Genomic DNA, 55,723 nt, shown 5'->3' with positions numbered 1-55,723 from the left:
CGCGTGGTCTGACCGTGCTCCCGGCCGGCCGGGCCGTCGACCAGAACGCCTTCGCGGTGAGCGCCGGCTACGCCCGCAAGCACCACCTCAAGACCCTCAGCGATCTGGGCCGCGCCAAGCTTCCGGTGCGGCTGGCCGCGGGCGATGAGTGCGTCCAGCGGCCGTTCTGCGCGCCGGGGCTGAAGAAGCGCTACGGGATCAACATCACGGCCATCGACCCGAAGGGCGTCGGCACCACGCCCGCCAAACAGGCCGTGCAGAACGGGCAGGACCAGATGGTGCTCACCACCAGCACCGATGCCACCCTCGACCGGTTCGGCCTGGTGCTGCTCACCGACGACAAGAAGCTTCAGAACGCCGATTACGTCATCCCCGTCGTCAACCGCGCCCGTGCGGGCGGCGCCGGGCCGGCCGCCGCGCTCAACCGCCTCAACAAGGTGCTGACCACTGCCGATCTGGCGTATCTCAACGAGCAGGTGGACAGCTGGCGGCGGCTGCCGGCGGATGTGGCGCGCAACTACCTGAAGTCCAAAGGGCTGTTGCCCAAGGGCTGATGCCTCGCGGGCGGCGTGGGCCGTGCCCGTGACCGTGACCGTGACGCGAGCGGTGGCAGGGCCCGTGTTTCACGTGAAACGCCGCGCGGCGCGGCAGGCCGGGCGTTTCACGTGAAACGCCCCTCCCGGCGCTCTCACTCCGTGGGCACCGAGTCCACCTCGGCCCGCTCCCGCGGTACCCCCTGCTCGTCCGAACCGATGGTGCGGCGCAATGCCTCATGGAGCTTGGTCGGGGTGAGGACGCCCAGGAACCGGGGGCCGTCCAGGACCGCGATCCAGCCGGCGTCATGCTTGAGCATCTCGCTGAAGGCCGCCTTGAGGGTGCCGGTCACCGGTACCCATGCCTCCATCCGGCGGGCGTGACCGGCGACCGTGCCCTCCCCGCCGGCCAGTTCCTCGGTGCCCACCCAGCCGTGCAGTGCGCCGTCCTCGTCGAGCACCACCGCCCAGCGGGCGCCCTCGGTCCGCAGCAGTGCCCTGGCCTCCGCGGCGGGTTCGCCGAGCCGGACGAACGGCGGGCGTTCGAGGTCACCACGGTCGATACCGGTGACCGAGAGCTGCTTCAACGCACGGTCGGTACCGACGAATTCGGCGACATAGGGGGTCGCGGGGGCGCCGAGGACGCTCGCTGGGGTGTCGTACTGCTCGATCCGGCCGGCTCCGTAGACCGCGATCCGGTCGCCGAGCCGGATGGCCTCCTCGATGTCATGGGTGACCAGCAGCACCGTCTTGTGCAGCTCGGCCTGAAGCCGCAGGAACTCCTTCTGTAGCCGGTCGCGGACGACCGGGTCGACCGCGCCGAACGGCTCGTCCATCAACAGCACGGGCGGGTCGGCGGCGAGCGCACGGGCCACCCCGACCCGCTGCCGCTGGCCGCCGGAGAGCTGCTCGGGGTAGCGCGGGCCGTAGACGGCCGGGTCCAGGCCGACCAGATCCAGGAGTTCGGCGGCTCGCGCGCGGGCCTTGGCCTTCTTCCAGCCGGTCAGAAAGGGCACGGTCGCGGTGTTGTCGAGGACGGTGCGGTGCGGGAAGAGCCCGGTCTGCTGGATGACATAGCCGATCCCGCGGCGCAGGGTGACCGGGTCGACGCCGGCGATGTCCGCGCCGTCGACGTAGATCCGCCCGTGCGTGGGGTCGATGAGCCGGTTGACCATCATCATGGTCGTCGTCTTGCCGCAGCCCGAGGGCCCGACCAGCGTCACCAACTCCCCCTCGCCGACCTCGAAGGAGAGGCCGTCGACGGCGGTGGTCCCGTCGGGGTAGCGCTTGGTGACGGAGTCGAACCGGATCATCGCCCCATTGAATCCCGCGGCCCGCGACCGGACCCGTCATGCGGGCAATCGGGTGGGTGCGCCCGGCTCCCGGCGCTCTGCGCCCAGCCCTCAGCCCCCTGCCCCCGGCTCCGGAGTGACGAACCCTCAGACGGTCTCCCGCCGGGCGCCTGGCTCCGGCTCGCCGCCCGCCCCCGGCCCGTCGGCCCCCGGCCCTTCCGTCCCCGCCCCTTCCGCCCCCGGCCCGTCGGCCATCCGGAACCCGCCGGCCGGCACCGCCTCGATCACCGGCGGCTCGCCGAGCTTGGCCCGCAGTGCGCCGAGGGTGACGCGTACGGCGTTGCCGCCGTAGCTGGTGTGTTCCTCCCACACCTCCTCGATCAGCTCGTCGCCGCTGACCACCGCGCCCTGCGCGCGCAGCAGCACTTCGAGCACCCCGAACTCGGTACGCGACAGCGCCAGCGGGCGGCCGTCGCGGGCGGCGAGTCCGCGCGCGGTGTCGACGGTGACGCCGGCCCGCTCGATGAGCTGCGGCTCCGCGCGGCGGGCGGGCCGGCCCAGCGCGACGACCCGGGCGAGCAAGTCCTCGGGGGCGAAGGGCTTGGCCAGCCAGTCGTCCGCGGCCGGCGCCGGGTCCGCCGCCCGGTCGTCGTCCGGGCCGGCCGCGGTGAGCAACAGCACCCGGGTCGGCAGCCGCTCCGCCACCACGTACCGGCGGAGGGTGGCACCGTGCGGTGCGGGCAGCTCGTGGTCCAGGACGAGCACGTCGTACCCGCCGAGCCGCAGTCCGGCCAGTGCCGCGCGGCCGTCGTGGGCGATGTCCACCACGATCGCCGCGCGGCGCAGCTCCGCGGCGATCATGTCCGCGAGGCACTCCTCGTCCTCCACCACCAGAACGCGCATGGCGTCATGTGTACCCGAGGCGGAGCCGTTGGCGAGCCGAACGCCGTGCGCCGCGACGCCGGGACCGGGGAATTCACCAGGCTGGCGCCGAACGGCACCCGGCAAGCGCCCCTGCACCGCACCGCTGACGGGGACCGCCGACCGGGCCGCAGCGGCCCGTGCGACCGCGTCCCGGCGAACCTGGGCCGGACAGCCCCGGGGCGCGGGGCCGTACGAGTTGCTTCCGCCGCACCGCCTCTCCTCCTGCCGCCTCCGGCCCGGCCGGCGTGCTTACGATCCACTTCGGCCACCGGTCGGAAGGTGGAAGGGAGCGCCACGATGAGAGCCGTAGCAGTCAGCGCATTCGGTGAACAGCCGCAGCTCATGGAGCTGCCGCAGCCCGAACCAGGGCCCGGGGAGGTCCTGGTGCGGCTGGCCGCCGCCGGACTCAACCCCGTCGACTGGAAGCTCGCCGACGGGATGTTCGGCGATGCCGTGCCGGCCGCGTTCCCCCTCGTCCTGGGGTCGGACGGGGCGGGCGAGGTGCTCGCCATCGGCAGCGGGGTGCGGCGGTTCACCATCGGTGACGCGGTGTTCGGCCAGTTCCAGCGGCCGGAGCAGGGCGGTGGGTCGTACTGCGAGCTCGCCGTCGCCGACGAGGACCGCATCGCGCACGCCGCCCGCAGCGTCACCTACGCCACCTCCGCGGCCGTGCCGACGGCCGGTATGACGGCGTACAACCTGGTCGAGGAGACCCGGATCACCGAGGGCAGAAGGGTGCTGATTGTCGGCGCGACCGGCGGCGTCGGCACCTTCGTCACCCAGCTCGCGGCCGGCCGCGGCGCCGAGGTGATCGCCACCGCCCGCCCCGCCAAGGCGGAGCTGATGCGCACGCTGGGCGCCGCCGAGACCGTCGACCACACCGCGGGCCCGATCGCCGACCAGGTCCTCGCGATCCATCCGGACGGTGTCGATGTGCTGATCGACATGATCAGCGGCCCCACCGAGTTCGCCGGACTGACCCGGACCGTGCGCGACGGGGGCACCGCCGTCTCGCTGATCGGCTCGGCCGACGCGGACGAGCTCACCGAGCACAACCTCCGCGGCTTCAACTTCGTCAACCGCCCCTCCCCGCAGCTGCTGGAGATCCTCGCCGGCCAGGTCGACGCGGGCCGTCTGACGGTCCTCGTGGGCCGTGAGGTCTCCCTGGAGGAGGCGCCGGACGCCCTGGCGACCAGCCGCACCGGCCGGGCGCAGGGGAAGACGGTCCTGGCGATCTGAGCGGCGGTCAGCAGCCGGCGCCGGTGCGCGCCGCGGACCGGCGGGCCCGCAGCGCCCGGACCGCCGGGGGTCCCGCCGCGGCCAGCGCGGCGGTCAGCGTCCCCGCGCCGATGACCAGCCAGACCCCGGTGCGCAGCGGTCCGGTGAGCGCGTCGGCGTAGGCTCCCGCGGCCGGCCGGGAGACCATGGCGGGCAGCGCGTCCAGGGTGCGGCTGCGGACCAGCGCCAGCGCCGCGGCCAGCAGCCCGGCGGCGGCCGCACAGCCCAGCCCGGCCCAGACCAGCGCCTGCCGCCGGCGCCGTGCCAGCAGCAGCCCGCCGGTCAGACACAGCGCCGCGGCCGGCGGCAGCAGCAGCGCCCCGGTGCGGACGACCTCGTAGACGGCCCGGATCCGGGGCACGTCCGGGGCCTTCAGCAGCACGATCTCCACCCCGGCCCGCGGCACCCGCCGGAGGAGGTCGAGCCCCATGCCGTTGCGGGACAGCTGACGCTTGACGCGTTCCACGACCGGGGTGAGGTCCAGCGTGACCGGGGACCGGCCGGAGGCGGCCAGCCGGCCGTCCAGCGTCCGGTGGGCGGTCCGGTGCACCCCGTTCCACATCGCGCGAAAGCCGTGGCCGGTGACGACCTCCCGCACCTGCTTCTCCACGAACTGGCGGATCCCGCGGGTGAAGTGCCGGCGCACCGCGGGACGCTCGGCGCGCGGTACGGCCTTCAGCAGCCCGTCGAGCCGGACATGCGCCATCACGCCGTCCGTCACATCGTCGACGACCGCCTCCTGGACGGCGGCGTTCCCGGCCAGCGGCGCCACCGCCGCCACATAGCCGTCGGTCTCGGTCAGCTCGGCCCGGGCCCAGATCGCGGCCAGGCTCAACGGCAGCAGCAACGCCCCCACCAGCAGCAACACCCCGCCGGCCAGCGCCCGCCCGAGCCGTCGCGGCCGGTGCTGCGACCGCGGTGTCATCCGCCCGCCCGCGCGTACGGGTGCGCTCGCTGACATCGCGTCCGGTCCTTCCTGTCCTTCCTGCACGGCGGACCGGGCGCGTTCCACGGACCGGCCGGGCCGGCGGAGCACCGCAGGACGCGCGCCACGGCCATCTCCCAGGCAAGTGGGAACCTCCGCCGCCCGCGACCGGGGCCGGTGCCAATGGGTGACCGCCCGCGCGGCCCCGCCCCGGCCGCCCCGCGGCTCCCGCCCCGGCCCGCCCGCGCGGCCCCCGCCTCAGCCCGCCCGCGCGACGCGCCGCCGCCGGACCGCCCGCACCACCCCCGGCCCGAGCAGCGCGGTGGCCCCGGCGCCCACCGCCCACCCCCGCCAGCTGCCGCCCTCGCTCTCCGGGGTGCTCTCCGGCAGGTCGTCCACATCGCCCGAGCAGGCCGTGGGGGCGAAGGACTCGCCGACGTAGACACAGACCGTGGCGGCCGGGCGCCGGGTGCCGGGCGCGGCGGAGGCGGCGAGGCCGTCGCGGCCGCCGAGCACGGCCGTGGCGGTGAAGACCTGGATGTCGTGCGCGGGCAGATCGGAGCGCCAGATCACCTTCTGCTCGCCCACGCCGTGCCCTTCGACCCGTCCGCGGGGCGCGGTCGCCGAGGTCGTGGTGGCCGGCATCCGCTGCTCGATCCGGGCGTCGCGCACCTCCGAGGCGCCCAGGTTGTGCACGGTGATGCGGTAGTCGAGCCGTTTGCCGGACTCGGTGTCGTCGCCGTCGGTCACCGTCACCGTGACCGAGACGGCGGGCGGGGCCTTCGCGGCGGACGCGGCGGCGGACGGTGCGTGGAGCGTGGCGGCGCACAGCAGCGCGCAGACAGCGGCGGTTCTCATGCCGTCATCCGAGCATCGCGGCCGCCGCGACCGGTGGCAGGCGGCCCGCTCCCGGGCCGGGGTTCACCCGAGTGACGGGGACGCGGGAGCGGCGCGCCCACGGCCCGGGGCCCACGCCGGACCGCCACGGCCCGCCGGACATCCGCGCCCGGCGGCCCGCCCGCTCAGTGCCGGTGCGGCCCCGGCCGGTGCACCGGACCGTGTGCGTCCTCGCAGTGGCCGGCCGGCCGCTCCGGGCCGGGACCGGGCCGCGGGCTCAGCGTCAGCAGCTCATCGGGCGCGCCCTGTTCGCCGACATGGTCGACCTGGAGGGTGGCGTGGGTGATGCCGTACTCCCCGCTCAGCAGCTCCTGAAGGCTGCGGCGGACCTTGTGGCAGTCGCCGCCCGGCGCCACCAGGATGTGCGCGGACAGCGCCGGATGCCCGGAGGTGATCTGCCAGATGTGCAGGTCATGCACCTCGACGACCTCGTCCGCGGCCACCAGATGGTCGCCCAGTGCGTCCGGGTCGATCCCGGCCGGCGCGGCCTCCATGAAGATCCGGCCGGACTCCCGCACCAGCCCCGTGCCGGCCCGCAGCATCAGCGCGACGACCACGAGCGTGGCGATCGCGTCGGCCCGCTCGAAGCCCGTCGTCAGCACCACCAGTCCGGCGACGGCGGTGGCGGCGAACCCGAACAGGTCGGTGAGGATGTGCTGATAGGCGCCCTCGACGTTCAGGCTGGAGCGGTTCGCCTTGGACAGCAGCCAGGTGCAGATCAGATTGACCACGATGCCGGACAGCGCGGTCACCAGCACCAGCCCGCCGCCCACCTTCGGCGGCGAGATCAGCCGCTCGACGGCCTCGTACGCCAGCCAGGCCGACAGCAGCAGCAGGGTGATGCCGTTGGCCTGCGCGGAGAGGATCTCGGCGCGCTTGAGCCCGTAGGTGAAGCCACCGCGGGCCGGCCGGGCGGCCAGCCGCATCGCGATCAGCGCCAGCACGATCGAGACCGCGTCGGTGAGCATATGGGCGGCGTCCGAGATCAGCGCCAGGGACTGCGCCACCACACCGATGACGACCTCGACCGCCATGTACGCGGTGAGCAGGATCAGCGCGGCCCGCAGCCAGCGCCGGTCCGCGTCCGGTGAGACACCGTGCGCATGGCTGTGGCCGTGCCCGTGGCTATGGGCGTGCTCGGTCATCGGCGCGCTCCTTCCTGGCTCCTCGCTGCGAAGCAAACCGCACTTCTGCGAAAGATCCAAAGGCTGCACCGGTGACCGTTGTCATTACCGTCGAACGGACGATCGTGCCTGGTCAGAGCGGTGCGGCGGAGGGCGGGAGCGGAAGCGGGAAACGGAGTTCGGCCATCCGCTCCCGGCTGGCGCGGTGCGCCGCCGCGGCCCCTCCCGCCGGGTAGCATCCGGCGCCATGAGCAACGCTACGGGGGAGACCCGGCGGCCCGCACCCGGCGCCGGACAGCTGCTGGCGCCGCTCGGCCTGCTGGCCGCCGTCGCCATCCTGTCCACCCACCACGACGGCCTCACGTTCTGGCTGGGCGCCCTGCTCGGCACCGTCGCCGTCCTCGGCTACCTGGCCTGCTTCGACTCCCCGCGCGGCATCTGGCAGTGGCTGCCGGCGCTGGTGGGCTTCTGCGCGGCGTTCCTGTTCGCGGGCCAGTTCCTGATCGCCCTGCTGGCGTGAGGGCGGGGGGCCTCCCCGCGGGACGGCGCGAGACGACCGGTCAGTAAAGTTCGGCTCCCGTCCCCCGGACCGGTCCCCGTCCCCTCCCGACCTCTGAGGTATCCGGCAGTGAGCCCCGCACCACCCGCCCCGGCCGCTCCTGAACCCCTGTCCGTCGTCGGCATCGGGGCCGACGGCTGGGACGGACTGCCGCCCGCCTCCCGGCAGGCCCTGAGCGCCGCCGAGGTGCTGATCGGCGGCGCCCGCCAGCTCGCGCTGCTGCCCGCGGAGTGCACCGGCGAGCGCGTCCGGTGGCCGTCGCCGCTGCGCCCCGCCGTCCCCGGCCTGCTCGCCGCGTACGCCGGGCGCCGGGTGTGCGTGCTGGCCAGCGGCGACCCGATGTTCTACGGCATCGGGCGGACGCTGACCGAGGTGCTCCAGGAGCAGGCGGCCAGCGGCGCGGGAGCGGCGGCGGGCGGTCCCCCGGCCCCCGGGCTGCGCATCCTCCCGCACCCCTCCTCCGTCTCCCACGCCTGCGCCCGCCTGGGCTGGCCGCTGGAGGACACCGAGGTCGTCACGCTGGTCGGGCGGCCCGCCGAGAATCTGCTGCGCGCGCTGTACGACGGCCGCCGGGTGCTGGTGCTGTCCGCCGGCGCCCGGACCCCCGCCGAGGTCGCGGCCCTGCTGCGCGCCCATGGCTTCGGCCCGACCCGGATACGTGTACTGGAGCAGCTCGGCGGCCCACGGGAAAAGACGGCCGAGGGCACCGCCGAGGACTGGGACCTGCCGCCCGGCGATCCGCTCAACGTCCTCGCCCTCGACTGCCGCCGCGCACCCGGCACCCCGCCGCTCTCCGCCGTCCCCGGTCTCCCCGACGCCGCCTACGAGCACGACGGCCAGCTCACCAAGCGCCATGTCCGCGCCACCACCCTCGCCGCCTTGGCGCCCGCCCCCGGTGAGCTCCTCTGGGACGTCGGCGGCGGCTCCGGTTCCATCGCCATCGAGTGGCTGCGGGCGCACCGCGGCTGCCGCGCCGTCAGCGTCGAACGCGACCCCGTACGGGCCGAGCGGATCGGCCGGAACGCGCGCACGCTCGGCGTCCCCGGGCTGCGCGTGGTCACCGGCCCCGCGCCCGCCGCGCTGGACGGTCTGCCGACGCCGGACGCGGTCTTCATCGGCGGCGGGCTGACCGCCCCCGGCCTGCTGGCCGCGTGCTGGGCGGCGCTGCCCACGGGCGGCCGGCTGGTGGCGAACACCGTGACGCTGGAGTCCGAGGCGCTGCTCGCCGACTGGTACCGGCGGCACGGCGGCGAGCTGGTGCGGCTCGCGGTCGCGCACGCCGTGCCGGTCGGCGGCTTCACCGGCTGGCGGCAGGCGATGCCGGTCACCCAGTGGTCGGCCGTGAAGCCGCCGCCCGCCGCCCCGTCCCCGACCGCCGTCCCCCAGGAGACCGAGCAACCATGACCGTCCACTTCATCGGCGCGGGTCCCGGCGCCGCCGACCTGATCACCGTGCGCGGCGCCCGTACGCTCGCGTCCTGCGGGGTCTGTCTGTACGCCGGCAGCCTGGTGCCGCGGGAGCTGCTCGCCGAGTGCCCGCCCGGGGCCCGGCTCATCGACACCGCGCAGCTGGACCTCGACGCGATCACCGCCGAGATGGTGCGCGCCCATGAGGAGGGCCACGACGTGGCCCGGCTGCACTCCGGTGACCCGTCCGTCTTCAGCGCGGTGGCAGAGCAGATGCGCCGGCTGGACGCGGCCGGTGTGCCGTACGACGTGGTGCCGGGCGTCCCCGCGTTCGCCGCGGCGGCGGCCGCCCTCAAGCGCGAACTGACCGTCCCCACCGTCGGCCAGACCGTCATCCTCACCCGCGTCGCCCAGCGGGCCACCCCCATGCCGGAGGGCGAGGACCTCGCCACCCTCGGGCGCAGCGGTGCGCTGCTGGTGCTCCACCTGGCCGCCATGTACGTCGACCGGGTCGTCGCCGAACTCCTGCCGCACTACGGCGCCGACTGCCCCGCCGCGGTCGTCGCCATGGCCTCCCGCCCCGACGAACTCGTCCTGCGCGGCACCCTGGCCGATATCGCTGATCAGGTGAAGGCCGCGGGCGTGGTCCGTACGGCCGTCATCATGGTCGGCCGCACCCTGGGCGCCGAGCAGTTCCGCGACAGCCACCTCTACTCGGCGGACCGCGAGCGGCCGCACCTGCCGTGCGGGCCGTCTGACGCGGCATCGGTCACCCCTCCGGTCCCGCCGTCGGTCACGGAGACGCCGTAGCCGACGCGTACGGGCCGAGGCCCGCGCCGGGCGGACGTGCTTCCGCCCGGGACGCGGCCGGAAGTCCGCCCGCAACTCCGGCCGGACAGCGACGAACCCCGGAACTGGAGGTTCCGGGGTTCGTCGCTGTCAGCCTCAGCCGGCCTCGCTCAGAGGCTGGGGGTGATCCCCACCGTGGCGATACCGCCGATCTGGCCGAGGGGCGTGTTCGCCGCCAGGGACCCGCCGGCCTCGAGGCCATTGCCGATGCTCACGGCGGCACCGTGTCCGGCGACGTCGGCGCCGGCGGCGGCGGCGTTCCCACCGGCGATGGCGTCCAGCTCGGTGTCGGCGATCTCGCGGGTGTCGATCTCAGGGGTGAAGCCGTGACGCATGGCGTGCCCTTCCCTTCGGAGCTATGGGTTCTGAACTCACACGGGCCGAATTGCCGATAAAGCAAAATACGGCCGTAATGGGCCGCCTGGCGCCCGAATGTGACACCCGTAATGGCGGCCCGTGTGCTCGCAGAATGCAATCACGCTCAAGCGTCGCCCGGCAACTTGCAGTTCATTTTTCAACCTGTATGTAATTGAGCACCGCTATCGCCCTGACCTGCAAGTATGCCCATTTCTTGGTGGTGGGTAGACCGTGTGGCGGCTATCGTAAAACTGTCCCGGAAAAGTCCCGCATGCGCACCCGGCGGGCATATTTGCGGGTACTGTCCACCGAAACCGCGGCGAGTGGCATGGGGGACATGTCCGCCTTCCCGGTATTCCTCTCCATCGGGGGTGCTTGACACCGGCCGAAGTGCGGCGAAATGTGGAACACAACCGCTCCGTGAAGCCGTCGCTCATGCCGGATCCGTATCCGCGGGGACCCCCGCCCGGTCCGCTGCCCCGATCACCGGCTGGCCCCTCGCCGGAGGTGCCACCGCCGGGAGGGGACACCACAGATCCGCGCCGGCGCGGCCGTCGTCAGGTGCTGCTGATCGTCGGTCTGGCCGCCTTCGCCCTGGCGATCGGGCTGTTCTTCCTGGGCCGACAGGCGCAGCAGGCCCAGCTGAAGGAGGAGGTCCGCCTCCAGCCGGCCGCCGCGGTGGCCCCCGACCCGTTCACCCCGTCCGTGGCCGGACCCGTCCCCGCGCTCCGGTCCGTCCCGTCGCCCCCGGACCCCTCCCCGGAATCCGGAAAGGTGCGGGTGGCCGGCCACTACGGCAGTGAACCCGGGCTGTTCGGCGGCACCGTGAAGGCGTCGGCCTGCGACGCGCGCCGCCTGGCGGACCTCCTGCTCCGGGACCCGCACAAGAGCCGGGCATGGGCCGCGACACTGGGCCTGACGTCCGCGGACCTCCGCGGCTATCTCGCGGGGCTCACCCCGGTCGTGGTGATCATGGACACCCGGGTCACCGACCACCACTACCGCAACGGCCGGGCGACGCCCGAGCAGGCGGTGCTGGAGGCGGGTACGGCCGTCCTGCTGGACCGGTACGGGGTGCCGCGGGTGCGCTGCGCCACCGGTGATCCACTGCGTCCGCCCGCCGCGGTCACCCGGAACGTGGCCTATACGGGCCAGAGCTGGCGCGGCTTCCGGGCCGACGGCACGGTCCGGGTGCTGCCCGCCCGCCGGCCGATGGGCGCCCTGGTGCTCACCGATGTCGCGACCGGCGGACGGTTCGTCCGGCCGGTGGGCGGCACCGGTGCCACGGACCGGAACGTGCCCGGTACGTACGGCAGTTCAGCGCCGCGCGGGACGGCCGCCGCCGACGGGCACAGCGTGGCCGGCCTGCCGCCGTCCGTGCGGGCGGGGGAGGCGGTGCGCGGCAACGGCCCGCTGAACGTGCTGCGGGGCGGGTGGCCCGAGAGTGAGGAGCCATCATGACGATTCCACCGGATACCGCGAATCTGACGCTGGAGCAGTTGCAGACCGCGCGGCTGGCGGCGGGGGACATGGCGCACCTGGGGTCGCAAGGGCTGGACACCCTGCACTCCAACCTCAGCAGTGCGTTGAACGCCGCCCGGAACACGATGGCAAGGGTCCACACGCTGTTGAACGCATTGGAGGTGCAGCTCGACGCGGCCCTGACCCCGGAGGCGCGCCGCGCGATCATTGCCCAGCAGGACGCGGCGAGGAGGCTTTTCTCGGACGCCAAGGCCGCGGTCGACAACATTCACAGCAGCCAGCAGGTGCTCCAGCAGGTGAGGCAGGCCGGGGCCGCAGCCGCGGAAGCGGTGACCGGGGAGGTCGTCCAGGCTCCGCTGTCGCTCGGGCAGCGCTTCTGGAACATGGTGCCCCAGTGGCTCCAGCGTCTCGGTCCGCCGGTGCGCGATGCGGCGGCGCAGGTGACCGAGAAGATCGTGCGCGGGGGCAAGCAGAGCCTGACGGCCCTCGGCAATCTCGCCGGGAGGGTCGCGGGCGGGGTGGTCCAGGCCGCCCGCGCGGTCGGCAACGGCGTCGTGAACGTGTGGAACGCGGTCTGGCCCACCGTCAGGGACAACGCACGCACGGTCCTGTCGGCGGTGGGAACCGTCGTCCGCGCGGCGAGATCGGGTGTCGGCACGCTGGTCACCACGGTCATCCGGGGCTCCCTCGGGGGCGTGCCGGGGATCGTCGTGGCCCTCGGGGCGCTCGCGCTGGTGGGGGCCGGCGCCTATGCGTGGAGCGCCTACAACACACCCGACCCGCCCAGGCCGCCGACCGTTCCCGGGCCGCAGGAACCGGGGCCCCACCAGCCGCCGCCCGAGGCCCCGCCACCGGAAGCGCCGCCTCCTGAGGCGCCCCCGCCGGAGGCCCCGCCACCGGAAGCACCGCCTCCTGAGGCGCCGCCGCCCGAGACGCCCCCACCGGAAGCACCGCCCCCTGAGGCACCCCCGCCCGAGGCCCCGCCACCGGAAGCGCCGCCTCCTGAGGCGCCGCCGCCCGAGGCGCCCCCACCGGAAGCGCCGCCACCCGTGGAGCCCCCGCATCCGGTCGAGCCGCAGCACCCTGAGCCCCCGCCCGAGGCACCCCCGCCGCACCCGGCTCCCTGAGTGCTGTCCCGGCAGCCGGCCGGGCACCGCGCACCTCGGCCGCGGGACACCGACGGAGGGAATGCAGCACGCCGTCCGGACGTCCCCGCCCCCTCCGGGCCCGTCCGGATGGCTCCGCGACCGCATCAGGGTGAATACCCGTTATCCCGCCACCGGGGGCCGGTAAGGAAGCAGCGACACCCAAGGGGGGCCGAAGCAAAGGAGTACGCCACGATGCGTACCAGACTGGCCGCCGGCGTCGTCGGCGCCGCAGCCCTGCTGACGCTCCTCGGCGGCAACGTCGCCGCGGCCGACGGCAAGGACCATGTCGCGCAGGCGAAGGACACCCCCGGGCAGGCGCACGACAGCTCGCCGTGGATGCACGACACCCCGGTCCGGATGAACGACCGGCCGGGCCGGCTGCACGACCGCCGCGAAGGGCGCCACGACCGCCAGGGCCGCTACGAGCGCCCCGGACGGTTCCGCGACAACCCGCTGCGGCTGACCACCTGCGCCCTCGGCACCGCGCTGGGATCGCTCACCGGCAGCTCGGACGACTGCCTGGGCGGCCGCTTCGACCGCGGCTACCGCGACTGACGGCCCACGCCGACACGGGGAAGCCCGTCACCGCTGAGGGCTTCCCTGCCGGGCCTCCCCCGGACCCCGCGGCTCCGCCCGACCCACCACCATCCCCGCCCGGTCGATACAGATGACATCGACCGCGACCGGCGCGCCCCGCAGCACGGCCAGCGCCTCGTCCCGCGCCGTCGCCGCCACCAGATCCCCCAGCGGCACCCCCGCCGCGGTGCACAACTGGAGTGCCGCCAGGCCCGTGTTGGCCTCCGCGACCGCCGCCGCCAGCGCCTCGTCCGCGCCACCCCGCCGCGCGAGCTCCGCCAGGAACCCCTTGTCCACCTGGGACCGCGCCGAGTGCAGATCCAGATGCCCCGCCGCGAGCTTGGACAGCTTGGCGAACCCGCCGCAGATGGTGAGCCGCTCCACGGGATGCCGCCGGACGTACTTCAGCACCGCCCCCGCGAAGTCGCCCATGTCCAGCAGCGCGTCCTCGGGCAGATGGTGCAGCGCGACCGCCACCTTCTCCGACGTCGACCCCGTACACCCGGCCACATGCCGCCGGCCGGCCGCGCGCGCCACGTCCACCCCCCGCCGGATGGAGTCGATCCACGCCGAGCAGGAATACGGGACCACGATCCCGGTGGTCCCCAGGATCGACAGCCCGCCCAGAATCCCCAGCCGCGGATTCCAGGTGCTCCGGGCGATCTCCTCCCCGTGATCGACCGAGATCTCCACCTCGACGTCGGCCGTCGCGCCGGTACCGCCGTACCGCGCCGCAACCACTGCCAGATGCTCCCGCATCAGCTGCCGCGGCACGGGGTTGATCGCCGGCTCCCCCACCTCCAGCGGCAGCCCGGGCCGTGTCACCGTCCCGACCCCCGGCCCGGCCTTGAAGACGACCCCCGAGCCCGCGGGCAGCGCCCGCACGGTGGCCCGGACGAGCGCCCCGTGGGTGACGTCCGGATCGTCGCCCGCGTCCTTGACGACCCCCGCCATGGCCGTCGTCCGTCCCGGCGCCAGCTCCTCCACCGCCAGGGCGAAGGACGGCGTCTGCCCCTTCGGCAGCGTGATCGTCACCGGATCGGGGAACTCGCCGGTCAGCAGCGCCGTGTACGCGGCCGTGCTCGCCGCCGTCGCACAGGCACCGGTCGTCCAGCCGGGCCGCAGCCCGGTGTGCGCGAGCTGCGCACTACGCCCGCCCGCGGCCTTGCCCGTACCCTGCGGCCCCGTACCCTGCGGTTGCGCTTCAGCCACGGAGGAACCCACATCCCATGCCCGACGCAGCCCGCCCGCCACGCCATGTACTGATCCTCGGCGGTACGACGGAGGCCCGCCGCCTGGCCGCCGCCCTGGTGCGGGGCGCCGCCGGGTCGCCGGAGCCCGTTGGGGTGCCGGAGCCCGCCGAGGGGGTGGAGCCCGTTGGGGTGCCGGAGCCCGCTGAAGGGGCCGAGCCCGTCCGGTCGCCGGAGCCCGTCCCGTCGCTGGGCGTCCCGTCGCCGGAGCCCGCCCAGTCGCCGGAGCCGGCCCTGCGCGTGACGACCTCGCTCGCCGGCCGGGTCGCCGCGCCACGGCTGCCCGACGGGGAGGTGCGCATCGGCGGGTTCGGCGGCCCCGAGGGCCTCGCCCGCTGGTTGCGCGCGCACGCGGTGGACGCGCTCATCGACGCCACCCATCCTTTCGCCGACACGATCAGTCACAATGCGGCCCTGGCCGCCGCCACCGCCCATGTTCCCCTGCTCGCCCTCCGCCGGCCCGGCTGGGTGCCGGGACCCGGCGACGACTGGCACCAGGTCACCTCCCTGGACGAGGCCGCCGCCGCCCTCCCCGCCCTCGGCAGCCGCGTCTTCCTCACCACGGGCCGCATGGGCCTCGCCCACTTCGCTCACCTCACCGACCCCTGGTTCCTGGTCCGCTCCGTCGACGCCCCCGAGCCCCCGCACCCGCCCCGTATGGAGGTGCTGCTCGACCGGGGCCCCTTCACGGTGGAGGGTGAGCGCGCACTGCTCCGCGCCCACCGCATCGACGTCCTCGTGACGAAGGACAGCGGCGCCGCCGCGACCGCCGCCAAACTGACGGCGGCCCGGGAGGCCGGAATCCCGGTAGTGGTCGTACGACGCCCCCCGGTTCCCGACGGCGTACCGGTGGCGGCGAATCCGGCCGAAGCCGTGAACTGGCTCCGCGCCCGTTACCGCTCCGCTTTCAACGCGGCCGGTTCACACTGAGCCGATTGGCTTCCCGCACCCTTTCCACTAACTCTTCCCGCCGCTTTACGGATTCCGCCGGCTCATCCTCCGCCCCCGGGTCGTGGGCAACGCCGGATTCGCCCGTCTCCTCGCTCCTGGAACTCACGCCCGCACCGCCTCCGCGAGCCGTCGCGCGAGCTGCGGCGTACATCGCCCCAGGTCCACCAGCGGCCGCGGGAAGTCCCCCACCAGCGACACCCCGTCCAGGGCCAGGGACGGCAAGGTGATGCCGGCCCCCTTCAGCGCCGCCCGCAGCTCGTCCCGCGCCTGCTCGGCATCCCTGATCCTCCCGGCCGCCGGAGACCGCTCCGCCATTCCCATTCCTCTTCTCCGTTCGAGTCCTGACTGGCCTGCCAAGGCCCTTTCCCCGTCCTAGAGTTGTCACTCCGGGCCGCTCTCAAAAGGGAGTTGGCGTTGTCGTCGACACGGGCAACAGGGGGTTCGGCGAATGGTCGAAAACAATTCCGACGAGGACGAGGGCTCGGCCCGCTGGGTCCTCGCCTGCGAACTCCGGCGGTTACGGGAGGCGTCCGGCAAGTCCCTGGCCCAACTGGCCGAGGACACCAACTACGACCGCACCTACCTGCACCGCCTGGAAACCGGCGAGCGACTCTCGAAGCTCCCGGTGATGGAGGCGCTCGACGCGGCATACGGGACGGGCGAGCTGCTGGTGCGGCTGTGGGGGCTGGCGCGGCTGGATGGCTTCAAGGACAAGTACCGGGAGTTCATGAAGCTTGAGGCGAAGGCGACGATCATGCATGCATACGCGAGTGCCATTCCTGGGTTGCTGCAAACCGAGGACTTCTCACGCGTCGTGCTGTCGTCAGTGGCAACGCCCATAAGCCCCGATGAGCTCGAAGAGACCGTCGCTGCCCGACTGGGCAGGCAGGAGACGCTGCAACGTCACCGACCGCCCCATGTGCGGGTCATCCTCGATGAGGCGGCGCTGCGGCGGCCGGTGCGTGTCCCCGGCATCTGGCATGACCAGCTGGCACGGATTTCGGAGGCAGCCAAGGCGCCGCACACGACCATTCAGGTGCTTCCGTTCTCTGCGGGGGTGCATAGCCTGATGGGTGGCTCGCTCTGGCTCTTGTGGATGGCGGACGGTGGTGCCGTTGCCTACCTGGAAGGCAACAGGTCGGGCGAACTGATCGAAGAGCCAGAGGAGGTTGAGCAATATCGCCTGTCCTACGATCGGCTCCGCGACGAGGCCCTCTCGCCGTCTGATTCAGCAGCGTTCATCGAGCAGTTGGTGGAGGACAGCAGACCATGAAGACAGTTAGCGACCTGGTCGACGGCGCTTGGCGCAAGAGCAGCTACAGCGACGGCGGAGCCGACAACTGCGTCGAGGTGTCCGACGGCTTCCCCGGCGCCGTCCCGGTCCGTGACAGCAAGAACCCGGCCGGGGGTGTGCTGCTCTTTCCGGCGGCTGCCTGGTCGGCGTTCATAGGTGGCGTGAAGGACGGTCGGCTCGGCTGAACTGGCCGCTCGGGTACGAGTACGCACCCGTGCCCGAGCGGCGGGAGCATCCCTTCTGGGCCTACCCAGGGCTCCGCTGCCGCCGGGTCGCCGCCACGATCACGAACGTGACGCTGATCAGGAGCGCCCATGAGCCGAACTTCTCCAGGGGGACCGGCTGCCAGCCGTGGAGTTGGTGCGGGTAGCGCCATGCGCCCAGGTAGGTGGCGATGTTCTCGGCCAGCCACAAGAAGAAGCCGATCAGCGCGAAGGACAGCGCCAGCGGCATGCGGTAGCGCGTCTTCCCCACACTGAACCGCACCGACGTGCCTCCCGTGACCGCGACGAGCAGCGCGGCGAGGGGCCAGCGCAGGTCGGGCAGCCAGTGGTGACTGAAGAAGTTCACGTAGATGGCCACGGCGAGGGCAGCGGTGGCGCGGGGGCGGTAGCGGACGAGTTCCAGCTCCATCAGCTGCCATGCGCGGCAGACGTAGCTGCCGACCGCGGCATAGAGGAATCCCCCGTACAGGGGCACGCCCGCGAGCTTGAACACCGCGGGCTCCGGATAGCTCCAGGAGCCGAGCGAGACCTTCACCAGCTCGAAGGCCAGCCCGATCGCGTGACACACGGCGATGACCAGGACATCCCTGCTGCTTTCCCACCCGCGTAGCCGGAACACCAGCGTGAGCAGCAGTCCGTAGACGAGCAACAGGTCGTACCGGGCCACCGGCAACTGCGGCAGCGCGGTGGACAGCGCGACCCCCGCGAGCAGCGCGACGGCGAACGCGCAGCTGCTCGTCTGGAGCCGGGTGAAGATCAGTAGTTGCTGTACGCGGGCCAGATTCGCGTGCATGTCGCGAGAGACGCGTCCCTGACGGGCGGGGTTGCCAGAGGGGCGGGAGGGGTTGCCGGCGGGACCGGAGGGGGTGCCGGAGGCGAGGTCCGGCGCCGGGCCCACGCCCGGACCGGGCCCCGGCACTACTCATGGCGCGAGCCGGAGCCCCTACCCGGCCGGTCGGCTCACCCCTCCGGATACCTCCGCGGTGTCCACACGACCTCGGTCCCGTCATCGCGCCGTACCGCCTGAGTCTGGGACGAGCCGACGATGAGCAGGGTGCGCATGTCGACCTGGGTGGGGTCGAGGTCGGAGAGGCGGACGGTGCGTACCGACTCCTCGGGGCCGCCGATGTCGCGGGCGAGGATGACGGGGGTGTCGGGGGCGCGGTGTTCCAGGAGGAGTTCGCGGGTCTTGCCGACCTGCCAGGTGCGGCTGCGGGAGCCGGGGTTGTAGAGGGCGAGGACCAGGTCGGCGCCGGCCGCGGCATGCAGGCGTTCGGCGATGACCTCCCAGGGCTTGAGGCGGTCGGAGAGGGAGATGACCGCGTAGTCGTGGCCGAGCGGGGCGCCGGCGCGGGCGGCGGCCGCGTTGGCGGCGGTGACACCCGGGAGGACCCGTACGGGGATGGCGCGGTAGGGGGCCTGGCAGGCGACCTCCAGGACGGCGGTGGCCATCGCGAAGATGCCCGGGTCGCCGCCGGACACCACGGCCACCCGGCGGCCGCGCCGGGCCAGGTCGAGGGCGAGTTCGGCGCGTTCGGACTCGACCTTGTTGTCGGAGGCGTGGCGGCGCTGACCGGGACGCAGCGGGACGCGGTCCAGGTAGGTGGTGTAGCCGACGAGGTCCTCGGCGGCGGCCAGGGCGCCACGGGACTCGGGCGTCAGCCAGAGCGGCCCGGCCGGACCGGTGCCGACGACGACGACCTCGCCGGGGTGGGGGGAGGACTCCGCCTGGCCGGCGCCGGACGGTTCGTCGGTGGCGGTGGCGGTGGCGGTGGCGGTGGCGGTGGCCGTGGCCGTGGCCGTGGATGTTGCCGTGGCCTCAGCCGGGGCGGCGGTCGTGGTCGTAGCCGGGGCCGTAGTCGTGGCCGCGGCAGTGGCCGTACCCGTACCCGTACCTGCGGCCGTACCCGTACCCGCGGCCGTACCCGTACCCGTGGCCGTGTCCGCCGGTGGCAGGTCCGCGATGCGGCTCGGCACCACGCTGACGGAGAAGTACGGGACCGTCTCCGCGTCGATGTCCGCCAGCCGCTCCGTGCGTTCGCCGGACATCGTCGCGCGCTCGACGTAGTGGGCTTCCAGGAGACGGCCGGAACGTTCCATGGCGCGGCGGACGGTGGGGAAGGTGCGGCCCAGTTTCATGACGACGGCGGTGTCGGTCGAGGCCAGGCGGGCGGTCAGTTCCTCCTCCGGGAGCGTGCCGGGGAGGATCGTCAGGACCTCGTCGGCCTCGGCGAGCGGCTTGCCCAGGCGGGCCGCGGCGGCGCTGATGGAGGTGACGCCGGGGATGACCTCGGTCGGATAGCGGTGGGCCAGCCGCTTGTGCATGTGCTGGTAGGAGCCGTAGAAGAGCGGGTCGCCCTCGGAGATGACGGCGACCGTGCGGCCGGCGTCGAGGTGCGCGGCGAGGCGGGCCGCCGCGGTCTCGTAGAACTCGTCCAGTGCGCCCCGGTAGCCGCCGGGGTGATCGGTCGACTCCGTGGTGACCGGGTAGATCAGCGCTTCCTCGATGTGGTCGGCACGGAGGTGCTGTGCGGCGATGGAGCGCGCGATGGAGCGTCCGTGCCGGGCGCTGTGGTAGGCGATGACGTCGGCCTCGGCGATGACCTCGACCGCTCGGACCGTCATGAGGGACGGGTCGCCGGGGCCGAGGCCCACACCGTAGAGGCGACCGGTCAGCTGCTGCTCGCTCACGCTCACTCTTCCTCGCTTGCCAGGGCGTTGATCGCGGCGGCGGCCATGGCGCTGCCGCCCCGGCGCCCGCGCACGACGATGTGGTCCAGCTCCGACGGGTGGGCGATCAGAGCGTCCTTGGACTCCGCGGCGCCGATGAAGCCGACGGGTATGCCGATGACGGCGGCGGGGCGGGGTGCGCCCTCCTCGATCATTTCGAGGAACCGGAAGAGGGCGGTGGGGGCGTTGCCGAACGCGACCACGGCGCCTTCCATCCGGTCCCGCCACAGCTCCAGGGCGGCGGCGCTGCGGGTGGTCCCCATCCGGGCGGCCAGGTCCGGCACCGACGGGTCGGCGAGGGTGCACAGCACCTCGTTGTCGGCCGGCAGCCGCTTACGGGTGACGCCGCTGGCCACCATGTTGGCGTCGCAGAGGATCGGCGCACCGGCGCGCAGCGCCTCGCGGGCGCGGGCCACCACCTCGGGGGTGAAGGCGAGATCGCGTACCAGGTCGACCATGCCGCAGGCGTGGATCATGCGGACCGCGACCCGGCTGACGTCGGCGGGCAGGCCGCCGAGGTCCGCCTCGGCGCGGATGGTGGCGAAGGACTGGCGATAGATCGCCGCACCGTCCTTCTCGTAGTCGAACGCGGTCACTGTGGCCTCGGGGTTGTCGGGTACGGGACGGTTCTGGAGGTGGGGCATGGCGCGGTGGGTCGGGGGTGGTTCATGGGGTGGGGCGTGGCGCTGTGGGTCGGTTCATGGGGTGGCGCGGTGGGTCGGGGTGGAGCATGGCGCTGTGGGGCGGAGGTGGTTCATGAGGTGGGGCGGGGGGCTGCGGGGGGTGCCGCCGGGGCGGGTGGGGTCTTCGGCCGGACGACCGATACCTGGTAACCGTCCGCCGTCGCCAGCACATCGACCCAGGCACCGTGCGGGTGCCCACAGCGCCGCTCACAGCCGGACCAGTACACGGGGAGGTGGTGACGGGGGGCCGCCGGGGTGTCCGGTCCCGGTCGGTGACGGGGAGCGGGGTTGCAGGTGTCGGGGCCTGAAACGGATATGGGGACGGATACGGGGACGGGGACGGGCGTGCCCGCCGTGACCGCGGCCGTTGCATCGCCCCGTACGTCGGTACGGGACTTGGCGCAGCCGGGGCGGCCGGTGCAGGCGCCGATGCGGTGCCAGGGGGAGTCCGGGTCGGTGATCAGCCCGGCGGCGGCCAGTTCACGCAGGCGGGCAGCCGCCACGTCGGCGGACAGCCCCGGGATGACGATGCCGCGCCAGGGGGTGAGCCGGAGAACGCCCTCCCCGTCCGCCGCGGCGACACCGGTCAGCAGCCGCCACTGCGCGACGGACAGCCGCCCCAGCGGTGCGAGCACGGAAAGCGCCCGGGCGCCATCGAGCCCCTCGACGATGCCGGGGGCGGAGGAGTCGGCGTAGGAAACGGGGGCGGGGTACGGCGCGGGGACCGCGTATGGCGCGGGAGCCGCGTCCGGCACGGGGTCCGTAGCCTCGGCCACCTCCGCCACTCCGGCCACAAACCCAAACCCAACCCCCGCTCCCCGCAGCCGCTCCGCGACCGCCCGGGCCGTCAGGCCGTGTTCGGGCGGGAGTTCACGGACCCGCCAGGCGCCGCTGCCGCTTGCCTCGGCGGCGGAGAGGAATGCCTCGGCGGCGGTGAGGGCGGCGCGTGGGGCGTCGGGGCCGGCGATGCGCAGGGCCGCCGGGTCGTCGCCGACCCGCAGCAGGGCAGTGCCTCCGGGGCGGGCCGGATGTCCGGTCCCGGCCTGGTCCCCGTCGTCTGCCGGGGCCTCGGTCCCGGCCGGTTCTGCGACCAAGCTCACATCGCCGCCGAGCGCCGCCACATCGCCCCGGCCGTCGTCCAGGACGAAGAGGAAGCGGCCCGACAGCGCGGTCGCGGACTCGCTCGTGCAGAGCAGCCGGTCCAGGTCACGGGCCCACAACCGCACGTCAGAAGGGGTGTGCCGGTCCAGTCCGGCCAGGGGGGAGGCGAGGATGTTGCGGATGCGTTCGTGGCGCTCGGAGGGCAGCAGGCCGGCGTCGCGCAGCAGGGCGGCGAGCCGGCCGCCGCAGTCGTCCGGGAGGCCACGGAGTTCCGCGTTGCCGCGGGAGGTGAGGGAGAGATGGCCGTCCCCGAGCCGGTCCGCGGCGTCGGCCAGCGCCTCCGCCTGACGTACCGTCAAATCCCCGGCGGGCAGTCGCACTCGGGCGAGGTGGCCGTCGGCGGCGGAGTGCAGCCGCAGCGCTCCCGGGCAGGCGTCACCGCGGTCCCGTATAAGCGGTTCGGACCCGGGGGGCCGTGTCGAGGGGGAGGGCGGCATGGCCGCGAGCATACCCACGGAGGCGGGTGGCCCATCCGGGCCGGATCCGGCCAAGCTCGCGGCCCGAATCCGCGTACGCAGGCGCGCGCCCCGTACCGATACGGCCGGTCCGGAGGCCCGCTTACCTCGCGCGGCCGCAGCCCTTACTATGCAGGTCGGTGGGTCGGACGTCCCGCCGACGCCAGCGACGGCGCAGGGCCTTACGGCCCCAGGGAGGAAGCCCGGTGTGAATCCGGCGCGGTCCCGCCACTGTGAACCCGGCAGCTGCCGGTGAGCCAGGAACTCCCGCCGTCCATACGACCACCCGGGGCGCGGATACCCCGAGGAAGGGCCTGCGCTCGCATGCTTCTGCTGCTGTCGACCTCCGACACCGACCTGCTCAGCGCCCGGGCGGCCACGGGTCCCGTGCCGTATCGGCTCGCCAACCCCGCCCGTCTCGATGTCGCCGAACTCCCCGCGCTGCTGGAGGGCACCGACCTCGTCGTCGTACGTCTCCTCGGTGGCATCCGCGCCTGGGAGGAGGGCCTGGAGGTGCTGCTCGCCGAGGACCAGCACCGGCCGGTCGTCGTGCTCACCGGTGAACAGGCCCCCGACGCCCAGCTCATGGAGCAGTCCACGGTCCCGGTCGGCATCGCGGCCGAGGCGCACGCCTATCTCGCGCACGGCGGCCCCGCCAACCTCGACCAGCTCGCCCGCTTCCTCTCCGACACGGTGCTGCTGACCGGCCATGGCTTCGAGCCGCCGGAGCCCGCCCCGTCCTGGGGCCCGCTGGACTGGGAAGGGCGCAACGAGAGCGGCCCGCTGGTCGCCGTGCTCTACTACCGCGCCCACCACATGAGCGGCAACACCGCTTTCGTACGGACCCTGTGCGAGCAGATCGAGGCGGCCGGCGGGCGCGCCCGGCCGCTGTTCGTGGCCTCCCTCCGCGCCCCCGAGCCGGAGCTGATCGAGGCACTGGGGAGCGCCGACGCCCTGGTCACCACGGTCCTCGCGGCGGGCGGCAGCAAGCCCGCCGAGGCATCCGCGGGCGGCGACGACGAGTCCTGGGACGCGGGCGCGCTGGCCGCCCTGGACGTGCCGATCCTCCAGGCCCTGTGCCTGACCGGGCCGCGCAGCGCCTGGGAGGAGAACGACGAGGGACTCTCGCCGCTGGACGCCGCCTCGCAGATCGCGGTCCCCGAGTTCGACGGCCGGCTGATCACCGTCCCGTTCTCCTTCAAGGAGGTCGACGAGGACGGACTGCCGGTCTACGTCGCCGACCCCGAGCGCGCCGCCCGGGTCGCCGGGATCGCCGTCCGGCACGCCCGGCTGCGCCACATCCCGGCCGCGGAGAAGCGCCTCGCGCTGGTGCTGTCCGCCTACCCGACCAAGCACTCCCGCATCGGCAACGCGGTCGGGCTGGACACCCCGGCCAGTGCCGTGGCCCTGCTGCGCCGCCTCCGGGCGGACGGCTACGACTTCGGTGACGAGACCGCCGAGCCGGTCCCGGGCCTGGAGTCCGGCGACGGTGACGAGCTGATCTACGCCCTCATCGAGGCCGGAGGCCACGACCAGGAGTGGCTCACCGAGGAACAGCTCGCCCGTAACCCGGTCCGCATTCCGGCCGCCGACTACAAGCGCTGGTACGCCACGCTGCCGCAGGAACTCCGGGACTCCGTCGAGCAGCACTGGGGGCCGCCGCCCGGCGAGATGTTCGTCGACCGCAGCCGGAACCCCGACGGCGACATCGTGCTGGCCGCGCTGCGCCGCGGCAATCTCCTGATCCTCATCCAGCCGCCACGCGGCTTCGGCGAGAACCCGATCGCGATCTACCACGACCCCGATCTGCCGCCCTCGCACCACTACTTGGCGGCGTACCGCTGGATCGCGGCCGCTGCCGAAGACGGCGGTTTCGGCGCGGATGCCATGGTCCACCTGGGCAAGCACGGCAACCTGGAGTGGCTGCCCGGCAAGAACGCGGGCCTGTCCGCGGCCTGCGGCCCGGACGCCGCCCTCGGTGATCTGCCGCTCGTCTACCCCTTCCTGGTCAACGACCCCGGCGAGGGCACCCAGGCCAAGCGCCGGGTGCACGCCACCCTCGTCGACCACCTCGTCCCGCCGATGGCCCGCGCCGAGTCCTACGGCGACATCGCGCGCCTGGAGCAGCTCCTGGACGAGTACGCGGCCATCTCCGCGATGGACCCGGCCAAGCTGCCCGCGATCCGCGCCCAGATCTGGACGCTGATCCAGGCCGCCAAGCTCGACCACGACCTGGGGATGGACGAACGCCCCGACGACGACGGCTTCGACGACTTCCTGCTGCACGTCGACGGCTGGCTGTGCGAGGTCAAGGACGCCCAGATCCGCGACGGACTCCATGTGCTGGGCGGCGCGCCGACCGGCGAGGCACGGGTCAACCTCGTTCTGTCCATCCTGCGCGCCCGCCAGATCTGGGGCGGTACGTCCGCCCTGCCCGGTCTGCGGGAGGCGCTCGGACTGGACGAGTCCGCGGCCACCCGTACGACCGCCGACGAGGCGGAGGCCACCGCCCGCGCCCTGGTGCAGGCGATGGAGGACGCGGACTGGGACCCGGCAGCGGTGGCCAAGGCCGCCGAGGGACACCCGGCCGCGGTCGCCGACATCCTCGACTTCGCCGCCCGTCAGGTCGTCCCGCGCCTCGCCGCCACCACCGACGAGATCGACCACGCCGTGCACGCCCTCAACGGCGGCTTCGTCCCGGCCGGGCCCTCCGGCTCCCCGCTCCGTGGCCTGGTCAACGTGCTGCCGACGGGCCGGAACTTCTACTCCGTCGACCCCAAGGCCGTGCCCTCCCGCCTCGCCTGGGAGACCGGCCAGGCCCTCGCCGACTCCCTGCTGACGCGCTACCGCGACGACAACGGCGACTGGCCGCAGTCCGTCGGTCTGTCGCTGTGGGGCACCAGCGCCATGCGGACGTCCGGCGACGATGTGGCCGAGGCGCTGGCGCTGCTGGGTGTCCGCCCCGTCTGGGACGACGCCTCGCGCCGGGTCAACGGGCTGGAGCCGATCCCGCTCGCCGAGCTCGGCCGCCCCCGTATCGATGTCACGCTGCGCATCTCCGGCTTCTTCCGGGACGCCTTCCCGCACGTCATCGGCCTGCTCGATGACGCCGTACGGCTCGCCGCCGGACTGGACGAGCCGGCCGCGGAGAACTTCGTCCGCGCCCACACCCAGGCCGACCTCGCCGACCACGGCGACGAGCGCCGCGCCACCACCCGCATCTTCGGCTCCCGCCCGGGGACGTACGGCGCGGGTCTGCTCCAGCTGATCGACTCCCGTGACTGGCGCACCGACGCCGACCTGGCCGAGGTCTACACGGTCTGGGGCGGCTACGCCTACGGCCGCGGGCTGGAGGGCCGGCCGGCCCGCTCCGAGATGGAGACCGCCTACAAGCGCATCGCGGTCGCCGCCAAGAACACCGACACCCGCGAGCACGACATCGCGGACTCCGACGACTACTTCCAGTACCACGGCGGCATGGTCGCCACCGTCAAGGCGCTCAAGGGCAAGGCGCCCGAGGCGTACATCGGTGACTCCACCCGCCCGGAGACGGTCCGCACCCGCACCCTGGTCGAGGAGACCTCCCGGGTCTTCCGCGCCCGGGTGGTCAACCCCCGCTGGATCGAGGCGATGCGCCGCCACGGCTACAAGGGCGCCTTTGAACTCGCCGCCACCGTGGACTACTTGTTCGGCTACGACGCCACCACGGGCGTGGTCGCCGACTGGATGTACGACAAGCTCGCCCAGACCTACGTCCTCGACCCCGAGAACCGGGCCTTCCTGGAGGAGGCCAACCCCTGGGCCCTGCACGGGATCGCCGAACGCCTCCTCGAGGCGGAATCCCGCGGCATGTGGGAGAAGCCGGACGCCGAGACGCTGGCGGCGCTGCGCCAGGCTTTCCTGGAGACCGAAGGGGAGCTGGAGGGCGAGGACTGACCCACCACGGGGCGGGCCGGCCGTGGCCCGCCCCGGCGGAAGGCCGCGGCCGGCCACAACGCGTGGCTGCGGCCGGAGTCCGGCAGCTGACCGGGGCGGCGGGGGCCGGCCGTCGGACCGGGCCGCCTGCTCCGTCAGGCGGCCTTCGCGGTGATGTCCCCGTTGCTGGTGGTCAGCTCCAGGCGGTAGCGGGCCGCCGGGTCCTGGGCGATGCCTATGTGCTCCTCCCCGTTGCTGGTCTCGGCGGCGACCCGGTACGGGCCCTTCGGCAGTTGCAGCCGGATGGCGCCGTTGGAGGTCTTCGCGCGGACGTCCTGCGCGGTGGCGGGGGTGAGGTCGATATCCCCGTTGGACGACTCGGCCGCGGTCCGCGCGCCCGACAGCCCGCGTCCGGTGATCCGGCCATTGGTGGTCCGGACATCGACCGCGCCGCTCGCCCCGTCCAGCTGGATGTCCCCTGAGCTGGTGGTCAGCTTCACCGGGCCCACCTTGGCCAGCTCCACCGAACCGGACGAGGTCTCCCCGCTCACCGGGACCCCGGCCGGCAGCTCGACGGTGTAGTCCACGGTGCAGTTGCGGCCGCAGCCGGCGAGCACCAGCACACCGTCCTCGACGCGGTGGGTGGCGCCCTGCGGCCGTTCGCCGTGGTACGAGACCGCGCGGTGCACCGAGACCGTGCCGCCGCCCTTGCCGCCGTGCACCGTGAGGCCGCCCGAACCGGTGTCCAGCCGGACGGACGTGATCTTCTTCGAGACCGTGGCGTCGTCCTTGAAGGTCTTCCCGGGCAGCAGCCCACAGGCGCTGAGGCTCACTGCCCCGATGCCGGCCAACGCGACGACGCCGATGAAACGGACCCGCATACGCATGAACTCCCCCGGAAAAAGTCGCTGTTTGGCGAGGTGCGGGCCCGTGCCCCGCACGCTCCCCCGCTGTTTCGAGGCTATGGCCGCGACCGCGCCCGGACCATGAGGAAAACCCCCGGATCAAGGTGTGGAGAGCCCCAGGTGCGACCCACGGGTGGCGGTGCGACGATTTTTGTGGGGGTGGTTCCTGTGCTGCTCATGGGGTGGACGAGGAGGCTTCCGGTGACTGCCACGAAGACATGGAACGCCGAGATCAGCATCACCGAGACCGACAGCGAGGTCAGAGCCGAGGCCAGGCTGCGTGGCAAGGAAGGCGGACAGATGGTCGGCCAGGGAGCGGCTCGCTGCAATCCCGCCGATGAGAACGTCCCGGCCATCGGCGACGAGCTGGCGGTGGCACGGGCGATGTCGGACCTCAGCCATCAGCTGCTCCAGCGGGCCGCGCACGACATCGAAGTGCACACGGCCCGGCCGGTGGAACGGCTGCGCGCCTGAGACCCCGGCACACCGGGCGCCGTCCGGCAGACCGGCCGGCGTCCCGTCGGCGTGCCGTGACGCACCCCGCGCACCCCGTGACGTACCTCGTGACGCACCCCCTGCCGGCAGAGCCCGACGCCCGTTGCTCGCGGCCCGACGCTCGCCGCTCTTGTAATGGTTGAATGTATTTAACCCATGACCGCACGCTGGCGGACATGGCACGAATCCCCGATGCGCAGTGTGAACCGTGGTGGTGTCCCGCATGCGGACTGTCCTCCGAATCCTGCCGACCGATATCCGAACACCTCACGTCCGAGGGAATGGTGCGGTACCTGTGGTGCCACACCGCTGGCTGGCTCATCGCCTGCTCCGACGTTCAGCTGATCCATGTGAGCCCGGAGGAAAAGCACCACACCGTGGACGGTGGGGTTCTGTAACGCCCGGGAAGGTCCCGTGAAGCAGAATCACTACGGCCGTCTCGGAGCCGTGCTGTCGGCCGATCTGATCAATCTGCCCGAGATGAGCGCGGCAAGCGTGCGGCGCTTGCTGGAGGCGCATGAGATCCGTCGCCCGGCGGTCGGCGCTGCCGATGTGGACGGCTTTCGAGGCTGGCGTGACCAACTGGCCCGCGTGTTCGGTTCCACCGATCCCGCCGAGCAGTGCTCAGCCGTGAACGACCTGCTGGTGGCGGCCACCATCCGTCCTTGGGTGACCACCCATGACGGCCTCCAGCCCCATCTTCACTTCGTCCCCGACTCGGCCGACGTGCTGTCCAGGGTCAAGGCGGTCACCGCCGGCGGCCTTGCTTTCGTCCTGTGCTGGGAAGGGGGAGCAAGGCTCGGGCGCTGCCTGCGCGCCGAGTGCTCCCGCGCCTATGTGGACACGTCCAGGAACGGTCGGCGGCGGTACTGCACGGCACGCTGCGGGAACACCGAAGCGGTGATGCGCCACCGTTCCCGGCAGCCGGGCGCTGTGAACAACGCTCGTGATCAATACAGCTAGCGACCATGCAGTTGCCTAATTGCCCACCGCGAAGTCCGGCCCGATCGTCAGCGTCACCGCGCCCGGAGCCGCGTCGGCCGATTCCTTCGCCTTGATACCGGGGAAGCGGCCGGTGAGGACCGCGCTCCGGTCCTTGAGGGCGACCGGGTAGGTGAGCGTGGTCCGGTCCGTCGCCGGGGCGTTGCCGGTGGCGATGACCGTGAAGCCGAATTTGCGCAGCTGCTCGGCGGCGGCCGCCGCCCGGCCGGGGGTGCCGGTGCCGTTGAGCACCCGGACCTGCACGGAACGGGCGGTCACCGGGTTCTTGGCGGCCTCGGCGAGCTTCTTCTTCCCGGCGGCGCCGATCTCCCGGTCGTGCGCGAGGTCGCTGAACAGCCCGCCGGCCTGTGGGTATTGCCAGACGACATTGGCCTTGTCGGTGGGGACGTCGGCCTCGCGGGAGTAGTTGGGGACGGTCAGGAAGGTAAGGCGGTCGCTGGGGATGTCCTTGACCGTCGCGGCCAGGTCGTAGAGCGGCTTGAGGCCGGCCAGGTCCTTGTCGGTGGTGATGGACTCGGTGGCCGCCTTGAGGAAGTCGTAGAGCTCGCCGGGGCTGGTGAGCTTGGACTGGGCCTTGGCGCCCAGCGCCTTCATGAACTCCTGCTGGCGGCCGATGCGGCCGAGGTCGGAGCCGTCACCGACGCTGTAGCGGGTGCGGACGTAGCCGAGCGCCTTCTCGTCCCGGACGTTCTGGCAGCCCGCCTCCATGTCGAGGTGGGCCTTCTTGTCGTGGATGGCGTGTTCGGGGCAGACCTCAATGCCGCCCAGGGCGTTGACCATCCCCTTGAAGCCCTGGAAATCGACCGAGGTGAAGTGGTCGATCCGCAGTCCGGTGTTCTTCTCGACGGTCTTGATGGTGCAGGCCGCGGCCTTGCGGATGTCGCCGGAGTCACCGCCGATCGAGAACGCCTCGTTGATCTTGAAGTGGTGGGGCGACGACTTCGAACCGTTGCCGCGGGTGCAGGCGGGGATCTGCACCCACGAGTCCCGGGGGAAGGACACCGCGGTGGCCCACTTACGGTTGGCGGCGATGTGCAGCACCATCAGCGTGTCCGACTGCATGGTTGTCAGGTTCCTGCCGTATTTGGCGTTGGCGCCCGCGCGGCTGTCGGAGCCGACGACCAGCACGTTCTTGGAGCCGGGGCTGAGGTTGGGCGGCCGGTCGCCGTCGACACCGATGTCCACGCCGCGGATGTTGCCGTCGAGTTCCTGGTAGACCCACGCCCCGACGCCGGCCGTGGCGAGCACCAGGACGCCGAGCACCCCGCCGGTCCAGGCGAGGATGCGGCCCCGCCGGGTGATCCGGAGCGTGCCCGTCCGGCCTGCCTTACGGGAGCCCTCCCCGGTCCGGCGGTCGGAGCCGGAGGGCTTACGGCGCGCGCCGGGGCCGGGCGCGCGGGAGCCGCCGGGCGCGCGGGAGTCGCCGCCGGGGGAAGGGGGCGAGCCGGGTGCGCCGTCGGCGCCCCGTCGGGCCGTCTGCTGGTGCGTCTGCCTGTCATGCACGCCGATGGCCCTTCTGGTCCTTCTGATGCTGGTGATGCGGGCGGTGCGGTACGGAGGTGGGGATGATCCCGCCCCTGGCTCCGGCCTCGGCCCGGGCGGCCGGCCGGACCGGCGGCGTCGGCGGGGCGTGGCGGATCAGATACCGGCGCTGGGCAGCAGCAGGATGAACTCGGGGTCGTAACGCCGCCACTGCGGACATGCGCCGGGCAGGGTGCGCAGCCGGCACCACAGCTCGCCCGCGCCGTCCGTCCACCAGGCGTTGATCCGCCCCAACGTCCATCTGCCGTCCGGGTATTGGACCTCCACCGGCTGATAGACCCATCGCACCTCCGCCTCTGGAGGCGGGCAGTCCCTGGTCAGGAGTCCGCACCTCGTCGCCATCTCCCCCTCCGGCCACGCCTGTTGCGTATGTGTGCGCACTCTACCGGCGACGTCTACAGCCTTGTAGAAGTTGTCCGATGCGGAGCGTGCACGATCCGGTGGGCCGTGTCCGGCCCGGTGAGGTCAGGGATCAGTGTGCACTCAGAGCGGCGTTGCCGCCTTCAGAACGACGAACAGCGCAACCGGTGCGTTGAGAGCGCAGAGCGCAGAGCGCAGAGCGCAGAGCGCAGAGCGCAGAGCGCAGAGCGCGGAGATGGCCGTGCCCGCAGTGGGCGGTGGTGACGGCGGCTCAGCTGTGCCCGCCCCCCGGTCAGTCTCCGTGGGCTTCGTCCGAGGGGTGGGGCCGGTGGGAGGCCGGGCCCGTGCCGGGCTCCGTGGCCGCGGCCGGGCGGCCGGTGGGCGCCGGGTCGTCGGCCGGGGCGGGGCCGTCGGCCGAGGCGCGGTCGAGGAGCGCGCGCAACACCTGCTCGTCGTGCACGGACAGCGCGGAGACAAAGCTGGCCAGTACGGCGTCCCGGTCCGGTTCGCCGTCCAGTACGCGGCGCATCCGCAGCGCCGCGAGACCGGCCTCGTCGGCGGCCGGGAGCCAGACGTACGCACGGCCGGACCGCTCGCGGGTGACGGCCTGTTTGGCGTGCAGCCGGGACAGGATCGTCATCACGGTCGTGTACGCGAGGTCGCCGCCGAGCCGCTCCTGTACCCAGGCGGCGGTGGCCGGGCCCGACGCCTCGTGCAGCGCGGCCAGCACCTGGGCCTCCAGTTGGCCCTGGCCGCGCCGGCGGGCGCGCTCCCGTCCGGAGCCGTCATCTTCCCGCGGCCCAGGGGTGGCCCCGCCGTCCGGCGCCTTCCCGAAGGACTTCCCGCCCACTGTCGTCGCCTCCCGTCGCGCCGGGTGTCTCGCCGCCCGGGACGTCCCGGCATCCTACTGAGTGGCCGAATCCGGGCGGTGGTTCGTCGGGCCCGGAGCCCGCGGCGTCGATCCCCGGCGCTTTACTTCTACACTCCCGTAGATTTTGAGGCTCACCCGGAACGCAGGCAACACCTGGAGGGAAGCCATGGGAGTCTCGCTGGGCAAGGGCGGCAACGTCTCCTTGTCGAAGGAAGCGCCCGGACTGACCGCGGTCACCGTCGGCCTCGGCTGGGACGTCCGCACGACCACGGGCGCGGATTACGACCTGGACGCCAGCGCGCTGCTGTGCACCGAGGCGGGCAAGGTCGCCTCGGACGCGCACTTCGTCTTCTACAACAACCTCACCAGCCCCGACGGCTCGGTGCGGCACACCGGCGACAACCTGACCGGCGAGGGCGAGGGGGACGACGAGTCCATCGAGGTCACGCTGTCGGGAGTGCCCGCCGAGATCGCGAAGATCGTCTTTCCGGTCTCCATTCACGATGCGGAGAGCCGGGGGCAGAGTTTCGGCCAGGTCCGCAATGCCTTCATTCGCGTGGTCAACCAGGCGGACGGGGTGGAGCTGGCCCGCTACGACCTGAGCGAGGACGCCTCGGCCGAGACCGCGATGGTCTTCGGCGAGCTCTACCGGCACGACGGGGAGTGGAAGTTCCGCGCGGTGGGCCAGGGCTATGCGTCCGGCCTGGCGGGCATCGCGACGGACTTCGGCGTCAACGTCTGAGGCGGGACCTCCGGCCGGGGGAGGGCGGCCGCCGCCCTCCCCCGCCCGGAGGTCCGCTGCCCGGGGCGCTCACGTGCACGGCCCACGGTGAGCGCCGTCTACAGCCTTGTAGAAGATGCCTGGCCGTGGCTCCTCGCCGGGAGTGCTGGGCTATCACCGCCTATAAGGGGATTTGCCCGGCCGGTGCGGGGTACCGTGAAGACACCAAGGGACTCGGGGACCACAACACCGGGCGCGTCGCTGCTGCGGCCCGCCCGAGTGAGGTGAGCACCATGCAGACTCTGTGGACCGTGGTGGTGCTGCTGGCGCTGGTGGCGCTGGGAGCGCTGTTCATCGCCCGGGTCAATGCCCAGGGTGCCGGGCGGATGCCGACCCATCGGTACGCGGACTGGAAGCAGTCCGTACGGCAGCGGATGCACAAGCGGCCGCATGACGAGGCCGGCCCCGAAGCGCCTGCGACCGGCCCACCGCCGCCCTCGGGCAAGGCGGGAAACGACCTGTGACGTCCGCCGCCCGCTCCGTCCCGTCGGCCCAGGACTACGACGGGACCTCCCCGTTCCCTGACGACGGCACCGAGTCCCCGCCGAGCAGCGGCCGGCGGATGTACGTCACCGTGACCGGCATCATCGTCGTCGCCCCGTTCGTCGGCCTGGCCGTCGGGATCCCGCTCCTCTGGGGCAGCGTCGTCGGCCCCATCGACCTCGTGCTGCTGGCCGTCTTCTACGTCGTCAGCGGCCTGGGCGTCACCGTCGGCTTCCACCGCGGCCTCACCCACGGCAGCTACACGGCCACGCCCGCGCTGCGCATCGCGCTCGCCCTCGCCGGCTCGCTCAGCTTCCAGGGCGATGTCATCGACTGGGTCGCCACCCACCGCCGCCACCACGCCTACACCGACCGCCCCGGCGATCCGCACTCCCCGTACCGCTACGGCACCAGCCTGCGCGGTCAGCTGCGCGGACTGGTCCACTCGCACATCGGCTGGCTGTTCGGCGACGACCCCACCTCGCACCGCCGCTTCGCGCCCGATCTGCTCGCCGACCCGGGCATCCGCGCGGTGGACCGGGCGTTTCCCGTGCTGTGTCTGCTCACGCTCGGCCTGCCGTTCGCGCTGGGCTGGGCGCTCGGCGGCTCCTGGGTCACCGCGCTGACCGCCCTGCTGTGGGCCGGGTTCATCCGCATCGCGCTGCTGCACCACGTCACCTGGAGCGTCAATTCGCTCTGCCATCTCATCGGCGAGCGGCCCTTCCGCACCCGGCGCCATGACCGGGCGACCAATCTGTGGCCGCTGGCCCTGCTGTCGTTCGGCGAGAGCTGGCACAACCTGCACCACGCCGACCCGACCTGCGCCCGCCACGGTGTCGACCGCGGCCAGGTCGATGTGTCCGCCGCCGTCATCCGGCTCTTCGAGCGTCTCGGCTGGGTCCGGGACGTGCGCTGGCCCGATCCTGCACGGGTGGCGGCCCGCCGCCTCAGGAGCACCGCATGACCACCGCCGGGGACCCTCCCCACCCCGCTCACACCCAGCACCACGCGCCACCACCCGTCGCCCGCCTGGCCATCGCCCCCCACACCGATACGGCCCGGCGCCTGGACGGTCTCTGGTGGCCGCACTCCACGGACCTGCTGGCCGAACTCCCGGAGCTGCTGACCGCGTGGCCCTTCGACTGGCCCCGGATCACCCACGCCACGGTGAACGGCGCCGGCTGGTCCGCGCTTCCCTCCCACACGCTCGTCGCCGGCCATGTCGTCCGCCTCCGCAGAACCACCGGCCGCCCCGGCCCGGACACCATCTGCCTTGTCTCCTCCGGCCACGGCCGCTGGGACCTGCTGATCATCCCGCCCACCACCCCTGAACCCGAGGCCGTCCGCATGATGGCGGAGATGGCCCGCACGGGGGAGCCGACACCGGCCTGAGGAGGAGGCGCGGCGAGCGGGCCCGTAGAGCCGCCAACTCGCCTTTATCTGCGGCCGTTTCACGTGAAACGGCCGCAGATTTTTTTGGGGGATGCGGGCGGGCCCGAGTCGGTGCGGGGCGATACGGGGGCGGTGCGAGGCGACCGCGGGTGAGAGCGCCGTACGCCCCTCGGCGGCCGGCCCCGGACGGCCTCGCCACGGTCTCGACTACTGCGTACGGGTGGTGTTCATCAGAAGAACGCCGGTCCGGGGGCGTCGGTCCGTGAATCCGCCCATTACGTACTCATCATAAGAAAACGCAACAGAAGCGACGCCATCCAAGTGGTGCACCGGTAGCGGCGCAACTGAAGCGAAGCAACAGAGGAAGCACAACGCAGGAGACGCAACGGATCTCTCGGGGAGATCCCGACCGAAAGCGAGGGACCATGGCTGCGACCAAGGTCATGAAGTTCTGGGCGGTATGCCTTGTCGTGCTCGGCAAGCTGCTGGCATCACTGGGAGTCTCCGCCGCGGCCTCGGCCGCGCGCCGGGACGCCGCACTGTACGAGCGGACCCTGGGCAAGGGGAACGCGGGCGCCGAGACCCCGGGCGGTGATGCCTCGGAGGCGGAACGCGCGGCTGTACCGGAGCCCCATCCGGAACGGCGCACCCGTGCCGTACCCGCGCCGCGCACCGTACCGCTGTACGGTCAAGCCGCCCCGGCCCGGCGGGGGTTCGCCCGTCCGGAGCTGCCGCCGACGATCAAGCAGCGCATCAGGGCCGAAGCGCATGGCACCTCGCCGGGGATGCGCAGCCGCCTCGCCTCCGGCGCCGAGCCGCTGACCGCCGCCGGCCACACCGACCCGGCCGGGACCACGCCGGACGCCGACCGTGCCGACGCGCACGCGCGCTCCGCGGTCATTCCGGCGGCCCGCAACCGTGCGCACACCGCCCGCTACGTCTGACTCGGACGGCGCACACACCGGCGTGATCCACACGGCTGTGTACGCACACCACGCGGCAGCCCGGAGGCATGAGTCATCGCCGCAGCACGCAGCGGTGCTCCCCAGAAAATGACGCTGAAGCAGAAACTGACGCTGAAGCAGAGACGGCCACAGCAGCAGAGGCGAAGACAGCAGCAGAAGTAGAGACGGACACCGCAGTAGAGACGCACGCGCAGAGATCGACGTAGAGGCAGACGCAGGCTCCGACGCAGACCTGGACGCAGGAGTGGGCGAGAGTGCAGAAGCCGACATGTTCCACGTGAAACCTACGCAGAGGTGAACGACCCGAAGGCGCCGGGGACGGACGAAGACCCGCAGCAACGGGCGACCCGGCCGGCGACAGCCGTAGCCAGAGCAGCAGTGACCACCTGAGAGACCGCACGACCACAGACCTGAACCACCTGTCACACCCCCGGACTTCTCCCGCCCCGCCTCGATCGGGGCGCTGGTTCCCGGGCCTCCTCCCAGTTCCCGCCCGAGCTCCGTACGCGACGCATGCGTGCCGGGCTTCCGTCGGCGGTGAGCGGGAATTGCCGCCGTTACGCGCTGCCGCTGCGCGCATCCGATGTGCGCCTTCGCAGTGTGATTGCGCGAGCCCGTGAGGTGTCTCCGGGCGGCGGTCCGACGCCGATGAGTGCCCCCGTGGGCCCCGGCGGCCGTGCGGTACCCCAGCACCGGCTGACCCGACATTTCGCTGTGGCGGGCCGGCCCCTTGCGGGCGGTGTCCGCATTGCGCGCATCCCTGCTAAATGATCTCCGCACGCCCGGCGAAGGCCGGTGGAGGAATCCCCATATTGGTCGACTTCCCCTTGACCGCTTGGTAAAGTCCGAGCACTCATTGTGACTCGGCGATTTGAAGCAGCCGCCCGGGGTCATCCACCGTTCGAAAACCGGAGGGTTTGTGGAATGCCTGAGCTGGCGGACACGGGGAGGCGAATCAAAGAACTGCGGGTCAGTGCGGGAATGACACAGCACGACCTGGCCGGGTCCGAAATGTCATCCAGTTATATATCGCTGGTGGAACACGGGAAGCGCATTCCCAGTGGCCGGGCACTCAAGATCCTGGCCGAACGCCTCGGGGTCGGCGTGGCGGAAATATCCGGAGAGCCCGTGCCGGCCGAAAACACCGGTGTCCGCCGGCTCGACCTCGTCGGACGATTGGTGGCGGCCCGCCGGCAATGGGACGGCGGCGATGTCGAAGGGGCCCTGTCGGAATTCCGGGCACTCGCCGACACGGAGCCGGCCCATCGGCAGGACGATGTCTTCACCGAGGCCCAGCTCGCCATCGCGGAAATCCTCGGCACGCTCGGCCGCCCGGACGAGGGAGCCGAGGTCCTGGAGCGGATGCTGACGGAGCTCGCCCCCGAGCCGTACGCCGAGCCCCGGCTGCGCACGCTGATCGCGCTCGCCGATCTGCTGGAGTCCGCCGGCCGGGTCCAGGACGGCCTGCGCTATGCGCTGACCGGCCACCTCGAATGCACCGCCCGGCACCCGGGCACCGGTTTTCACTCGCTGCTCGCCCTCGATGTGCTCACCCGCTGCGCCTATTGGAGCGGCTGCCCTGACTGGGCGCCCGCTACCGACCATGGCCGGCCCTCGGCGGACGGGGTGCTCCCCGGGCCGCGTGCCTCGGTCGATCTGCACCGGGCGCTCGACCTGCGCGACCGGGGCGAGCCGGAGCGCGCCGCCGCGCTGCTGGGCGAGTGTGCGCGCCGGGTCACCCCCGCCGCCGGATTCCCGCTGTGGGAGAAGATCAACGGCCATTACGCGCTGCTGTTGCTGCGCCGCGGCGACACGGCGGCGGCCCGCAGCCTCGTCGAGCGCGGTCTGGTGGTCGCCTCGGTGGCCCAGGAGCCGGGCTTTCCGCTGTGGCTGACGACGGCGGAGGCGGCCGGGGCGGAGGCGGCCGGTGACCCCGCCCGGCTCTTCGCCCTCGGCGAGGAGCTGGCCGCGCTCCCCGACACCGGCCGCGGCCATGAGAAGGCCGCCGCGCTCGGGGAGATCGCGGCGGCGTGTGCACGGGCCGGCGACCGGGAAAGGGCCGCCGGATACTTCCGCACTTCCGCGGAGCTCTTCCGGCGGGCCCAGGCATACCGGCACGCCGAGCGGGCCCGGGAACGCCTGACGGAGCTCATCGAGATGCGGGACTGACGGCCGCCGGGCAGCCGCCGCGGCGACGCATATTCTTTTGTTCCGCGTAATTCTCGCTATTTCTTCGTCTTCTTTCCGAGTCCCAGTAAGGCGAACAGGGCCTCCGCGGCGCCGATGATCGCCAGAATCAGTCCGGCCTTGTGGAGCGAGATGACCGAGTTCTCCACTTCCTCTGTGCTCAGCCAGAGGGCCAGACCGACGATCGTGACCACAATGCCTATGGCAATACCCTTCATGGGCTTTCCTCGTTCCGTGTGAGGGTGTCGGACTCCGTGGCCGGGTTCCGGGTCGAACTCCGCATCGGACTCCTTGTACGGACCAGGATCCCGTCCCGCCGGTACATTTGGATCATCCGCAGGTAGACACTTTCCGCCCGCCGTCTGTCACTTTCTATGTACTCCCGCTCCGGTCAGGGGCGGCTAGGGGACGGATAGGGGAGGCCCGGGGGAAAATCAGGGGCCGGTCGGGGGCCGCTCCCTGAGAGCGCTCCCTTTTACCCCCGCCGGACCATCCCGTGCTGCTGCGCCAGAATCGCCGCCTGCACCCGGCTGCGCAGCTTCAGCTTCGACAGGATGCGGCTGGTGTGGGTCTTGACGGTGCCCTCCGCGAGATCGAGGGTCTCCGCGATGGCGCTGTTGGTCAGCCCGCGTCCGATACAGGCCAGCACCTCCAACTCCCGTTTGGTGAGGGCGTCGAGGGCCTGCGCCGCGTCGTCCGGAAGGGTGGGGTCCGAGGCCGGCCGGCCGGCGAACTCGCTGATCAGCCGCCGGGCAATGGCCGGGGTGAGGAAGCCCTCCCCGTGTGCCACCGCCCGTATCGCGCCGACCAGTACGGCCGGTTCCGCGTTCTTGAGGAGGAAGCCGCCGGCCCCGGCCCGCAGCGCCCCGTAGATGTACTCGTTGAGATCGAAGGTGGTCAGCACCAGCACCTCGGCGAGGCCGCGCTCCACGATGCCACGGGTGGCGGCGACGCCGTTGAGCCGCGGCATCTGGATGTCCATCAGCACGACATCGGGCCGCAGTTCGTCGGCCAGACGGACCGCCGTCGCACCGTCGCCGGCCTCCCCGACCACGGTGATGTCCGGGTCGGTCTGGAGCAGCAGGACCAGCCCGGACCGTACGGCCGCCTGGTCGTCGGCCACCAGCACCCGGATGCCCGGGGGCCGGCCCGCCGGACCGTCCGCCGGTGCCGTCGCCGGCCCGCCCCTCGGCTCGTCCGCCGCTGACTCCCTCACTGGCTGCGCCATCTTTCTCGTCTCCTAGGGGTTCTGGGTCAGCGGGAGCACCGCCCGCACCCGCCAGCGCCCCGGGGCGGTGCGGTCGGGGCCCGCGTCGAAGCTGCCGCCGACCAGGGCCGCCCGCTCGGACATCCCGGCGAGCCCGGCGCCCGCACCGGTCATCAGCTGCTCCACGGGGCGCTGCCGGGCCCGGCCGTCGGGGCGGGCCAGCGGGCTGTCGACCGAGATGGTCAGCTGCTCGCCGCCGGCCTCGCAGCAGATCCGCACCCGCCCCGCCGACGCATGCTTGAGCACATTGGTCAGCGCCTCCTGCACGATCCGGTACGCCGTCACCTCGATCACCGACGACACCTCGGGGAAGGTCTCGGGGAGGTCGGTGTGCAGGGTCAGGGCCGCCGCGTCGGCGGCCGGCCGGGCCTGTTCGACCAGCGCCCCCAGCGCGTTCAGCTGCGGCCGGTCCCAGTCGTCGGCCACCCCCCGGTCGGACCGCAGCAGCACCACCATCCGCCGCATTTCGGCCAGCCCCTGCACACTGTTCTCCCGGATCACCGAGAGCGCCTGGAGCACCGGATCCTGCTCCGCCGTACCGTCCTTCTCCCGCTGTGCCTCGGTCAGGGAGAGCACGGCGCTGGAGTGGATGGCGATGGCGCTGAGGTGGTTGGCCACCAGATCGTGCAGCTCACGGGCCATCCGGGTGCGTTCGGTCTGAAGCACGGTCTTGCGGTCCAGCTCCGCCAGCCGGTCGATCTGGGCGGCCCGCTGCCGCTCGGCGTCCGCCCGCTCCTTGTGGTTCCGGATCAGTACCGCGGTCCATACGGGAGAGATGAGCACCAGAGCGATGAGGACACCCGTCGTCACGCCCTCGGAGCGGTCGCCTATGACGACCAGGGCGACGGTGGCCGCCAGAGTGGCCGCGACGGTCCCGAACTGAAGGACCCGGCACAGCAGCGGGGCTCCGTACAGGGCGGCCGCATAGAGCAGGTCCGTATAGACGAGGAGGGGGCCCAGGCCCCCGCCGGCGGCCATCTGCACGCCGACGGTGAGCGTGCCGACGGCGACCGCGACCAGCGGCACGGTGCTGCGGAAAGCCGTCGTGGTGCACAGCACGAGCACCGGCAGCACGGCCTGCCAGACGGGGAGATCGCCTCCCATGACCCGTGGCCCGCCCAGGACGTACAGGATCAGGCAGCCGGCGAAGAAGCCCACTGCCAGGCGCAGGTCACGCAGCGGCAGGGGGCGGCCGCGCGCGTGCGTATTGGTGAAGGGACGTAACCACACACCAGGACAGTACGACGGCGCGGGACCCGTTCTCCTGGCCCTGGCGCCGGAATTCGGGCCGGTCCGCCGTACATCGAAGTATGTAGCCCGACATCACCAGGAGGGATGACCCGAACGCTCCGGGGGGCTGGAAACCTGGGGCTGTCCCGTCCGGTCGATGGAGGCGGAAGAGGGGAGAGGGGCCATCGATATGGCGGGAAGTCACTGACCCGGTATGGCCTCGGCACCGCTCAACTGCGGAGGACGGAAAGTACGTGGAAACGAACGCCGCTCTTCTCGAACCCTGTCCCCAATCCCCTGACCAGGACGTGATCGACCACCGGCCACACCCCGGCCGGGCCCGCCCGGCCCCGCTCGCTCCCGCACCCGTTCACCCGGACCCCGCCGCCACCCCCGTCCCGGTCTTCGTCGTCCCCGTAGGACCCGCCGCTCCCCACGGCTCGGGTACGAGGCTCTCCCCCGACGACTGTGCGGGCCTCAACGGCCATTCCCGGGACACCCTCGGCGGCGCGGACGGCCACCGGCTGCGGGACCGGCTCCCCGGGCAGGTGAGCGCCGCGATGGCCGCCGCCGGTCACTGGGAGCTGTACGGAACCCGCGGTCTGCTGGTCGTGGCCTGCGGGGACGACGCCCGCCGGATGGGGTTCTCGGTGGAATCCGTCCGGCCCGAGACCCCGCCCCCGTACACCCCGTACGAGGTGCTGACCGCCCAGGAGGCGAGCCTCGTGGCCGGCCGCCCCGCCGCCGGGCGGGACCGCCTCGTCACCCGTTTCTGGGTCCGCAAGGACGCCGCCCTCCAAGCGGTCGGCCGTGGGCTGTCCCTCGCGCCGGAACGCATCGAGGCGGGTTTCCCCGGCGACCACGGAACGGTCCGCGTTCCCGGTTTCCACGGCGGTGAAGTCCTGGTAGCGGTACGGAACTTCGCCTTTTCTTCCGTATACGAATGCGCCGTGGCCGTCCCGGAATCCCTCGCGCTCACCCCGGCCTTCTGTTATTCGGCCGGGTAATTGCCGGATTCCGCGGGCATCCTGCGCCCACCCGGGTGAAACCTTCGCATGTCGCGGCGCCGCGTCCCGGCAAAAACCATATTGCCGGGTTAGTTGGTGCGTGCCCACCGGTCGTGGCGAGTTACGCGTCACGGCGTCGCCGGAGCACCGCGGAGGATTGCCGTCATGCCGTCGCCCCTCGCCAAACGGTCCGTCGAAACGCTCCTGTCCGTGCTGCTGGTCGTGCTGAGTGTGCTGGGGGCGGCCGGCCCGAGTGCCGCGGCGGCCGGCTCACCGGCCGGCCCGGCCCCGGACTGGGAGCGCATCGCCGCCTGTGAGAGCAACGGCCGCTGGCACATCAACACCGGCAACGGCTACCACGGCGGGCTCCAGATCGACCCGGCCACCTGGCGCGCCTACGGGGGCCGCCGTTACGCCCCGCGCGCCGACCTCGCCACCCGCGACGAGCAGATCGCCATCGGCGAGCGCATCGTCCGGGACCGCGGGCTGTCCGCCTGGCCCAACTGCGCCCGGACCACCGACAGCGGCGACAGCACCTCCCGTGCCGCGGAGCAGACCCCGCCGGCCGATCCGGCCCCGCAAACGGCCCCTAGCACCCGCAGCCTCACCTCCCCCGTCCACACCACCGCCCGCACCTATGTGGTGCAGCCCGGCGACTGTCTCTCCGTCATCGCCGAACGCACCCACACCCCGGGCGGCACCAAGGCCCTGTACGACCTGAACAAGGACACCCTCGACCAGGGGCCGGACCACATCTACCCGGGGCAGCGGCTGCGGCTGCGGTCCTGAGGGCGGCGCGGCACCCCGCTGCCGGGTGCTCCGGAGGGCCGTCACGGTGAATCCGCTGATCGGTGCGGGTGAATGCGCGGGACGGGCCGTTGCTCAGGCTTGGTGGACGGGGGCATGGCCGGTAGCAAGTCCGCGGGGTACCAACCGCGAGGTGCAGGAGCACACAGTGAAGAACATGGCACGCATCAATGTTGTGATTGCAGGAGCTTGCGGTCTGCTCCTGGCCGTAGGCGGGGCGTCGCCCGCCCAGGCGTGGGACGGGCCGTTCGACGGGGACGGCGTGTGGAACAGCGACACCTTCGCCAACTTCCATGCCGGATTCAGCTGCCGCAACCGAGCCAGAATCTGCATCAACGGGCCGCTGAACAGCGGAAACGTCCGGAACTCGCAGAACGTCCATCTGTCCGGCAACAACAGCAACAGCGGTAGCCCGACCAATGTCAACGGCAACACCAACGACGATGCGGGTGGCACGACCGGAGCCGAGAACAAGACCAGCAACAACCTTCAGCACGTCGGCCGCGGCGGCAAGCAGCGGCTGTGACCCGACGCTGAGGTGACCCTCCGGCCCCGGTGCGCCCGGGGCCGGAGTCGTGTCCGGACGGGGCGCCGCACGGCCGCGGGGGAAACGGCGAGCGCCCGGCGGAATCCGCCGGGCGCTCGGGGAACGGCTGTCGAAGAGGGCTGTGGGCCGTAGTTGTGTCAGGGGCCGGTCCCGGTCAAGGGGCCGGTCCCGGTCAGTGGAGGATGCCCTTCACGATGCGCTGCACGCTGTTGCCGCTGCCCGACGCGGAGCCGGTCACGGCGTTGCCGCTGTTGGTCGACCCGTTGGTGTTGGCGATGTTGCCGCTGGCGTTCGGGTTGCCGTGGTTGAGGAAGTTGCCGCTGTTGAGGCTGTTGCCGCTGTGCACCGGCCCGTTGATGCAGGGGTGCGGCGAACGGAACACCGGTGACTTGTAGTTGAAGTCGGCGAGCCGGTTGTTGCAGACCACCCCGGAGACCATGCCGGCCACGGTGCCGACGTCGGCGCCCACGACGGCGGCGAGCAGGGAATCGCTGGGAATCACCTGGGCCTGGGCCACCCCGCCGCCGAGCAGCACCAGCCCGCACGCCCCGGCCACAGTGCCTGCCTGCGCAATTCTTCTCACGTCGCTCCTCGCCTCTTCGTCGGTCGGATGCCAGACGTATCGTGCTGCCGCGGTCGGTCCGCACCGGCGTTCAACCCGCGAGAGCGAAACCCCTGGCGGCCACAATCAGCCGGGTGGCCCAACACCTCGCGGGGCTTTCGGGGGACGGTCCGGCCGGGCACGGGCAGCCGCCGGGCCGGGACGCGGGCAGGCGAAGATCTTCGGTGGCGGGGCCGGGGCCGGGGCGGGGCCGCGGCCCCGGGCCGGCACACCGGAAGCCGGCCGGTCATCCGGCGGCCGGCACACCGGGGCTCAGAGCACCAGCCGCTCCGGCATGGGCTGCTCCACACCGTCCAGCTCCAGCGTGCACCGGGGCATGGAGGGGACGAGATGCGGCTGGCGCAGCAGGACCCGGAAGGGGTGGGCGGGCACTTCGGGGAGTTCGCCGGTCAGCACGTTCATTCCGGCGCGGTGTTCCTTCTGGTACGCGACCACCTTGCCGTCCACCAGGAGCTCGATCTCGCCGGACCGGCCGGGCCCGACGTTCACGGTGATCGAGTGGTCACCCTGATCCAGATGGAAGTGGTGTCTGTGCGCCATGACGACCTCCGGCGGTTCGTCGGTCACGACCGGCCGCGCCGTACGGTACCCACCGCGAGCCGGTCCGTTCTTCCAGCGTAAGGGGGCTCCCCCCGGGTTCCGCGAGCGACAATTGGGGTGAGTGCCGGGCGGCCGGTTCACGGAGCGCGGGTCGGTGCGACCTGCCCGGGGAAACCGGGCGCCGGGCCGGCAGGAGACGACCATGAACGGCTCGGTCCGGGTAGGACAGGTGGTCGGGGTACCACTGCGGATGCACTGGAGCGTGCCGCTGCTGGTGGGCCTGTTCGCGTACGGGCTCGGCCGGCAGGGCCTGCCCGTCTGGACGCCGGGCCGCTCGGACGCCGTGTACGCCGTCGGCGGGGTCGTGGGGGCCGCGCTGCTCATGGGCAGCCTGCTGTTGCACGAGACCGCACACGCCGCGACCGCCCTGCGGAAGAAGATCTCGGTGCAGGACGTGACGCTGTGGGCGCTGGGCGGGACGACCCGGATGGGGCGGCCGCCGACCGCGGCGGCGGCCTTCGCGGTGGCGGTCAGCGGGCCGCTGACCAGCCTGGTCATCGGCGGTGTCGCGCTGGGGGCGGGGATCGGACTGCACGGGGTGTCCGGCTGGGCGGTGCCCTCCGTCGTCCTGGCCTGGCTGGGCTGGGCGAATCTGTTCCTGGGAGTGTTCAATCTGCTCCCCGCCGTGCCGCTGGACGGCGGCCGGGTGGTGCAGGCGGTGCTGTGGTGGCGCACGGGGGACCGGGAACGTGCGGACCTGGCGGCTTCCCGGGGCGGCCAGATCATGGGGCTGCTGTTGGTGGCCGCCGGCTGGATCTCGGTGCTGCGCGGGGCGACGGGCGGGCTGTGGATCGTCTTCGTCGGGCTCTTCATCATGATCGTCGCCGGTGCGGAGCGGCGCCGCGCGGCCCTGCACCGGGCGCTGCGGGGGCTCCGGGTCGGCGAGGCGATGTCCGGTCCGGTGGCCACCGGCGCCGACTGGCTGACCGTTCAGCGCTTCATCGACGAGGTGGCCGTGCACTCCCGGTACTCCGCGCTGCCGCTGCTCGACTTCGAGGGCCGCCCCAGCGGCATCGTGCAGCTCCGCCGGCTCGCGACGGTACCGGCCGCCGGCCGGGAGACGCTGCGGGTGCGCGAGGTCGCGACCCCGCTGTCCCAGTGCGCGGTCGCCGCGCCGGACGATCTGCTGACCGAGGCGCTGGACAAGCTCAGCCTGCGGACCGGCGCCCGCATCCTCGTCGTGGACGCGGGGCATCTCGTCGGGATCGTCACCGGGAAGGACATCTCCCGTCTGATGCAGCGCGACACCCTGGGCGGCAAGGAGAGCGCCTGACCGGCCTTCCCGCGGCGTCGCGGCGGGCGCGCGCCGCCGCCCGTCGGCGCCCACAATGGTGGTACGGAACGCCCCCGGGGGATACGGGGCCTGCCGGAGCGGAGGCCCGGAACGGGACAGGGGTATGGAGTACGTCACCGTGACCGCGCTGAGCCACCCCGGGCTGCTCCGCGAGCACAACGAGGACAGCCTGGTGGCCGGCCCCTGGACGCTCTGCGGCACCATGACCGAGAACCCGCAGACCCTGGTCTTCCCGCTCGGCAACCCGCTGGTCGTCGCGGTCGCCGACGGCATCGGCGGGCAGCCGGCCGGCGAAGTGGCCAGCTCCCTGGCCGTGCGCCAACTGGCGGCGCTGGGCCCGTCATTGGACACCGAGGAAGCGGTCCGGGACGCCCTGAACCTCTGCAATGACGCGGTGTACGCGGCCGGCCGGGGCCCGGAGCTGAACACCATGGGCACCACGGTCGCCGGCGCCGTCGTCCTGGCGGAGTCGCTGCTGGTCTTCAACGTCGGCGACAGCCGGGTGCTCGACGCGACGGCGGACGGGCTGCGCCAGGTGAGCGTGGACGACAGCCCGCCGCTGTCGCCGGGGCGGCGCACCACCTCGCTCGTCACCCAGGCGCTCGGCGGCACCATGGACTTCAGCGCCATCACCCCGCATGTCCGGGAAGCGCCGCTGTCCGCGGGCGACCGCTACCTGGTGTGCACCGACGGGCTGACCGACCCCGTCCCGGAGGACGACCTCAACGACGTGCTGCAACTACACAGCGGTGGCCGGGCCGCCTTCGAACTGTGGAAGTCCGCCATCGAGGCGGGCGGCCCCGACAACATCACGCTGGCGCTGATCGCCATCGGTGAGTAGCGCGGAGGGACCGGGCCGGAGCGCCCCATGGCGGACAGGGCGCGGCGCGGCATCCTCGGGCTAACCCCACCCCGGATCTCCTGGCTGCCGGATGGGCAGCGGGAAACCGCTCAACCACCCTTGCCCCATGACGACTTACGCCCATCGAACCCTCCTCCTCGCGCTCGCCGTCGCCACCGTCGCCACCACCGTGACCGCGGCCGCCCCGGTGGCCCGCGCCGATGCTCCCCGCACCAACGGGCCCGCCCTCACCTGGCGGCCCTGTGCCGAACCCGGCGGCCTCCGCGGGCAGGAGTGCGCCCGGCTGCCCGTACCGCTCGACTACCGCGACCCGGGCGGCCCGCGGATCGGCCTCGCCGTGACCCGGGTGCGCAGCGAGCGGCCCGCGGCCCGCCGGGGGACGCTGCTGGTGATCCCCGGCGGGCCGGGCGGGTCCGGGGTACAACGGCTGGCGACGAAGGGGCCGGCGCTGCGGAAGGCGATGGCGGGGGCGTACGACCTGGTCAGTTTTGACCCGCGGGGGGTCGGTGGGAGCACCCGGGCGGGCTGCGGACTCGACCCGGCCGACCGGCACTTGGTGACCCTGCGGTCCTGGCCGGGGCCGGACGGCGAGATCGATGCGAATGCCGCCCGCTCCCGGCGGATCGCCGACGCGTGCCGCCGCCATGGCGGTGCCGTGCTGCGCAGCTTCACCACCCTGAACGAGGCGCGCGACATCGACCGTCTCCGCCGGGCCCTGGGCGAGGAGAAGCTGTCGGCCTGGGCGTACTCGTACGGGACGTACGTCGGAGCGGTGTACGCGCAGAAGTTCCCACGGCACACCGACCGCTGGGTACTGGACAGCAGCGGCGACCCCGACCCGTCCCGGGTGGGGCGCGGATGGCTGGCGAACACGGCGGCGGGCACGGACGACCGCTTCCCCGACTTCGCGGCCTGGGCCGCGGATCCGGCACGGGAGAGCGAGGGGCTGCGGCTGGCGCGGCGGCCCGCGGACGTCCGGCCGCTGTTCCTCGCGCTGGCGGCGAAGCTGGACCGCGAGCCGAAGGAGTCCAGCACGCCGGGCGTCCCGTTGACCGGCAACCGGCTGCGGCAGGCACTTCAGAGCGCCCTGCAAAGCGACGCGCTGTTCGCGGAGACCGCCCGGCTCATCCAGCAGGCCCAGGACCCGGCCGCCGAGCCGGTGCTGCCGGACGTGGTCGCGGGGCCGCTGCCGGACCAGGACGCGGCGGTCACGACGGCCACCGTCTGCAACGATGTGCGCTGGCCGGCGTCGGTCCCGGCCCACCGGCGCGCGGTGGCCGCCGACCGCGCCCGGCACCCGCTGACGGCCGGGTTGCCGGCCAACATCACGCCCTGCGGCTTCTGGCAGGCACCGGCGGAGCCGCCCACCCGTATTACCGCCGACGGCCCGTCCAACATCCTGATGGTCCAGAACCGCCGGGATCCCTACACCCCGTACTTCGGCGCGCTGAAGATGCGCCGCTCCCTGGGCGAGCGGGCCCGGCTGCTCACGCTCGAACACGGGGGCCACGGCGCCTACTTGGCCAACGGCCCCGTCTGCGGCGACCGCACCGTCACGGCCTTCCTCACGACGGGACGGCGGCCGCAGACGGACACCCGCTGCACCGGCTGAGCCGCGGCCGGGGCTGATGCGGAGAACAAGCTCCTAAGCGGGCAGCCGGACGCCCTGGAGGGCGGTGTCGAAGATCGGCCGGTACCGGGTCCACTGCTCGTTCGGCGCGACCAGATAGACCACGTACTGGGTGCCGTCGGCGCTGCTGAAGGCCACCTCCACCGCCCGGTACTCCCGTGCCGTGCCGTTGAAGGTGAACTCCCAGTAGCCCGCTGGCAGGCCGCGGAACGTCGTGGGGTCCATCCGGACCCGCTCATAGCCAGGGTTGTCCCGGCGTGTCTGGTCCTCTTCGGTCTCCCGCCAGTGCTGGACCGGATTCTTCGAGCCGGCGAACGGGACGATGTTGATCCGCAGGCCCACCTTTTCGGACCGGTCCACGTAGGCGACGTCAGTGCCGGGAGGATGCTTTTGCTTCCAGCCGTCCGGTACGGGCAGGGAGAAGCCCTTGCCCGGCTCCTCAAGGTGGTAGCCGGAGGGCACCGGCGGGGGCGAGTAGGGGCGGGGAGCCGACCGGTGGCCGGAGGTCTTGGACTTGGGCGGGGTGGCGCCGGTCGCATCGGCACCGCTCCAGGGCCACAGCAGCACGCCGCCGGTCACGGCAGCGGCGACCGCCATCGCCGCGGCGCTCCACAGCGCCGTGCGGCGGCCGCGCCTGCCCTTCCGGGCGGGAACCGCGGGGGTTCCGGCGCGCTGCGGCCTGGTGGGCTGGTCGTCGAGGAGGATCCCCGTGCCGGTCGTATGGCCGCTCAGGAGGCGCTCGGCCTCATGGGCGTCCATGCGCTCCCCGGGTTCCTTCACGAGCAGACCCGCGATCACCGGGGCCAGGTCACCGGCGTTGCGCGGGGGCGGGTACTCCTCGGCGGCGATGGCGTACGCCGTCTCGATGGCGGTGTCCCGGCTGAACGGGGGGCGCCCCTCGACCGCCTGGTAGAGCGTCGCCCCGAGGGACCACAGGTCACAGGCCGGGCCGGGCTCGGCGATGTTGGTCCGGAGGCGCTCCGGGGCGAGGTACTGGATCGACCCGACCAGTTCGCCGGTCCGGGTCAGGGAGGGCGTCCCGGACTGCAAGGCGATACCGAAGTCGGTGAGGACGATCCGCCCGTCGTTCCCGAGCAGCACATTGGCGGGCTTGACGTCCCGGTGCAGCACCCCGGCGTCATGGGCGGCGCGCAGCGCGGCGGCCATACCGCGGCCGATCCGGGCCGCCTCGGCGGGCGGCAGCGCACCCTTGCTCTTCACCAGGTCGCCCAGGGTGACCGAGGGGATGTACTCCATGACGATGCACGGCAGGCCCTCGTCGTCGACGACATCGTGCACCACGATCACATGGGGGTGGGTGATCCGGGCGGCGCTGCGGGCCTCGCGGCGGGTGCGCTCGTAGAGCGTCTCGATCTCGTCGTCGTTCAGATGCGGCGGTACCAGCAGCTTCTTCACGGCGACCGGCCGCCCGAGCAGCTCGTCCTCGGCCCGCCACACCGTGCCCATGCCGCCACGGCCGACGCGCTCCACCAGCCGGTACCGCCCGGCTACGAGCCGTCCCAGATCGGACACCGTGAGTTCGCCTCCCCCGCCCGGGTTGAACAGTCTGCGGAAGCACCATAGCCCGCCCGTTCGAGGGTGCCGAGGGGCGGCGTTTCCCGGGTGCCGGAGCCGTGGGCGGGGCCCTCCCGGCGCGGCTGTCGGGCGGGCGGGCAACTGCCGTGGCAGCCGCCCTCGTTCGGCGCCCGGGCCGGCGGGCGCGGCGGCCCGCGGCAACCGCCCGCGCCGCGCGAAGGGCGGTGCGCGGAAGGCGCGTGGCGCCTCGCGTGATGCCACGATGGCGCCATTGGCGCCATTCATGCACCAGAGTGGCTTGCGGTGGCGCCACGATGGTGCCAAGATGGCGTCATGGACCTCACGCCCTACGTCGACAATCTCCGGCACGAGCTCGCGGTCGCCGCGGACACGGGCGGAGAAGAAGCCCGCGCCCTGGCCGAGCGGCTCACCACCCCCCTGGAGTCGGCCGTCCGGCTCACGCTGCTGAACGCCCTCTCCTCCGCCGCGACCGAGATCACCCGTGATCTGGCGCCGGGATCGGTAGATCTGCGGCTGCGCGGGCTCGATCCCGAGTTCGTGGTGACCGCACCGCCGGCCCAGGAGCCGTACGACCGGCCGGAGTTGCCCGAGGCGCCGGCGAGCGAGCCCCGGGCGGTCGCGCCCGCGGCCGCTGCGGACGCCGACGAGGGCGGCACCGCGCGCATCAACTTCCGCCTTCCCGCCCCGCTCAAGGCCCGGGTCGAGGAGGCCGCGGGACAGGAAGGACTCTCGGTCAACGCCTGGCTGGTGCGGGCCGTCGGCTCCGCCCTGGAGCCCGGCGCCCCCAGCCGCCCGGCCGGCCGCGGCCCCCGCTACGGGGGCAAGCAGGGCTACACGGGGTGGGTCCGCTAGGGACGGCCGGTACCCCCGCTGACTCACCCACCCGCTCACTCACCCGCTCACACACTCACTCCTCCACTCCTTCACCCGCCCGTTCGGCGGGAACTCACACCAGTCATGAGGACGGCACAGCCATGCCTGCTTTCGACACACCCGAACCGCTCTCCGTCACCGTTGAGATCGACCTCGGCTCCGTCCGGATCGCCGCGAGCAAGCGCACCGACACGGTTGTCGAGGTGGTGCCGAACGACGCCACCGCGGAGGCCGATGTACGGGCCGCGCAGCAGACCAAGGTCACCTGCTCCGGCGGCAAACTGCTCGTCAAGGGCCCCAAGAAGCGCTCCCTCTTCGGCAAGTCCGGCTCCGTCGGCGTGACCATCGAGCTGCCGACCGGCTCGGACGTCCTGGGTACCTCGCCCATGGCGGACTTCACCGTGGAAGGCCGGCTCGGCGAGTGCCGGCTCAAGACCTCGCTCGGTGACCTCCAGGTCGACGTGGCGGAGGCCGTCAACCTGCGGACCCAGCACGGCGACATCCGGCTGGACCGCGTGGCGGGCGACGCCGAGATCTACGGATCGGGCCGGATCGAGGTCGGCGAGATCGCGGGCGCGGCGCTGGTCAAGAACGGCAACGGTGCGACCACGATCGGCGAGGTCACCGGCGCCCTGCGGGCGAGCGCGTCCAACGGCCTGATCTCCGTGGGTGTCGCCCACGCCGGAGTCGACGCCAAGTCGGCCAACGGGGCCATCCGGATCGGCGAAGTGGCCCGCGGGCAGGTCGCCCTCCGGGCCGCCGCCGGTGATCTGGAGGTCGGCATCCGTGACTCCACCGCCGCCTGGCTGGACGTGACCACCGGCCTCGGCAGGGTGCACAACGACCTCGGCGCCGCGGAGGGCCCCGGCGACAGCACCGAGACCGTGGAGGTACGTGCCCACACCAGCATCGGCGACATCCTGATCCGCCGCTCCTGAGCTCCTGACCGGGTCCGGCCGCCGTGGCCGGCCACCATCACATCCAGCGAACGGGGAACTCTCATGATCACGACGTCCACGACCGCCGTCGCGACGGCGATCGACGCCACCGGGTTATCCAAGTCCTACGGCGACAAGGCGGTGCTCGACGGCATCGACCTGCGCATCCCCGAAGGCACGGTCTTCGCCCTGCTCGGGCCCAACGGCGCGGGCAAAACCACCACCGTGCAGATCCTCTCCACACTCATCCCCGCCACCGCCGGCCAGGCACGGGTCGCCGGCCACGATCTGGTCCGCGAGGCGGACGCCGTACGCGCCGCGATCGGTGTCACCGGCCAGTTCGCCGCGGTGGACAACCTGCTCACCGCCCGGGAGAACCTCCTCCTCATGGCGGACCTGCACCATCTCGACCGCCGCGAAGGCCGACGGCGCGCCGCCGAACTGCTGCGCCGCTTCGAACTCACCGAGGCCGCCACCAAGCCCGTCGCCACCTTCTCGGGCGGTATGCGCCGCAAGCTCGACCTTGCGATGACCCTGGTCGGGAATCCGCGCCTGATCTTCCTCGACGAGCCGACCACCGGACTCGATCCGCGCAGCCGGCGCACCATGTGGGAGATCATCCGCAGCCTGGTCGCCGACGACGGCGTCACCATCTTCCTGACCACGCAATATCTGGAAGAGGCCGATCAACTCGCCGACCGCATCGCCGTCCTGGACCACGGAAAGCTGGTCGCCGAAGGCACCGCGGACGAGCTGAAGCGACGCATCCCCGGTGGCCATATCCGCCTCCGGTTCGCCGACGCGGACCGGCTCGACGCGGCCGCCGCCCTCTTCGGCGCCACCGCACACGACAGCGAAGCGCTCACCCTGCGCGTCCCCGGTGACGGCAGTGTCCCCGCCCTCCGCGCCGTCCTCGACACCCTGGACCAGGCGTCGGTCCCCGCCGAGGAACTGACCGTGCACACCCCGGACCTCGACGATGTCTTCCTCACCCTCACCGGCCGCGACCGGTCCGCCAGCGAGGCCAACTCCCCGAAGGAGAACGCCCGATGACCACCCTGACCTACGCGGCCCGCGATGCCCGGACGATGCTGCGGCGCAACCTGAAGCACGCCCTGCGCTACCCCTCCATGACGGTCTCGGTCGTCGCCATGCCCGTCCTGATGCTGCTGCTCTTCACCTATGTCTTCGGCGGCGCCCTGGGGACCGGTATCGGCGGGACGACCGGCGGCAGCGCCGACTACATCGACTATGTGGCCCCCGGCATCATCCTCATGGCCGCGACCTCCGGCGCCCTGGTCACCGCGGTCGGCGTCTGCGCCGATATGACCGAAGGCATCGTCAACCGCTTCCGCACGATGGCGATATCCCGGGCCTCGTTCCTGACCGGGCATGTCGTCGGCAGCATGCTCCAGACGCTGGTCAGCATCGCCTTCGTCATCGGGGTCGCGCTCCTCATGGGCTTCCGGCCGCACGCCACCCCGCTCGGATGGCTCGCCGCCGCCGGTCTGCTCACGCTGCTCACCCTGGCGCTGACCTGGCTGTCGGCCGCCATCGGCCTGGTGGCCAAGAACGTCGAGACGGCCAGCAACATACCCCTGCCGATGCAGTTCCTGCCGTTCCTCGGCAGCGCCATCGTCCCCCCGGAGTCCATGCCCACCGGGCTGCGCTGGTTCGCCGAGTACCAGCCCTTCACCCCGGTCATCGAGACCCTGCGCGGCCTGCTGATGGGCACCGGCGTCGGCGGCGCCGCGATCGGTGCCGTGGCCTGGTGCGTCGGCCTCACCCTGGTCGGCTACCTGTGGGCCCGTACGGCCTTCCGCCGCAGCGCCACCCGCTGAACGGCCGCTCCACCCATCCTCACCGCGCACCGGCACTGCTCTTCATCACGCACCTGACCACGCTCTTCACCGCGCTCTTCACCGCGCACCCCATCGCGGCTCTTCACCGCGCACCTCACCCTGCACTCCGGCCCGGCGCTTCACCGTGCCGACATCCTTCATCGGAGGACCCCATGCAGCACGAACCGTCCGCACCGACCGCACCATCCGCACCGTCCGCGCCCACGACCGAACAGGCCGAACAGGCCGAGCAGACCGGGCAGGCCGGGCAGCAGACCAGGCATACCGAGCAGACCGCTCAGGAAGCGGCGGCGCACCCCGAGCCGGTGACCCTGCCGCTGACCCGCGCCCCGGGCTGCCCCTTCGACCCGCCCGCCGAGCTGGCGGAACTGCGCGAGCAGCAGCCACTGCGGCCGATGCACTACCCGGACGGGCACGTGGGCTGGCTGGCCACCGGCCACGCCGTGATCCGGGCGATCGCCGCCGACCCCCGCTTCAGCTCCCGGTACGAGCTGCTGCGCTACCCCCTGCCGGGCGGGCCCACCGGTCCGCTGCCCCCGGCGCCGCTCGGCGACCTCACCGGGATCGACGCACCGGAGCACACCCGCTACCGGCGGCTGCTGGCCGGCAAGTTCACCGTCCGCCGGATGCGCCGGCTCACCGAGCGCGTCGAGCAGATCACCGCCGACCACCTCGACGCCATGGAGCGCCAGGGGCCGGTGGTCGATCTGGTGCAGGCGTTCGCGCATCCCGTACCGGCGCTGATGATCTGTGAACTGCTCGGTGTCCCGGAGTCCGAGCGCGCGGGCTTCCAGGCGCACGCGGCCATGCTGAGCAGCCCGGACGCCGGCATGGAGGCGCAGATGGCCGCCATGACCGCGCTCACCGAATGCGTCCGCGAACTGGTGTTGGCCAAGCGCGCCCACCCCACCGACGACCTGCTCAGCGATCTGACCACCACCGAACTGACCGATGACGAACTCGCCGGTATCGGCGGCTTCCTGCTGGCCGCCGGTCTCGACACCACCGCGAACATGCTCGGGCTCGGCACCTTCGCCCTGCTGTGTCACCCCGAGCAGGCCGCCGCCCTGCGCGGCGACCCCGGCCTCGCCGACCAGGCGGTCGAGGAACTGCTCCGCTACCTGAGCATCGCCCACACCGGCGTACGGGCGGCCCTGGAGGACATCGAGCTGGACGGCCGGCTGATCAGGGCCGGCGACACCGTCACGGTCTCGGTGGCGGCCGCCAACCGCGACCCGCTGAAGTTCCCCGACCCCGACACCCTCGATATCCGGCGGAAGGCGACCGGGCATCTGGCCTTCGGCCACGGCGCCCACCAGTGCCTGGGGCAGCAGCTGGCGCGAGTGGAGATGACGGTCGCCTTCCCGGCGCTGTTCCGCCGCTTCCCGACGCTGCGGCTGGCCGTCCCGCCCGAGGACGTACCGCTGCGCGACGCCATGAACATCCACGGGGTGTACCAACTCCCCGTGACCTGGGGCAAGGAGTAGTCCGGTGCATCTGAGCATCGACCGCGACCGCTGTATCGGCGCCGGGATGTGCGCCCTGACCGCCCCCGAGGTGTTCGACCAGGATGCCGAGGACGGCCTGGTCCTGCTCCGCACCGCCGCGCCGTCACCGGGGCAGCGCGCCGGGGCCCGGCTGGCCGCCGGTCTCTGCCCGGCCGCCGCCCTGACCGTCACCGAGCAAGAGGGCACGGGCAGTTCGTCCCCGGGCGAGCGGTAGTCCGCACCGCATGGCACGTCGGTGGACGAGCAGTGGTCCGCACCGCCTCGCACGCCGCCCGGCGAGCAGTAGCCCGCACCGCGTCGCACCGCATCGCCCGCCCCCGTCCCGCCGCAGGGCGGGGAACCCGTCCGCCCTCCCGTACGTCTTCCGGCGTGTTGGCATCGTCGGTCCCTGGAGGAAACCCGGTGGAACACAGGATGTTGGGGCAGCGGTACGAGCTGGTGGAGCAGCTCGGACACGGCGGGATGGGGACGGTCCACCGCGCCGTCGACCACCGGCTGCGCCGCACCGTCGCCGTCAAGACCCTCTCCGCCGAGCTGGCGATGCAGCCCGAGTTCCGCACCCGCTTCCAGCGGGAGGCGCATGCCGCCGCCGCGCTCAACCACCCCGGTGTGGCCACCGTTCATGACGTCGGCGAGGACGGCGGTGGCGGTGCGGCCGAGCCCTATCTGGTCATGGAGTACGTGGCGGGCCGGACCCTCAGCCAGGTGTTGAGGGACGGCCCGCTGGCCGTGGCGCAGGCCGTCGACATCACGGGCCAGGTGCTGGCGGCGCTGGACCACAGCCACCGGCACGCCATCGTGCACCGGGACATCAAGCCCGCGAACGTGATGCTCACCGCGTCCGGCGCGGTCAAGGTCGTCGACTTCGGCATCGCCAAGGCGCTGAGCGAGATGGCCACCCGGCTGACCGGGACGGGAGTGGCGGTCGGCACCCCCGCCTATCTCGCCCCCGAGCAGATCAACGGGGCCGAGACCGACCACCGCACCGATCTGTACGCCGTGGGCTGTCTGCTGTATGAGCTGCTGACGGGGCGTCCCCCGTACACCGGCGACTCACCGTTCTCCGTCATGCATCAGCATCTGGCCGCGGAACCGGTGCCGCCCTCCCGGCTCCGCCCGGAACTCCCGCCCGCCGTGGACGCGGTGATCGCCCGCGCCCTGCACAAGCGCCGGGAGGACCGCTTCGCGGACGCCGACACCATGCGCACGGCCCTCACCGCGGCCCCCCACGCCGCACCGGCACCCCCTGCCCCCACCCCGACCCCCACCGCGCTCGATCCCGCGGCCGCGGGCCCTGCCCCGGCGGCGGCTCCCGCTCCGCCCGCGGACCCCACCCCGTCCCTTGGCCCCACCCCGTCCCTTGGCCCCGCCCCATCCTTTGGCCCTGCCCCCGCGGTGGCTCCGCCCGCGCCCGCCGGGAGCGCACCGTCGCCGCGGCCCGCCCGCCGCCGGCCGGCGCGTGTGGTGTTCCGGCCGACGGCCGAAGGCGCGGTCGCCCTGCTCGGCTGTCTGCTGTGCCTGGTCATATCCCGGACCGACATGATCGAGGTCGGCCAGTTCTCCCGGGTCGCGCTGCTCGCCGCCGTCGCCGGTTCGGTGCTGCTGCTGTGGTCGGCACGGCTCGCCTGCGCGGTGGCCTGGGGCCCGGTGGCGGAGGCCGTGGCCGTGTGGTCCGAGCTGGCCCGCGCCAACATCGGCTGGGAAACCCACTACGTCATCATCGCCCTGGTCCTGGGCGTGGTCTCGGCACTCTGCCTCGCCGCCGGATACAAGGACGAGCACACCGGCGGCTTCGCGCTCATCGCCTTCTGGTTCACGTCCCTGGCCTCGGTCTGGTTCTTCCTCGACGATCTCCGCAAAATCGGCGTCTTCTACGTCCTGCTCCTCGCCGTCACGCTCGCCATCGGCGCCCAGGTGCTCAAGACCCGCACCCGGGCAACGCAGTCGGAGCGCGGCGGCGCAGCCGGCCCGCCCGGCACCGAGCCCCGCGAGGGCGCCGTCCCCGCGGCCGCAGCGGTCTCCCGGGGCCGCGGAAGGCAGCGGGTCGGCTAAGGGCTGTCCCGTAGTCCCTGGCGGGCGCACGACGACAGCTACGGCGCTCGCCCAGCGAACGCTGGGAGGTC

55 protein-coding genes and 1 riboswitch (1 of these 56 cut by a window edge) are annotated in these 55,723 nt (G+C 72.8%); of the genes, 33 read left to right on the top strand and 22 right to left on the bottom strand.

Annotated elements, in window-relative coordinates; translation table 11 throughout:
- On the top strand, positions 1-554 hold the 3' portion of the coding sequence (locus ACFWJW_RS19025; protein WP_387242257.1) for an ABC transporter substrate-binding protein. The gene continues 397 nt to the left of window position 1, outside the view; only the last 554 of its 951 coding nucleotides appear in the window; the start codon falls outside the window, past its left edge; it ends in the stop codon at positions 552-554.
- 134 nt (positions 555-688) lie between these two features.
- Here the strand turns inward: ACFWJW_RS19025 and ACFWJW_RS19020 are convergent, their stop codons facing one another.
- On the bottom strand, positions 689-1,846 hold the full coding sequence (locus tag ACFWJW_RS19020) for an ATP-binding cassette domain-containing protein (RefSeq protein ID WP_387242254.1): 1,158 nt from the start codon (positions 1,844-1,846) through the stop codon (positions 689-691).
- 126 nt (positions 1,847-1,972) lie between these two features.
- Positions 1,973-2,728: a response regulator transcription factor gene (locus tag ACFWJW_RS19015; protein WP_387242251.1), complete on the bottom strand. Its 756-nt coding sequence runs from the start codon at positions 2,726-2,728 to the stop codon at positions 1,973-1,975.
- Between the two features lie 318 nt (positions 2,729-3,046).
- Here ACFWJW_RS19015 and ACFWJW_RS19010 point away from each other — a divergent pair, with 318 nt between their 5' ends.
- On the top strand, positions 3,047-3,988 hold the full coding sequence (locus tag ACFWJW_RS19010; RefSeq protein ID WP_387242248.1) for an NADP-dependent oxidoreductase: 942 nt from the start codon (positions 3,047-3,049) through the stop codon (positions 3,986-3,988).
- A 7-nt stretch (positions 3,989-3,995) separates the two neighbouring features.
- Here the strand turns inward: ACFWJW_RS19010 and ACFWJW_RS19005 are convergent, their stop codons facing one another.
- From ACFWJW_RS19005 to ACFWJW_RS18995, 3 genes are all read right to left on the bottom strand, one after another.
- Positions 3,996-4,988: a hypothetical protein gene (locus ACFWJW_RS19005; protein ID WP_387242245.1), complete on the bottom strand. Its 993-nt coding sequence runs from the start codon at positions 4,986-4,988 to the stop codon at positions 3,996-3,998.
- 222 nt (positions 4,989-5,210) lie between these two features.
- Entirely contained in the window at positions 5,211-5,810 is a 600-nt protein-coding gene (locus ACFWJW_RS19000) for a hypothetical protein (protein ID WP_387242242.1), read from the bottom strand.
- A gap of 164 nt (positions 5,811-5,974) precedes the next feature.
- Positions 5,975-6,994: a cation diffusion facilitator family transporter gene (locus tag ACFWJW_RS18995; protein ID WP_387242239.1), complete on the bottom strand. Its 1,020-nt coding sequence runs from the start codon at positions 6,992-6,994 to the stop codon at positions 5,975-5,977.
- A gap of 226 nt (positions 6,995-7,220) precedes the next feature.
- Here ACFWJW_RS18995 and ACFWJW_RS18990 point away from each other — a divergent pair, with 226 nt between their 5' ends.
- The 3 genes from ACFWJW_RS18990 to cobM all read left to right on the top strand — a co-directional run bounded on the left by ACFWJW_RS18990 (position 7,221) and on the right by cobM (position 9,748).
- Positions 7,221-7,493, top strand: a complete 273-nt coding sequence (locus tag ACFWJW_RS18990) for a hypothetical protein (protein ID WP_387242236.1) — start codon at positions 7,221-7,223, stop codon at positions 7,491-7,493.
- Between the two features lie 108 nt (positions 7,494-7,601).
- Entirely contained in the window at positions 7,602-8,936 is a 1,335-nt protein-coding gene (gene cbiE, locus ACFWJW_RS18985) for a precorrin-6y C5,15-methyltransferase (decarboxylating) subunit CbiE (protein WP_387242233.1), read from the top strand.
- Complete coding sequence (cobM, locus tag ACFWJW_RS18980) at positions 8,933-9,748, top strand: precorrin-4 C(11)-methyltransferase (RefSeq protein ID WP_387242230.1); 816 nt, start codon at positions 8,933-8,935, stop codon at positions 9,746-9,748. The genes cbiE and cobM overlap by 4 nt, the downstream gene beginning before the upstream one ends.
- A gap of 149 nt (positions 9,749-9,897) precedes the next feature.
- Here the strand turns inward: cobM and ACFWJW_RS18975 are convergent, their stop codons facing one another.
- Complete coding sequence (locus tag ACFWJW_RS18975; protein ID WP_387242227.1) at positions 9,898-10,122, bottom strand: hypothetical protein; 225 nt, start codon at positions 10,120-10,122, stop codon at positions 9,898-9,900.
- Between the two features lie 583 nt (positions 10,123-10,705).
- On the opposite strand from ACFWJW_RS18975, the gene ACFWJW_RS18970 reads away from it, so the two are divergent.
- The 3 genes from ACFWJW_RS18970 to ACFWJW_RS18960 all read left to right on the top strand — a co-directional run bounded on the left by ACFWJW_RS18970 (position 10,706) and on the right by ACFWJW_RS18960 (position 13,329).
- A complete protein-coding gene (locus tag ACFWJW_RS18970) occupies positions 10,706-11,605 on the top strand; it encodes a DUF6777 domain-containing protein (RefSeq protein ID WP_387242224.1) in 900 nt (299 codons plus the stop codon).
- The gene (locus tag ACFWJW_RS18965) at positions 11,602-12,753 is read left to right on the top strand and encodes a hypothetical protein (RefSeq protein WP_387242221.1); all 1,152 of its coding nucleotides are present in this window, start codon (positions 11,602-11,604) and stop codon (positions 12,751-12,753) included. The genes ACFWJW_RS18970 and ACFWJW_RS18965 overlap by 4 nt, the downstream gene beginning before the upstream one ends.
- 213 nt (positions 12,754-12,966) lie before the next feature.
- Entirely contained in the window at positions 12,967-13,329 is a 363-nt protein-coding gene (locus ACFWJW_RS18960; protein ID WP_387242218.1) for a hypothetical protein, read from the top strand.
- Between the two features lie 27 nt (positions 13,330-13,356).
- Here ACFWJW_RS18960 and ACFWJW_RS18955 read toward each other — a convergent pair whose 3' ends face one another.
- Positions 13,357-14,562, bottom strand: a complete 1,206-nt coding sequence (locus ACFWJW_RS18955; protein WP_387242216.1) for a cobalt-precorrin-5B (C(1))-methyltransferase — start codon at positions 14,560-14,562, stop codon at positions 13,357-13,359.
- Positions 14,563-14,579: 17 nt separating this feature from the next.
- Between ACFWJW_RS18955 and ACFWJW_RS18950 the strand changes: the two genes are divergently transcribed.
- On the top strand, positions 14,580-15,530 hold the full coding sequence (locus ACFWJW_RS18950) for a cobalt-precorrin-6A reductase (protein ID WP_387242214.1): 951 nt from the start codon (positions 14,580-14,582) through the stop codon (positions 15,528-15,530).
- Between the two features lie 123 nt (positions 15,531-15,653).
- Here ACFWJW_RS18950 and ACFWJW_RS18945 read toward each other — a convergent pair whose 3' ends face one another.
- Positions 15,654-15,872 carry a hypothetical protein gene (locus ACFWJW_RS18945; RefSeq protein WP_387242211.1) on the bottom strand — a complete coding sequence of 73 codons (219 nt, stop codon included), beginning with the start codon at positions 15,870-15,872 and terminating at the stop codon, positions 15,654-15,656.
- Between the two features lie 127 nt (positions 15,873-15,999).
- Between ACFWJW_RS18945 and ACFWJW_RS18940 the strand changes: the two genes are divergently transcribed.
- Positions 16,000-16,824 carry a helix-turn-helix domain-containing protein gene (locus ACFWJW_RS18940; RefSeq protein ID WP_387242208.1) on the top strand — a complete coding sequence of 275 codons (825 nt, stop codon included), beginning with the start codon at positions 16,000-16,002 and terminating at the stop codon, positions 16,822-16,824.
- Positions 16,821-17,030: a DUF397 domain-containing protein gene (locus ACFWJW_RS18935; RefSeq protein ID WP_387242205.1), complete on the top strand. Its 210-nt coding sequence runs from the start codon at positions 16,821-16,823 to the stop codon at positions 17,028-17,030. The genes ACFWJW_RS18940 and ACFWJW_RS18935 overlap by 4 nt, the downstream gene beginning before the upstream one ends.
- A gap of 61 nt (positions 17,031-17,091) precedes the next feature.
- Here ACFWJW_RS18935 and ACFWJW_RS18930 read toward each other — a convergent pair whose 3' ends face one another.
- From ACFWJW_RS18930 to ACFWJW_RS18915, 4 genes are all read right to left on the bottom strand, one after another.
- Positions 17,092-17,862, bottom strand: a complete 771-nt coding sequence (locus ACFWJW_RS18930) for a DUF817 domain-containing protein (RefSeq protein ID WP_387242202.1) — start codon at positions 17,860-17,862, stop codon at positions 17,092-17,094.
- 167 nt (positions 17,863-18,029) lie between these two features.
- Positions 18,030-19,760 carry a precorrin-2 C(20)-methyltransferase gene (locus tag ACFWJW_RS18925; RefSeq protein WP_387242199.1) on the bottom strand — a complete coding sequence of 577 codons (1,731 nt, stop codon included), beginning with the start codon at positions 19,758-19,760 and terminating at the stop codon, positions 18,030-18,032.
- A 2-nt stretch (positions 19,761-19,762) separates the two neighbouring features.
- Positions 19,763-20,443: a precorrin-8X methylmutase gene (locus ACFWJW_RS18920; protein ID WP_190146657.1), complete on the bottom strand. Its 681-nt coding sequence runs from the start codon at positions 20,441-20,443 to the stop codon at positions 19,763-19,765.
- 110 nt (positions 20,444-20,553) lie between these two features.
- Complete coding sequence (locus tag ACFWJW_RS18915) at positions 20,554-22,092, bottom strand: cobalamin biosynthesis protein CobG (protein WP_387242291.1); 1,539 nt, start codon at positions 22,090-22,092, stop codon at positions 20,554-20,556.
- Positions 22,093-22,293: 201 nt separating this feature from the next.
- Positions 22,294-22,365, top strand: a riboswitch (cobalamin riboswitch).
- Positions 22,366-22,422: 57 nt separating this feature from the next.
- Here ACFWJW_RS18915 and cobN point away from each other — a divergent pair.
- Positions 22,423-26,034, top strand: coding sequence for a cobaltochelatase subunit CobN (gene cobN / locus ACFWJW_RS18910; RefSeq protein WP_387242195.1), 3,612 nt, complete (start codon positions 22,423-22,425; stop codon positions 26,032-26,034).
- Positions 26,035-26,168: 134 nt separating this feature from the next.
- On the opposite strand, the gene ACFWJW_RS18905 is transcribed toward cobN, so the two are convergent.
- Complete coding sequence (locus tag ACFWJW_RS18905; protein ID WP_387242192.1) at positions 26,169-26,894, bottom strand: DUF4097 domain-containing protein; 726 nt, start codon at positions 26,892-26,894, stop codon at positions 26,169-26,171.
- A gap of 225 nt (positions 26,895-27,119) precedes the next feature.
- Between ACFWJW_RS18905 and ACFWJW_RS18900 the strand changes: the two genes are divergently transcribed.
- Positions 27,120-27,392: a DUF1876 domain-containing protein gene (locus ACFWJW_RS18900; protein ID WP_018092780.1), complete on the top strand. Its 273-nt coding sequence runs from the start codon at positions 27,120-27,122 to the stop codon at positions 27,390-27,392.
- 435 nt (positions 27,393-27,827) lie between these two features.
- Positions 27,828-28,376 (top strand): CGNR zinc finger domain-containing protein, encoded by a 549-nt coding sequence (locus ACFWJW_RS18895; RefSeq protein ID WP_387242188.1) that lies wholly within the window; start codon positions 27,828-27,830, stop codon positions 28,374-28,376.
- A gap of 15 nt (positions 28,377-28,391) precedes the next feature.
- On the opposite strand, the gene ACFWJW_RS18890 is transcribed toward ACFWJW_RS18895, so the two are convergent.
- The 3 genes from ACFWJW_RS18890 to ACFWJW_RS18880 all read right to left on the bottom strand — a co-directional run bounded on the left by ACFWJW_RS18890 (position 28,392) and on the right by ACFWJW_RS18880 (position 31,059).
- Positions 28,392-29,717: an LCP family protein gene (locus tag ACFWJW_RS18890; protein WP_387242288.1), complete on the bottom strand. Its 1,326-nt coding sequence runs from the start codon at positions 29,715-29,717 to the stop codon at positions 28,392-28,394.
- A 336-nt stretch (positions 29,718-30,053) separates the two neighbouring features.
- Positions 30,054-30,245, bottom strand: a complete 192-nt coding sequence (locus ACFWJW_RS18885; RefSeq protein ID WP_387242185.1) for a hypothetical protein — start codon at positions 30,243-30,245, stop codon at positions 30,054-30,056.
- Positions 30,246-30,609: 364 nt separating this feature from the next.
- Positions 30,610-31,059 carry a BlaI/MecI/CopY family transcriptional regulator gene (locus ACFWJW_RS18880; protein ID WP_387242285.1) on the bottom strand — a complete coding sequence of 150 codons (450 nt, stop codon included), beginning with the start codon at positions 31,057-31,059 and terminating at the stop codon, positions 30,610-30,612.
- 295 nt (positions 31,060-31,354) lie between these two features.
- On the opposite strand from ACFWJW_RS18880, the gene ACFWJW_RS18875 reads away from it, so the two are divergent.
- The 6 genes from ACFWJW_RS18875 (at position 31,355) to ACFWJW_RS18850 (ending at position 36,978) form a co-directional block, all read left to right on the top strand.
- Positions 31,355-31,930 (top strand): TerD family protein, encoded by a 576-nt coding sequence (locus tag ACFWJW_RS18875; RefSeq protein ID WP_387242183.1) that lies wholly within the window; start codon positions 31,355-31,357, stop codon positions 31,928-31,930.
- 272 nt (positions 31,931-32,202) lie between these two features.
- A complete protein-coding gene (locus ACFWJW_RS18870; RefSeq protein ID WP_387242180.1) occupies positions 32,203-32,433 on the top strand; it encodes a hypothetical protein in 231 nt (76 codons plus the stop codon).
- Positions 32,430-33,416: an acyl-CoA desaturase gene (locus ACFWJW_RS18865; RefSeq protein ID WP_387242177.1), complete on the top strand. Its 987-nt coding sequence runs from the start codon at positions 32,430-32,432 to the stop codon at positions 33,414-33,416. The genes ACFWJW_RS18870 and ACFWJW_RS18865 overlap by 4 nt, the downstream gene beginning before the upstream one ends.
- Positions 33,413-33,844: a DUF5994 family protein gene (locus ACFWJW_RS18860; RefSeq protein WP_387242174.1), complete on the top strand. Its 432-nt coding sequence runs from the start codon at positions 33,413-33,415 to the stop codon at positions 33,842-33,844. The genes ACFWJW_RS18865 and ACFWJW_RS18860 overlap by 4 nt, the downstream gene beginning before the upstream one ends.
- A 425-nt stretch (positions 33,845-34,269) precedes the next feature.
- Positions 34,270-34,788, top strand: coding sequence for a DUF6344 domain-containing protein (locus tag ACFWJW_RS18855; RefSeq protein ID WP_387242171.1), 519 nt, complete (start codon positions 34,270-34,272; stop codon positions 34,786-34,788).
- 945 nt (positions 34,789-35,733) lie between these two features.
- Positions 35,734-36,978, top strand: a complete 1,245-nt coding sequence (locus ACFWJW_RS18850) for a helix-turn-helix domain-containing protein (RefSeq protein ID WP_387242168.1) — start codon at positions 35,734-35,736, stop codon at positions 36,976-36,978.
- Positions 36,979-37,034: 56 nt separating this feature from the next.
- Here ACFWJW_RS18850 and ACFWJW_RS18845 read toward each other — a convergent pair whose 3' ends face one another.
- From ACFWJW_RS18845 to ACFWJW_RS18835, 3 genes are all read right to left on the bottom strand, one after another.
- The gene (locus tag ACFWJW_RS18845; RefSeq protein WP_387242165.1) at positions 37,035-37,214 is read right to left on the bottom strand and encodes a DUF5708 family protein; all 180 of its coding nucleotides are present in this window, start codon (positions 37,212-37,214) and stop codon (positions 37,035-37,037) included.
- A gap of 257 nt (positions 37,215-37,471) precedes the next feature.
- A complete protein-coding gene (locus ACFWJW_RS18840) occupies positions 37,472-38,224 on the bottom strand; it encodes a response regulator (RefSeq protein WP_387242162.1) in 753 nt (250 codons plus the stop codon).
- A 12-nt stretch (positions 38,225-38,236) separates the two neighbouring features.
- Positions 38,237-39,493 carry a sensor histidine kinase gene (locus tag ACFWJW_RS18835; protein ID WP_387242159.1) on the bottom strand — a complete coding sequence of 419 codons (1,257 nt, stop codon included), beginning with the start codon at positions 39,491-39,493 and terminating at the stop codon, positions 38,237-38,239.
- 254 nt (positions 39,494-39,747) lie between these two features.
- Here ACFWJW_RS18835 and ACFWJW_RS18830 point away from each other — a divergent pair, with 254 nt between their 5' ends.
- The 3 genes from ACFWJW_RS18830 to ACFWJW_RS18820 all read left to right on the top strand — a co-directional run bounded on the left by ACFWJW_RS18830 (position 39,748) and on the right by ACFWJW_RS18820 (position 41,833).
- Positions 39,748-40,500, top strand: a complete 753-nt coding sequence (locus tag ACFWJW_RS18830; protein ID WP_387242156.1) for a hypothetical protein — start codon at positions 39,748-39,750, stop codon at positions 40,498-40,500.
- Positions 40,501-40,665: 165 nt separating this feature from the next.
- Positions 40,666-41,289 carry a transglycosylase family protein gene (locus ACFWJW_RS18825; RefSeq protein WP_387242153.1) on the top strand — a complete coding sequence of 208 codons (624 nt, stop codon included), beginning with the start codon at positions 40,666-40,668 and terminating at the stop codon, positions 41,287-41,289.
- Between the two features lie 166 nt (positions 41,290-41,455).
- A complete protein-coding gene (locus ACFWJW_RS18820; RefSeq protein ID WP_387242150.1) occupies positions 41,456-41,833 on the top strand; it encodes a hypothetical protein in 378 nt (125 codons plus the stop codon).
- Between the two features lie 193 nt (positions 41,834-42,026).
- On the opposite strand, the gene ACFWJW_RS18815 is transcribed toward ACFWJW_RS18820, so the two are convergent.
- Both ACFWJW_RS18815 and ACFWJW_RS18810 read right to left on the bottom strand, forming a co-directional pair.
- Entirely contained in the window at positions 42,027-42,437 is a 411-nt protein-coding gene (locus tag ACFWJW_RS18815; RefSeq protein WP_387242147.1) for a hypothetical protein, read from the bottom strand.
- Positions 42,438-42,728: 291 nt separating this feature from the next.
- Positions 42,729-43,016, bottom strand: coding sequence for a hypothetical protein (locus ACFWJW_RS18810; RefSeq protein ID WP_387242283.1), 288 nt, complete (start codon positions 43,014-43,016; stop codon positions 42,729-42,731).
- Between the two features lie 202 nt (positions 43,017-43,218).
- On the opposite strand from ACFWJW_RS18810, the gene ACFWJW_RS18805 reads away from it, so the two are divergent.
- From ACFWJW_RS18805 to ACFWJW_RS18795, 3 genes are all read left to right on the top strand, one after another.
- Positions 43,219-44,349 carry a site-2 protease family protein gene (locus tag ACFWJW_RS18805; RefSeq protein WP_387242144.1) on the top strand — a complete coding sequence of 377 codons (1,131 nt, stop codon included), beginning with the start codon at positions 43,219-43,221 and terminating at the stop codon, positions 44,347-44,349.
- A 124-nt stretch (positions 44,350-44,473) separates the two neighbouring features.
- The gene (locus ACFWJW_RS18800; protein ID WP_387242140.1) at positions 44,474-45,211 is read left to right on the top strand and encodes a PP2C family protein-serine/threonine phosphatase; all 738 of its coding nucleotides are present in this window, start codon (positions 44,474-44,476) and stop codon (positions 45,209-45,211) included.
- 127 nt (positions 45,212-45,338) lie between these two features.
- Positions 45,339-46,844: an alpha/beta hydrolase gene (locus ACFWJW_RS18795; RefSeq protein WP_387242136.1), complete on the top strand. Its 1,506-nt coding sequence runs from the start codon at positions 45,339-45,341 to the stop codon at positions 46,842-46,844.
- Between the two features lie 33 nt (positions 46,845-46,877).
- Here the strand turns inward: ACFWJW_RS18795 and ACFWJW_RS18790 are convergent, their stop codons facing one another.
- A complete protein-coding gene (locus ACFWJW_RS18790) occupies positions 46,878-48,395 on the bottom strand; it encodes a protein kinase (protein WP_387242132.1) in 1,518 nt (505 codons plus the stop codon).
- A gap of 336 nt (positions 48,396-48,731) precedes the next feature.
- Here ACFWJW_RS18790 and ACFWJW_RS18785 point away from each other — a divergent pair, with 336 nt between their 5' ends.
- From ACFWJW_RS18785 to ACFWJW_RS18755, 7 genes are all read left to right on the top strand, one after another.
- Positions 48,732-49,271, top strand: a complete 540-nt coding sequence (locus ACFWJW_RS18785; protein ID WP_387242129.1) for a hypothetical protein — start codon at positions 48,732-48,734, stop codon at positions 49,269-49,271.
- 122 nt (positions 49,272-49,393) lie between these two features.
- Complete coding sequence (locus tag ACFWJW_RS18780) at positions 49,394-50,230, top strand: DUF4097 domain-containing protein (RefSeq protein WP_387242126.1); 837 nt, start codon at positions 49,394-49,396, stop codon at positions 50,228-50,230.
- Between the two features lie 63 nt (positions 50,231-50,293).
- On the top strand, positions 50,294-51,283 hold the full coding sequence (locus ACFWJW_RS18775) for an ATP-binding cassette domain-containing protein (RefSeq protein ID WP_387242123.1): 990 nt from the start codon (positions 50,294-50,296) through the stop codon (positions 51,281-51,283).
- A complete protein-coding gene (locus ACFWJW_RS18770; protein ID WP_387242120.1) occupies positions 51,280-52,071 on the top strand; it encodes an ABC transporter permease in 792 nt (263 codons plus the stop codon). Before ACFWJW_RS18775 ends, ACFWJW_RS18770 begins: the two co-directional genes overlap by 4 nt.
- Positions 52,072-52,244: 173 nt before the next feature.
- A complete protein-coding gene (locus ACFWJW_RS18765; RefSeq protein ID WP_387242117.1) occupies positions 52,245-53,579 on the top strand; it encodes a cytochrome P450 in 1,335 nt (444 codons plus the stop codon).
- A gap of 4 nt (positions 53,580-53,583) precedes the next feature.
- Positions 53,584-53,814, top strand: coding sequence for a ferredoxin (locus tag ACFWJW_RS18760; RefSeq protein ID WP_387242114.1), 231 nt, complete (start codon positions 53,584-53,586; stop codon positions 53,812-53,814).
- Positions 53,815-54,002: 188 nt separating this feature from the next.
- A complete protein-coding gene (locus ACFWJW_RS18755) occupies positions 54,003-55,652 on the top strand; it encodes a protein kinase (RefSeq protein WP_387242111.1) in 1,650 nt (549 codons plus the stop codon).
- The last annotated feature ends 71 nt before the right edge of the window (positions 55,653-55,723 follow it).

This window comes from Streptomyces sp. NPDC127097 (genome assembly GCF_042724075.1).
Taxonomy (GTDB): Bacteria; Actinomycetota; Actinomycetes; order Streptomycetales; family Streptomycetaceae; genus Streptomyces.
This window is presented reverse-complemented; position numbering and strand designations above follow the sequence as displayed.

Coding starts and splice junctions, on each gene's coding strand:
- ACFWJW_RS18850 (WP_387242168.1), top strand. CDS start 35,734: ATGCCTGAGCTGGCGGACACGGGGAGGCGAATCAAAGAACTGCGGGTC.
- ACFWJW_RS18840 (WP_387242162.1), bottom strand. CDS start 38,224: ATGGCGCAGCCAGTGAGGGAGTCAGCGGCGGACGAGCCGAGGGGCGGG.
- ACFWJW_RS18915 (WP_387242291.1), bottom strand. CDS start 22,092: ATGCTCGCGGCCATGCCGCCCTCCCCCTCGACACGGCCCCCCGGGTCC.
- ACFWJW_RS18995 (WP_387242239.1), bottom strand. CDS start 6,994: ATGACCGAGCACGCCCATAGCCACGGGCACGGCCACAGCCATGCGCAC.
- ACFWJW_RS18855 (WP_387242171.1), top strand. CDS start 34,270: ATGGCTGCGACCAAGGTCATGAAGTTCTGGGCGGTATGCCTTGTCGTG.
- ACFWJW_RS18805 (WP_387242144.1), top strand. CDS start 43,219: ATGAACGGCTCGGTCCGGGTAGGACAGGTGGTCGGGGTACCACTGCGG.
- ACFWJW_RS18765 (WP_387242117.1), top strand. CDS start 52,245: ATGCAGCACGAACCGTCCGCACCGACCGCACCATCCGCACCGTCCGCG.
- ACFWJW_RS18990 (WP_387242236.1), top strand. CDS start 7,221: ATGAGCAACGCTACGGGGGAGACCCGGCGGCCCGCACCCGGCGCCGGA.
- ACFWJW_RS19015 (WP_387242251.1), bottom strand. CDS start 2,728: ATGCGCGTTCTGGTGGTGGAGGACGAGGAGTGCCTCGCGGACATGATC.
- ACFWJW_RS19005 (WP_387242245.1), bottom strand. CDS start 4,988: ATGTCAGCGAGCGCACCCGTACGCGCGGGCGGGCGGATGACACCGCGG.
- ACFWJW_RS18965 (WP_387242221.1), top strand. CDS start 11,602: ATGACGATTCCACCGGATACCGCGAATCTGACGCTGGAGCAGTTGCAG.
- ACFWJW_RS18940 (WP_387242208.1), top strand. CDS start 16,000: ATGGTCGAAAACAATTCCGACGAGGACGAGGGCTCGGCCCGCTGGGTC.
- ACFWJW_RS18920 (WP_190146657.1), bottom strand. CDS start 20,443: ATGCCCCACCTCCAGAACCGTCCCGTACCCGACAACCCCGAGGCCACA.
- ACFWJW_RS18825 (WP_387242153.1), top strand. CDS start 40,666: ATGCCGTCGCCCCTCGCCAAACGGTCCGTCGAAACGCTCCTGTCCGTG.
- ACFWJW_RS18810 (WP_387242283.1), bottom strand. CDS start 43,016: ATGGCGCACAGACACCACTTCCATCTGGATCAGGGTGACCACTCGATC.
- ACFWJW_RS18775 (WP_387242123.1), top strand. CDS start 50,294: ATGATCACGACGTCCACGACCGCCGTCGCGACGGCGATCGACGCCACC.
- ACFWJW_RS18930 (WP_387242202.1), bottom strand. CDS start 17,862: ATGCACGCGAATCTGGCCCGCGTACAGCAACTACTGATCTTCACCCGG.
- ACFWJW_RS18870 (WP_387242180.1), top strand. CDS start 32,203: ATGCAGACTCTGTGGACCGTGGTGGTGCTGCTGGCGCTGGTGGCGCTG.
- ACFWJW_RS18945 (WP_387242211.1), bottom strand. CDS start 15,872: ATGGGAATGGCGGAGCGGTCTCCGGCGGCCGGGAGGATCAGGGATGCC.
- ACFWJW_RS18785 (WP_387242129.1), top strand. CDS start 48,732: ATGGACCTCACGCCCTACGTCGACAATCTCCGGCACGAGCTCGCGGTC.
- ACFWJW_RS18960 (WP_387242218.1), top strand. CDS start 12,967: ATGCGTACCAGACTGGCCGCCGGCGTCGTCGGCGCCGCAGCCCTGCTG.
- ACFWJW_RS18800 (WP_387242140.1), top strand. CDS start 44,474: ATGGAGTACGTCACCGTGACCGCGCTGAGCCACCCCGGGCTGCTCCGC.
- ACFWJW_RS18845 (WP_387242165.1), bottom strand. CDS start 37,214: ATGAAGGGTATTGCCATAGGCATTGTGGTCACGATCGTCGGTCTGGCC.
- ACFWJW_RS18795 (WP_387242136.1), top strand. CDS start 45,339: ATGACGACTTACGCCCATCGAACCCTCCTCCTCGCGCTCGCCGTCGCC.
- cobN (WP_387242195.1), top strand. CDS start 22,423: ATGCTTCTGCTGCTGTCGACCTCCGACACCGACCTGCTCAGCGCCCGG.
- ACFWJW_RS18950 (WP_387242214.1), top strand. CDS start 14,580: ATGCCCGACGCAGCCCGCCCGCCACGCCATGTACTGATCCTCGGCGGT.
- ACFWJW_RS18935 (WP_387242205.1), top strand. CDS start 16,821: ATGAAGACAGTTAGCGACCTGGTCGACGGCGCTTGGCGCAAGAGCAGC.
- ACFWJW_RS19020 (WP_387242254.1), bottom strand. CDS start 1,846: ATGATCCGGTTCGACTCCGTCACCAAGCGCTACCCCGACGGGACCACC.
- ACFWJW_RS18770 (WP_387242120.1), top strand. CDS start 51,280: ATGACCACCCTGACCTACGCGGCCCGCGATGCCCGGACGATGCTGCGG.
- ACFWJW_RS18860 (WP_387242174.1), top strand. CDS start 33,413: ATGACCACCGCCGGGGACCCTCCCCACCCCGCTCACACCCAGCACCAC.
- ACFWJW_RS18905 (WP_387242192.1), bottom strand. CDS start 26,894: ATGCGGGTCCGTTTCATCGGCGTCGTCGCGTTGGCCGGCATCGGGGCA.
- cobM (WP_387242230.1), top strand. CDS start 8,933: ATGACCGTCCACTTCATCGGCGCGGGTCCCGGCGCCGCCGACCTGATC.
- ACFWJW_RS18975 (WP_387242227.1), bottom strand. CDS start 10,122: ATGCGTCACGGCTTCACCCCTGAGATCGACACCCGCGAGATCGCCGAC.
- ACFWJW_RS18875 (WP_387242183.1), top strand. CDS start 31,355: ATGGGAGTCTCGCTGGGCAAGGGCGGCAACGTCTCCTTGTCGAAGGAA.
- ACFWJW_RS19000 (WP_387242242.1), bottom strand. CDS start 5,810: ATGAGAACCGCCGCTGTCTGCGCGCTGCTGTGCGCCGCCACGCTCCAC.
- ACFWJW_RS18780 (WP_387242126.1), top strand. CDS start 49,394: ATGCCTGCTTTCGACACACCCGAACCGCTCTCCGTCACCGTTGAGATC.
- ACFWJW_RS19010 (WP_387242248.1), top strand. CDS start 3,047: ATGAGAGCCGTAGCAGTCAGCGCATTCGGTGAACAGCCGCAGCTCATG.